53 protein-coding genes, 1 rRNA gene and 1 pseudogene (1 of these 55 running past the window's edge) are annotated in these 55,576 nt (G+C 70.6%); 20 read left to right on the plus strand and 35 right to left on the minus strand.

Annotation, left to right across the window (positions count from 1 at the left end):
* From ACGFNI_RS14800 to ACGFNI_RS14820, 5 genes are all read right to left on the minus strand, one after another.
* Nucleotides 1–999: the 5' portion of a dicarboxylate/amino acid:cation symporter gene (locus ACGFNI_RS14800; RefSeq protein ID WP_393683771.1), read on the minus strand. 360 nt of this gene lie to the left of the window's left edge; only the first 999 of its 1,359 coding nucleotides appear in the window; the start codon lies at nt 997–999; its stop codon lies beyond the left edge, outside the window.
* Nucleotides 1,000–1,437: 438 nt separating this feature from the next.
* Complete coding sequence (locus tag ACGFNI_RS14805) at nt 1,438–1,728, minus strand: DUF4229 domain-containing protein (protein WP_393683773.1); 291 nt, start codon at nt 1,726–1,728, stop codon at nt 1,438–1,440.
* A gap of 106 nt (nt 1,729–1,834) precedes the next feature.
* Entirely contained in the window at nt 1,835–2,359 is a 525-nt protein-coding gene (locus tag ACGFNI_RS14810; RefSeq protein ID WP_393683775.1) for a GNAT family N-acetyltransferase, read from the minus strand.
* Nucleotides 2,360–2,432: 73 nt separating this feature from the next.
* Nucleotides 2,433–3,599, minus strand: coding sequence for an aminofutalosine synthase MqnE (gene mqnE / locus ACGFNI_RS14815; protein ID WP_393683906.1), 1,167 nt, complete (start codon nt 3,597–3,599; stop codon nt 2,433–2,435).
* Nucleotides 3,600–3,755: 156 nt separating this feature from the next.
* A complete protein-coding gene (locus ACGFNI_RS14820) occupies nt 3,756–4,214 on the minus strand; it encodes an Lrp/AsnC family transcriptional regulator (RefSeq protein ID WP_393683777.1) in 459 nt (152 codons plus the stop codon).
* Nucleotides 4,215–4,337: 123 nt separating this feature from the next.
* Between ACGFNI_RS14820 and ACGFNI_RS14825 the strand changes: the two genes are divergently transcribed.
* Nucleotides 4,338–4,472: a hypothetical protein gene (locus tag ACGFNI_RS14825; protein ID WP_393683779.1), complete on the plus strand. Its 135-nt coding sequence runs from the start codon at nt 4,338–4,340 to the stop codon at nt 4,470–4,472.
* Nucleotides 4,473–4,492: 20 nt separating this feature from the next.
* Here the strand turns inward: ACGFNI_RS14825 and ACGFNI_RS14830 are convergent, their stop codons facing one another.
* Nucleotides 4,493–5,191 carry a UbiX family flavin prenyltransferase gene (locus ACGFNI_RS14830; RefSeq protein WP_393683781.1) on the minus strand — a complete coding sequence of 233 codons (699 nt, stop codon included), beginning with the start codon at nt 5,189–5,191 and terminating at the stop codon, nt 4,493–4,495.
* Nucleotides 5,192–5,305: 114 nt separating this feature from the next.
* On the opposite strand from ACGFNI_RS14830, the gene ACGFNI_RS14835 reads away from it, so the two are divergent.
* Together ACGFNI_RS14835 and ACGFNI_RS14840 are read left to right on the plus strand one after the other, a co-directional pair.
* Nucleotides 5,306–5,896 carry a rhomboid family intramembrane serine protease gene (locus ACGFNI_RS14835; RefSeq protein ID WP_393683782.1) on the plus strand — a complete coding sequence of 197 codons (591 nt, stop codon included), beginning with the start codon at nt 5,306–5,308 and terminating at the stop codon, nt 5,894–5,896.
* 77 nt (nt 5,897–5,973) lie between these two features.
* A complete protein-coding gene (locus tag ACGFNI_RS14840; protein ID WP_393683784.1) occupies nt 5,974–6,582 on the plus strand; it encodes a DUF4870 domain-containing protein in 609 nt (202 codons plus the stop codon).
* Nucleotides 6,583–6,686: 104 nt separating this feature from the next.
* Here ACGFNI_RS14840 and mqnP read toward each other — a convergent pair whose 3' ends face one another.
* Entirely contained in the window at nt 6,687–7,616 is a 930-nt protein-coding gene (gene mqnP, locus ACGFNI_RS14845) for a menaquinone biosynthesis prenyltransferase MqnP (protein ID WP_393683785.1), read from the minus strand.
* Nucleotides 7,613–9,070 (minus strand): menaquinone biosynthesis decarboxylase, encoded by a 1,458-nt coding sequence (locus tag ACGFNI_RS14850; protein WP_393683787.1) that lies wholly within the window; start codon nt 9,068–9,070, stop codon nt 7,613–7,615. Before ACGFNI_RS14850 ends, mqnP begins: the two co-directional genes overlap by 4 nt.
* Before the next feature lie 88 nt (nt 9,071–9,158).
* Between ACGFNI_RS14850 and ACGFNI_RS14855 the strand changes: the two genes are divergently transcribed.
* From ACGFNI_RS14855 to ACGFNI_RS14865, 3 genes are all read left to right on the plus strand, one after another.
* Complete coding sequence (locus ACGFNI_RS14855; protein ID WP_393683788.1) at nt 9,159–9,572, plus strand: PLD nuclease N-terminal domain-containing protein; 414 nt, start codon at nt 9,159–9,161, stop codon at nt 9,570–9,572.
* Nucleotides 9,573–9,775: 203 nt separating this feature from the next.
* Nucleotides 9,776–10,204: a nucleoside deaminase gene (locus ACGFNI_RS14860; protein WP_393683908.1), complete on the plus strand. Its 429-nt coding sequence runs from the start codon at nt 9,776–9,778 to the stop codon at nt 10,202–10,204.
* A 305-nt stretch (nt 10,205–10,509) separates the two neighbouring features.
* Nucleotides 10,510–11,937 carry an alkaline phosphatase family protein gene (locus tag ACGFNI_RS14865; protein WP_393683789.1) on the plus strand — a complete coding sequence of 476 codons (1,428 nt, stop codon included), beginning with the start codon at nt 10,510–10,512 and terminating at the stop codon, nt 11,935–11,937.
* Between the two features lie 61 nt (nt 11,938–11,998).
* Here ACGFNI_RS14865 and ccsB read toward each other — a convergent pair whose 3' ends face one another.
* The 7 genes from ccsB to hemL form a co-directional block, all read right to left on the minus strand.
* The gene (gene ccsB, locus ACGFNI_RS14870) at nt 11,999–13,084 is read right to left on the minus strand and encodes a c-type cytochrome biogenesis protein CcsB (protein ID WP_393683790.1); all 1,086 of its coding nucleotides are present in this window, start codon (nt 13,082–13,084) and stop codon (nt 11,999–12,001) included.
* Nucleotides 13,081–14,850 (minus strand): cytochrome c biogenesis protein ResB, encoded by a 1,770-nt coding sequence (locus tag ACGFNI_RS14875; RefSeq protein ID WP_393683791.1) that lies wholly within the window; start codon nt 14,848–14,850, stop codon nt 13,081–13,083. The genes ccsB and ACGFNI_RS14875 overlap by 4 nt, the downstream gene beginning before the upstream one ends.
* A gap of 3 nt (nt 14,851–14,853) precedes the next feature.
* Nucleotides 14,854–15,612 (minus strand): cytochrome c biogenesis CcdA family protein, encoded by a 759-nt coding sequence (locus ACGFNI_RS14880; RefSeq protein ID WP_393683792.1) that lies wholly within the window; start codon nt 15,610–15,612, stop codon nt 14,854–14,856.
* 4 nt (nt 15,613–15,616) lie between these two features.
* Nucleotides 15,617–16,231: a TlpA family protein disulfide reductase gene (locus tag ACGFNI_RS14885; RefSeq protein WP_393683793.1), complete on the minus strand. Its 615-nt coding sequence runs from the start codon at nt 16,229–16,231 to the stop codon at nt 15,617–15,619.
* A gap of 205 nt (nt 16,232–16,436) precedes the next feature.
* Nucleotides 16,437–17,657, minus strand: coding sequence for a hypothetical protein (locus tag ACGFNI_RS14890; protein WP_393683795.1), 1,221 nt, complete (start codon nt 17,655–17,657; stop codon nt 16,437–16,439).
* Between the two features lie 175 nt (nt 17,658–17,832).
* Nucleotides 17,833–18,513 carry a histidine phosphatase family protein gene (locus tag ACGFNI_RS14895; protein ID WP_393683797.1) on the minus strand — a complete coding sequence of 227 codons (681 nt, stop codon included), beginning with the start codon at nt 18,511–18,513 and terminating at the stop codon, nt 17,833–17,835.
* A gap of 93 nt (nt 18,514–18,606) precedes the next feature.
* Complete coding sequence (gene hemL, locus ACGFNI_RS14900; protein ID WP_393683798.1) at nt 18,607–19,914, minus strand: glutamate-1-semialdehyde 2,1-aminomutase; 1,308 nt, start codon at nt 19,912–19,914, stop codon at nt 18,607–18,609.
* Nucleotides 19,915–20,243: 329 nt separating this feature from the next.
* Between hemL and ACGFNI_RS14905 the strand changes: the two genes are divergently transcribed.
* Complete coding sequence (locus ACGFNI_RS14905) at nt 20,244–20,795, plus strand: hypothetical protein (protein ID WP_393683799.1); 552 nt, start codon at nt 20,244–20,246, stop codon at nt 20,793–20,795.
* A 145-nt stretch (nt 20,796–20,940) separates the two neighbouring features.
* Here ACGFNI_RS14905 and ACGFNI_RS14910 read toward each other — a convergent pair whose 3' ends face one another.
* Nucleotides 20,941–21,567 (minus strand): TetR family transcriptional regulator, encoded by a 627-nt coding sequence (locus ACGFNI_RS14910; protein ID WP_393683801.1) that lies wholly within the window; start codon nt 21,565–21,567, stop codon nt 20,941–20,943.
* 126 nt (nt 21,568–21,693) lie between these two features.
* On the opposite strand from ACGFNI_RS14910, the gene ACGFNI_RS14915 reads away from it, so the two are divergent.
* The 4 genes from ACGFNI_RS14915 to ACGFNI_RS14930 all read left to right on the plus strand — a co-directional run bounded on the left by ACGFNI_RS14915 (nt 21,694) and on the right by ACGFNI_RS14930 (nt 25,114).
* Complete coding sequence (locus tag ACGFNI_RS14915; protein WP_393683803.1) at nt 21,694–23,292, plus strand: FAD-dependent monooxygenase; 1,599 nt, start codon at nt 21,694–21,696, stop codon at nt 23,290–23,292.
* 43 nt (nt 23,293–23,335) lie between these two features.
* On the plus strand, nt 23,336–23,671 hold the full coding sequence (locus ACGFNI_RS14920) for a YnfA family protein (protein ID WP_393683805.1): 336 nt from the start codon (nt 23,336–23,338) through the stop codon (nt 23,669–23,671).
* A 160-nt stretch (nt 23,672–23,831) separates the two neighbouring features.
* The gene (locus ACGFNI_RS14925) at nt 23,832–24,596 is read left to right on the plus strand and encodes an SDR family oxidoreductase (RefSeq protein ID WP_393683806.1); all 765 of its coding nucleotides are present in this window, start codon (nt 23,832–23,834) and stop codon (nt 24,594–24,596) included.
* A 116-nt stretch (nt 24,597–24,712) separates the two neighbouring features.
* The gene (locus tag ACGFNI_RS14930; protein WP_393683808.1) at nt 24,713–25,114 is read left to right on the plus strand and encodes a peptidoglycan-binding protein; all 402 of its coding nucleotides are present in this window, start codon (nt 24,713–24,715) and stop codon (nt 25,112–25,114) included.
* A gap of 78 nt (nt 25,115–25,192) precedes the next feature.
* Here the strand turns inward: ACGFNI_RS14930 and ACGFNI_RS14935 are convergent, their stop codons facing one another.
* On the minus strand, nt 25,193–26,386 hold the full coding sequence (locus ACGFNI_RS14935; protein ID WP_393683809.1) for an RtcB family protein: 1,194 nt from the start codon (nt 26,384–26,386) through the stop codon (nt 25,193–25,195).
* A 160-nt stretch (nt 26,387–26,546) separates the two neighbouring features.
* Between ACGFNI_RS14935 and ACGFNI_RS14940 the strand changes: the two genes are divergently transcribed.
* A complete protein-coding gene (locus ACGFNI_RS14940; RefSeq protein WP_393683810.1) occupies nt 26,547–27,485 on the plus strand; it encodes a hypothetical protein in 939 nt (312 codons plus the stop codon).
* Between the two features lie 202 nt (nt 27,486–27,687).
* A complete protein-coding gene (locus ACGFNI_RS14945; protein WP_393683812.1) occupies nt 27,688–28,572 on the plus strand; it encodes a DUF3558 family protein in 885 nt (294 codons plus the stop codon).
* A gap of 121 nt (nt 28,573–28,693) precedes the next feature.
* Here ACGFNI_RS14945 and lysS read toward each other — a convergent pair whose 3' ends face one another.
* Complete coding sequence (gene lysS, locus ACGFNI_RS14950; RefSeq protein ID WP_393683814.1) at nt 28,694–30,433, minus strand: lysine--tRNA ligase; 1,740 nt, start codon at nt 30,431–30,433, stop codon at nt 28,694–28,696.
* Between the two features lie 180 nt (nt 30,434–30,613).
* Here lysS and argS point away from each other — a divergent pair, with 180 nt between their 5' ends.
* The gene (gene argS / locus ACGFNI_RS14955) at nt 30,614–32,389 is read left to right on the plus strand and encodes an arginine--tRNA ligase (protein ID WP_393683816.1); all 1,776 of its coding nucleotides are present in this window, start codon (nt 30,614–30,616) and stop codon (nt 32,387–32,389) included.
* Nucleotides 32,390–32,536: 147 nt separating this feature from the next.
* Here argS and ACGFNI_RS14960 read toward each other — a convergent pair whose 3' ends face one another.
* Entirely contained in the window at nt 32,537–33,484 is a 948-nt protein-coding gene (locus ACGFNI_RS14960) for a LysR family transcriptional regulator (RefSeq protein WP_393683817.1), read from the minus strand.
* 87 nt (nt 33,485–33,571) lie between these two features.
* On the opposite strand from ACGFNI_RS14960, the gene ACGFNI_RS14965 reads away from it, so the two are divergent.
* Both ACGFNI_RS14965 and ACGFNI_RS14970 read left to right on the plus strand, forming a co-directional pair.
* Nucleotides 33,572–34,747, plus strand: a complete 1,176-nt coding sequence (locus ACGFNI_RS14965) for a YeiH family protein (RefSeq protein WP_393683819.1) — start codon at nt 33,572–33,574, stop codon at nt 34,745–34,747.
* A 629-nt stretch (nt 34,748–35,376) separates the two neighbouring features.
* Entirely contained in the window at nt 35,377–36,129 is a 753-nt protein-coding gene (locus ACGFNI_RS14970; RefSeq protein ID WP_393683821.1) for a DUF4232 domain-containing protein, read from the plus strand.
* Between the two features lie 58 nt (nt 36,130–36,187).
* On the opposite strand, the gene ACGFNI_RS14975 is transcribed toward ACGFNI_RS14970, so the two are convergent.
* From ACGFNI_RS14975 to ACGFNI_RS15005, 7 genes and pseudogenes are all read right to left on the minus strand, one after another.
* Nucleotides 36,188–36,700, minus strand: a complete 513-nt coding sequence (locus ACGFNI_RS14975) for a hypothetical protein (RefSeq protein ID WP_393683912.1) — start codon at nt 36,698–36,700, stop codon at nt 36,188–36,190.
* 834 nt (nt 36,701–37,534) lie between these two features.
* Nucleotides 37,535–37,825, minus strand: a pseudogene (locus tag ACGFNI_RS14980) (helix-turn-helix domain-containing protein); the annotation flags it as partial.
* A gap of 278 nt (nt 37,826–38,103) precedes the next feature.
* Nucleotides 38,104–39,099, minus strand: coding sequence for a porphobilinogen synthase (gene hemB, locus ACGFNI_RS14985; RefSeq protein ID WP_393683822.1), 996 nt, complete (start codon nt 39,097–39,099; stop codon nt 38,104–38,106).
* Nucleotides 39,096–40,754 carry a uroporphyrinogen-III synthase gene (locus tag ACGFNI_RS14990; protein ID WP_393683824.1) on the minus strand — a complete coding sequence of 553 codons (1,659 nt, stop codon included), beginning with the start codon at nt 40,752–40,754 and terminating at the stop codon, nt 39,096–39,098. The genes hemB and ACGFNI_RS14990 overlap by 4 nt, the downstream gene beginning before the upstream one ends.
* Entirely contained in the window at nt 40,751–41,728 is a 978-nt protein-coding gene (gene hemC, locus ACGFNI_RS14995; RefSeq protein ID WP_393683826.1) for a hydroxymethylbilane synthase, read from the minus strand. The genes ACGFNI_RS14990 and hemC overlap by 4 nt, the downstream gene beginning before the upstream one ends.
* Nucleotides 41,725–43,095 carry a glutamyl-tRNA reductase gene (locus ACGFNI_RS15000; RefSeq protein ID WP_393683827.1) on the minus strand — a complete coding sequence of 457 codons (1,371 nt, stop codon included), beginning with the start codon at nt 43,093–43,095 and terminating at the stop codon, nt 41,725–41,727. Before ACGFNI_RS15000 ends, hemC begins: the two co-directional genes overlap by 4 nt.
* Nucleotides 43,092–43,856: a redox-sensing transcriptional repressor Rex gene (locus ACGFNI_RS15005; RefSeq protein ID WP_393683829.1), complete on the minus strand. Its 765-nt coding sequence runs from the start codon at nt 43,854–43,856 to the stop codon at nt 43,092–43,094. Before ACGFNI_RS15005 ends, ACGFNI_RS15000 begins: the two co-directional genes overlap by 4 nt.
* Before the next feature lie 334 nt (nt 43,857–44,190).
* On the opposite strand from ACGFNI_RS15005, the gene ACGFNI_RS15010 reads away from it, so the two are divergent.
* The 4 genes from ACGFNI_RS15010 to ACGFNI_RS15025 all read left to right on the plus strand — a co-directional run bounded on the left by ACGFNI_RS15010 (nt 44,191) and on the right by ACGFNI_RS15025 (nt 48,274).
* Nucleotides 44,191–44,478, plus strand: a complete 288-nt coding sequence (locus ACGFNI_RS15010; RefSeq protein ID WP_393683831.1) for a glutaredoxin family protein — start codon at nt 44,191–44,193, stop codon at nt 44,476–44,478.
* A 262-nt stretch (nt 44,479–44,740) separates the two neighbouring features.
* Entirely contained in the window at nt 44,741–45,622 is an 882-nt protein-coding gene (locus ACGFNI_RS15015) for an HAD family hydrolase (protein ID WP_393683910.1), read from the plus strand.
* A gap of 362 nt (nt 45,623–45,984) precedes the next feature.
* Nucleotides 45,985–46,773 (plus strand): ECF subfamily RNA polymerase sigma factor, BldN family, encoded by a 789-nt coding sequence (locus ACGFNI_RS15020; protein WP_393683833.1) that lies wholly within the window; start codon nt 45,985–45,987, stop codon nt 46,771–46,773.
* Between the two features lie 292 nt (nt 46,774–47,065).
* The gene (locus ACGFNI_RS15025) at nt 47,066–48,274 is read left to right on the plus strand and encodes a DUF5667 domain-containing protein (RefSeq protein ID WP_393683835.1); all 1,209 of its coding nucleotides are present in this window, start codon (nt 47,066–47,068) and stop codon (nt 48,272–48,274) included.
* An 85-nt stretch (nt 48,275–48,359) separates the two neighbouring features.
* Here ACGFNI_RS15025 and ACGFNI_RS15030 read toward each other — a convergent pair whose 3' ends face one another.
* From ACGFNI_RS15030 to rrf, 9 genes are all read right to left on the minus strand, one after another.
* Entirely contained in the window at nt 48,360–49,361 is a 1,002-nt protein-coding gene (locus tag ACGFNI_RS15030; RefSeq protein WP_393683836.1) for a lysophospholipid acyltransferase family protein, read from the minus strand.
* A gap of 14 nt (nt 49,362–49,375) precedes the next feature.
* Complete coding sequence (locus ACGFNI_RS15035) at nt 49,376–50,419, minus strand: NAD-dependent epimerase/dehydratase family protein (RefSeq protein ID WP_393683838.1); 1,044 nt, start codon at nt 50,417–50,419, stop codon at nt 49,376–49,378.
* Between the two features lie 218 nt (nt 50,420–50,637).
* Complete coding sequence (locus tag ACGFNI_RS15040) at nt 50,638–50,736, minus strand: 30S ribosomal protein bS22 (protein WP_003948845.1); 99 nt, start codon at nt 50,734–50,736, stop codon at nt 50,638–50,640.
* 118 nt (nt 50,737–50,854) lie between these two features.
* Nucleotides 50,855–51,064: a helix-turn-helix domain-containing protein gene (locus ACGFNI_RS15045; RefSeq protein WP_157848084.1), complete on the minus strand. Its 210-nt coding sequence runs from the start codon at nt 51,062–51,064 to the stop codon at nt 50,855–50,857.
* A gap of 128 nt (nt 51,065–51,192) precedes the next feature.
* Nucleotides 51,193–52,008: a phosphatase gene (locus ACGFNI_RS15050; protein ID WP_393683840.1), complete on the minus strand. Its 816-nt coding sequence runs from the start codon at nt 52,006–52,008 to the stop codon at nt 51,193–51,195.
* A gap of 90 nt (nt 52,009–52,098) precedes the next feature.
* On the minus strand, nt 52,099–53,274 hold the full coding sequence (locus tag ACGFNI_RS15055) for an acetoin utilization protein AcuC (protein WP_393683842.1): 1,176 nt from the start codon (nt 53,272–53,274) through the stop codon (nt 52,099–52,101).
* The gene (locus ACGFNI_RS15060; RefSeq protein ID WP_393683844.1) at nt 53,225–54,469 is read right to left on the minus strand and encodes an MFS transporter; all 1,245 of its coding nucleotides are present in this window, start codon (nt 54,467–54,469) and stop codon (nt 53,225–53,227) included. Before ACGFNI_RS15060 ends, ACGFNI_RS15055 begins: the two co-directional genes overlap by 50 nt.
* A gap of 81 nt (nt 54,470–54,550) precedes the next feature.
* Nucleotides 54,551–55,198, minus strand: a complete 648-nt coding sequence (locus ACGFNI_RS15065; RefSeq protein WP_393683846.1) for an HAD family hydrolase — start codon at nt 55,196–55,198, stop codon at nt 54,551–54,553.
* A gap of 110 nt (nt 55,199–55,308) precedes the next feature.
* Nucleotides 55,309–55,425: ribosomal RNA gene (gene rrf, locus ACGFNI_RS15070) — 5S ribosomal RNA — on the minus strand.
* Between the last annotated feature and the right edge of the window lie 151 nt (nt 55,426–55,576).

Consider the following 55,576-nt stretch of genomic DNA (forward strand, 5'->3'; position numbering starts at 1 on the left):
GGCGATGAAGATCGCGGCGATCGCCGGGTAGATCGAGGCGCAGCCGTCCATCTTGGTCGTCGAGCCGAACGGCACCGCGAAGGAGGCGTACTCCTTCGGCACGCCGAGGCGCTCGGTGACCTTCTGGGTGACCGGCATGGTGCCGACCGAGGAGCGGGAGACGAAGGCCAGCTGGATGGCGGGCCAGGCGCCCTTGAAGAACTGCAGCGGGTTGACCTTGGCGACCGTCGAGAGCAGCAGCGGGTAGACGCCGAAGAGGACGATGGCGCAGCCGACGTAGATGTCGACGGTGAAGGTCGCGTACTTGCCGATGAGGTTCCAGCCGTACGTCGCGATGGCGTGGCCGATGAGGCCGACGGTGCCGATCGGGGCGAGGCGGATGACCCACCACAGGGCCTTCTGGAGCAGTTCCAGCGCGGACCGGCTGATCTTGAGGACCGGTTCGGCCCTGTCGCCGAGCTTGAGCGCGGCGATGCCGACGACGGCGGCCATGAAGACGATCTGCAGGACCTGCAGCTCGGTGAACGGCGTGACGATGTCGGTGGGCACGATGCCGGTGAGGAAGTCGATCCAGGAACCGGCGTGTTCGGGCGCCTTGCCGTCCTTGGGCGTCAGGCCGGTGCCCGCGCCGGGGTTGGTCAGCAGGCCGATGACCAGGCCGATGGCGACGGCGATCAGCGAGGTGGCCATGAACCACAGCAGGGTGCGGGTGGCGAGCCTGGCGGCGTTGTTGACCTGCCGCAGGTTGGTGATCGACACCAGGATGGCGAAGAAGACCAGCGGGGCGATGGCCAGCTTCAGCAGCTGGATGAAGAGGTCGCCGACGTGCTCGAGGGTGGACGTCAGCCAGCCGACGTCATTGCTCTTGGCGATCCAGCCGAGCAGCACGCCCAGGGCGAGGCCGGCCAGGATCTGGATCCAGAACGGAATCTTCGGTATTCGGGAGGACTTGGATGCCTTGGGGGCCTCTTCGGACACAGCGGTCTCAGATGTGGACAACGGACACACTCCGGTGACAGGTCAGACGTCGGGAAAACGGCGGAAGAGCGCCAGGAGGTCCGTAACGCGGATCTCCGGCCGCGGTGAGCATGGTCAGCGGCGGCAACAGGCCGCGGACAGACAGCGGCAAAGATCGACGTGCAGGCGCGCCACGAGCGGGGCGCTCACGGGGAACGAGGGCGCGGCTGCTGTCTTCATGACAAGTACGTTAACACTCGAACTTTGGGGAACTCAAAGAAAATCTTTGGGCAGGGCAATACCGAGCGGGACGAAAACGGCAGGCGCCCCACCGCGGAGGGGAAACTCCACGGTGAGGCGCCTGTGTTGGTGCGCGAGTGTGAGGTGGCCGACAATCCGGCCGTCAGCGGGACGGGCCGCCGCCGCCCGCCTTCCGTCCCGCCCGGCCGTCCGCTTCCGGTGCGGCGGGCGCGGTCCGGGTCAGAGGAGCCCGTCCTCCTGGCTGCGGTTGGCGGCGAGGCGCTCGCGCTGGCGGTCGACCTTGTCGACGATCTGCACGGACATCGCGTCCCGCTGCTTGCGCAGCAGCACGAAGCTGAGCGGCGCGGAGATCACGATGGCGAGCAGCAGCAGCCAGATGGTGTTCGCGCTGCCGACGCCGAGCGGGATGATCCGGAAGTAGGCCAGCACCCACACCAGCGCGAAGCAGGCGATGAAGAGGCCGATGCGAAGTGCGGTGTAGCGGAGTGTGGCGAACTTGGGGCTGCTCACGGGGCGGAACCTTCTTCTCAACGGCAACCAAAGGGTCGCCAACCAGTCAAGCACAGCGCCACTCGCGATCTTCCGTCCCCCCGGGGGCTGTTACCCGCAGGCCCGGTCAGTGCAGCTCACGCCACATCGTGATGTCGTCGCGGAAGTCGTCGTCGGCGACCTTGATCGCGCCCGGCACCCGGCCGACCTCCTTGTAGCCGCACGCGGCGTAGAAGCGCGATATGCCGGTGCCGCCACGGCAGGTGAGGCGGATGCCGGTGATGCCGTCGATGCTCCGGGCGGCGTCGTCGACCGCGTCCATCAGCGCGCGGCCCGCGCCCTGCCCCTGGAGGGAGGGGTGGACCATCACGGTGTAGACCCACAGCCAGTGCCGCATCAGGCGGTGGGAGTTGAGCGCCAGGAACGCCGTCGCCAGCACCCTGCCGTCCGCGTCGCGGCCCACCACCAGGCGCTCGCGGCCCTCGGCCATCGCCGTCAGATGCCGGAGCAGGTCGGGGCGTATCTCCTCCGGTGTCACCGGCGGGACGAAGCCGACCGCGCCGCCGGCGTTGGAGACGTCCGCCCACAGGGTGAGCAGTCCGTCGCGCAGTTCCGGGGTGACGGAGGGGTCCAGGTCGTAGCGCACGCTCATGTCCTGGACCCTAACGCCGACCACTGACAACGCCCCCGGCCGGGCCGGGGGCGCAGGTCAGCGGGTCAGCAGGTCACAGACGCATGGCCTGCGGCGACTCGCGGCGGTCCGGGTCGGGGCCCGGGTACTCGCGGATCGCCTCGTAGCGGGTGTTGCGCTCGACGGGACGGAATCCGGCGTCGCGGATCAGGTCGAGCAGGTCCTCGCGGGTCAGCTTGTTCGGCGTGCCGTAGTTGTCGGCGTCGTGCGTGATCTTGTACTCGACGACCGAGCCGTCCATGTCGTCCGCGCCGTGCTGGAGGGCGAGTTGGGTGGTCTGGAGGCCGTGCATCACCCAGAAGCACTTGACGTGCGGGACGTTGTCGAAGAGGAGGCGGGAGACCGCGAAGGTCTTCAGCGCCTCGGCACCGCTGGCCATGGTCGTGCGCGCCTGGAGCCGGTTGCGGACCTTGCCGTCCTTCATGTCCACGAAGTCGTGCTGGTAGCGCAGCGGGATGAAGACCTGGAAGCCGCCCGTCTCGTCCTGCAGTTCACGCAGGCGCAGGACGTGGTCGACGCGGTGGCGGTGCTCCTCGATGTGCCCGTAGAGCATCGTGCTCGGGGTCTTGAGGCCCTTTTCGTGCGCGAGGCGGTGGATCCGCGACCAGTCCTCCCAGTGGGTGGCGTGGTCGACGATGTGCTGCCGCACCTCCCAGTCGAAGATCTCGGCGCCGCCGCCGGTCAGCGACTCCAGGCCCGCGTCGATCAGTTCGTCGAGGATCTCGGACGCCGACAGGCCGGAGATGGTCTCGAAGTGGTGGATCTCGGTGGCGGTGAACGCCTTGAGGGAGACCGTGTCGGGCAGCGCCTCCTTGAGGGCGCTGAGCGACCGGGGGTAGTAGCGCCACGGCAGCGTCGGGTGCAGGCCGTTGACGATGTGCAGCTCGGTGAGGTTCTCGTTCTCCATCGCCTTGGCGAGGCGGACGGCCTCCTCGATGCGCATGGTGTACGCGTCCTTCTCGCCCGGCTTGCGCTGGAACGAGCAGTAGGCGCACGACGCGGTGCACACGTTGGTCATGTTGAGGTGACGGTTGACGTTGAAGTGGACGACGTCGCCGTTCTTGCGGGTGCGCACCTCGTGTGCGAGGCCGCCGAGCCATGCCAGGTCGTCGGACTCGTAGAGGGCGATGCCGTCCTCGCGGGTCAGCCGCTCCCCGGCGTGGACCTTCGCCTCCAGCTCGCGCTTGAGGCCCACATCCATCGACGCAGCCATCCGGTCGCCTCCCACTCTCTGCCGTATCTGTCCCGTTTCGGTGCCGGAAACGGGCCTGCCCGAGCCTACTCCCCCGTCAACGGCACGGGCGGAGCCCCCTGCGGCGCCCCGCCCCGCGCAGCCACGGCCGGGAGGCGACGGCCGCTATTCGACCTCCTCGGGAAGCTCGCCGACGCGGTTCTCCCACTTGGTGGAGAGCACGATGGTGGTGCGGGTACGGGAGACGCCCTTGGTGCCGGACAGCCGCCGGATGATCGTCTCCAGGCCGTCCATGTCACCGACCCGCACCTTGAGCATGTACGAGTCGTCGCCGGCGATGAACCAGCAGTCCTCGATCTCGGCGAGGTCGCGCAGCCGGCGTGCGACGTCCTCGTGGTCGGCGGCGTCCGAGAGGGAGATGCCGACCAGTGCCGTGACGCCGAGCCCGAGGGACTTGGCGTCGACCGTCGCGCGGTACCCGGTGATCACACCGGCCGCTTCGAGGCGGTTGATCCGGTCCGTGACGCTGGGCCCGGAGAGGCCGACGAGGCGGCCGAGCTCCGCGTAGGAGGCCCTCCCGTTCTCGCGAAGTGCCTGGATGAGCTGCCTATCCACCGCGTCCATGCCCTCTAGCCTTCCAATCTTTACGCAATTTCGGATCCTGCATGTAGAATCTAAGGCATACAGGGCTCGATGCCTTGTGATTCTTCCAAATGATCAACGACGATCTTCACAGGAGTTGTCACCGTGTACTCGATCGAGATGGCCTACGCCCGCATGCGCGAGCTGCAGGACCAGGCCAATCGTTCACGTGCCCACCACCAGCCCGCCGCCCCGCGGGCCCGGCGCCGCCTCGGCCGCGCCGCCGCCAAGAAGCGCTAGGGCGCGGCGGGAGCCTCCCCCTAGGAGGCTCCCCCGAGTTCCCCCTCCCAACGCCGGTACAGACCGTGCGGCACAGCCGCCGCGTCGAGCACCCGGCCGGCGACGAAGTCCACCAGATCCTGGATGTGCCTCGCGCCCGCGTAGAACGCCGGGGAGGCGGGCAGCACCACGGCGCCCGCCTCGTCCAGCGACACCAGATGCTTCAGCGTCGGCCCGTTCAGCGGGGTCTCCCGCACCGCGACCACCAGCGGCCTGCGCTCCTTGAGCGTCACGCTCGCCACCCGCTGGAGCAGATCCTTCGAGAGTCCGAGCGCCACCCCGGCGACACATGCCGTGCTCGCCGGGACGATCAGCATGCCCTTCGCCGGATACGACCCGGACGAAGGACCCGCCGCCAGATCACCGGCCGGCCAGTACCGCACATCGGCGAGTTCCGTCTCGTGCACCGCGAACGTCTCCGGCTTGCCGTCCGCGCCGCGCGCCAGCCACTCCCGCAGGTCCGCCCGCCAGTGGGCGTCCCGGAACGCGATCCCGGTCTCGTCGAGCAGGGTCAGCCGGGACGCCCGGCTCACGACCAGGTCCACCGCCTCCCCCGCCGCGAGCAGCCCGCGCAGCACGGACGCGGCATACGGCGTCCCGGAGGCGCCGGAGATCCCGACGACCCACGGACGGCGCCGACCTGGGTCCTGCTGACTGGTATCGATGGGCGAAGGCTCCACGACATCGAGCCTATCCGCCGGAACCGCCGGCCCGTCACGGCCGTTCTCCCTCATGAACCCCCTGGCCCCGCCGCACCGGGAAGCAGCCGGAACGAAGCAGAGAAAGGCCCGCCGATGAGCCGCGCGAAGCCCGCGATCTTCCTGATGCTGGGCTGGATCGGGCTGCTCTGGCTGCTGGAGGGTGTCGACACCGTCAGCGGGCACGCCCTGGACACCTTCGGCATCCAGCCGCGGGAGTTCGGCGAGCTGGGCGACGTGATACCCGCCGCCTTCCTCCACTTCGGCTTCGGCCACCTCGCCGCCAACACCCTGCCGCTGCTGGTGCTCGGCTTCGTCGCCGCGCTGCGCAGCGGGGTGCGCCGCTTCCTGGGCGTCGTCCTGCTGATCATCCTCACCAGCGGCCTGGGTGTCTGGCTGACCGCGGCCCCGCACAGCAACACCGCGGGGGCGTCCGGCGTCGTCTTCGGCCTCTTCGGCTACCTCCTCGTCCGCGGCTTCATCGACCGCAAGATCCTCGACATCGGCATCGGCGCCGTGGTCGCCGTCCTCTACGGCTCGATCGTCTGGGGCGCGCTGCCGACCGACAGCGGCATCAGCTGGCAGGGCCACCTGTTCGGGCTGCTGGGCGGCGTGCTGGCCGCCTTCGTCTTCCGCAGCAGGCGCCCCGCGCTCACGCCGGGCGCCACTGTCGGACCCGTCCCGTAACCTCTGAGGAACGGGAGCCGCCGGGCCGCCGACACGGCGCCGGGGCGGGGCACTACGCAGCGCACGGGGTGAGCACGATGTCCGATTACCACCAGCCGGGATACGGATACGGACCGCAGAGCGGGCCGCAACAGCCGTACGGCGGCGGCCCGGGATGGCAGAGCGGCCCGCCCCCGAACGGCTACGGCTACCCGTCGGCCCCCGGGTACGGCGCGGACCCCGGCTACGGCACCCCGCCGCCCCCGCCGTCGACGAGCGCCGCGATGTGGGCGCATCTCGGCGCGCTGCTGACGGTGACCGCGGGCTCGATGATGTGCTGCGGCCTCGGCGCGTTCGCCGGCTGGATCGGCCCGATGTCGGTACGCGGCAGCGAGCGCAACAAGCACGACAGGTACGTCCGCCATCACGCCACCGAGGCCCTCAACTTCGGCATCACCCAGGCCCTCATGGCGGTGCTCGGCGCGGTGCTGTACTTCGGCACGATGCTCGTCTACGGGCTGGTGGCGGACGAGGCGCAGCGCGCGTCGGCCGGCCTCGCGATCCCGATGCTGACCGTGATCGCGATCATGGGCGCCTACGGCATATCGGGCGTCGTCTGCGCGATCATCGCCACGGTGAAGGCGACCCGCGGCGAGTGGTGGAGCTACCCCCGGCTGATCGCCTGGCCGATGGTCAAGGCGGCCTGAGAGCCCGCGTCCGCACCCCGGTCGCGGGGTACCCGCGCCGGGCCAGGCCCATGCGAAAGGGCGGGGCCGCGCGGCCCCGCCCTCGCGTCACAGCAGACGCCCCGTCAGACCGTCAGTCCCCGAACCAGCAGGTCGGCCAGCGCGCAGACGAACAGCGCGATGCCGATGAAACCGTTGACGCTGAAGAAGGCCCGGTTGAGCCGGGACAGGTCGTGCGGCCGGACGATCGTGTGCTCGTAGAGGAAGGCCCCGACGACGATCACCAGACCGATCCAGAAGCACACCCCCGCGTCGGTGGCCAGCGCGTACCAGACCAGCAGCGCGGTGGTGACGGCGTGGCAGGCGCGGGCGCCGTGCAGCGCCGCCGGGATGCCGAAGCGGGCCGGCACGGACTTCACGCCGTGCGCGCGGTCGGCCTGTACGTCCTGGCAGGCGAAGATCAGGTCGAAGCCGCCGATCCAGACGCCGACCGCAAGGCCGAGGATGACCGCGTCCCACGACCAGCTGCCGCTGATCGCGATCCAGGCGCCGACCGGCCCTATCGCCTGGGCGAGCCCCAGGATCGCGTGCGGGAAGTTCGTGAACCGCTTGCCGTACGGATAGACCACCATCGGGATCACCGCGACCGGCGCCAGCGCCAGGCACAGCGGGTTGAGCAGCGCGGCGGCGGCGAGGAAGACGACGACGGCGACCAGCGCGCCGGTCCACGCCGACTTCACCGAGACCGCGCCGGTGACCAGTTCGCGGCCGGCCGTGCGCGGGTTACGGGCGTCGATCTCGCGGTCGATGATGCGGTTGGCCGCCATCGCGAACGTCCGCAGCCCGACCATCGCCACCGTCACCAGCAGCAGCCGGCCCCAGTGGATGTTCCGGTCCCACTGGTACATCGCGGTCAGCGAGGCGATGTAGGCGAACGGCAGCGCGAAGACCGAGTGCTCGATCATCACCAGGCGGAGGAACGCCGACACCCCTCCGCGCACGCGTGGGGCGGACGGGTTCGCGCCGCCCTCCACGGGGATCGCTTCGCCGCTCACAGGCCGTACTCCTTCCAGCGCTTGGTCACCCGGTCACGGACGGCCGGGTCCGACTCGACCATGTCCGGCCAGCCGCCGTCTCGCGTATACCCCTCTTCGGGCCACTTCTTCGTCGCGTCGATACCCGCCTTGCCTCCCCAGAACTGCTGGTAGGAGGCGTGGTCGAGATGGTCGACCGGGCCCTCGACGACGGTCAGGTCCCGGGCGTAGTCGGTGTTGCCGAGCGCCCGCCAGGACACCTCGTGGAGGTTGTGGACGTCGCAGTCCGCGTCGACGACCACGATCAGTTTGGTCAGCGACATCATGTGGGCGCCCCAGATGGCGTGCATGACCTTCTGCGCGTGCTTGGGGTACTTCTTGTCGATCGAGACGATCGCGCAGTTGTGGAAGCCGCCGGACTCGGGGAGGTGGTAGTCCACGATGTCCGGGACGATGATCTTGAGCAGCGGCAGGAAGAAGCGTTCCGTCGCCCGGCCCAGCGGCCCGTCCTCGGTCGGCGGGCGGCCCACCACGATGGACTGGAGCAGCGGGCGCTTGCGCATCGTGACGCAGTCGATGGTCAGCGCGGGGAACGGCTCCTGCGGCGTGTAGAAGCCGGTGTGGTCGCCGAACGGGCCCTCGGGCAGCATCTCGCCGGGTTCGAGCCAGCCCTCGATGACGACCTCGGCCTGGGCCGGGACCTGGAGCGGGACGGTCTTGCAGTCCACCATCTCGATCCGCTTGCCCTGGAGGAAGCCGGCGAAGAGGTACTCGTCGATGTCGCCCGGCAGCGGCGCGGTGGACGCGTAGGTCACGGCAGGGGGGCAGCCGAAGGCGATGGCGACCGGCAGCTTCTCGCCGCGCTTGGCCGCGACCTGGTAGTGGTTGCGGCTGTCCTTGTGGATCTGCCAGTGCATGCCGATGGTGCGCTTGTCGTGGCGCTGGAGGCGGTAGAGGCCGAGGTTGCGGATACCCGTTTCGGGGTGCTTGGTGTGCGTGAGGCCGAGGTTGAAGAAGGAGCCGCCGTCCTTCGGCCAGGTGAACAGCGCCGGGAGCATGTCCAGGTCGACCTCGTCGCCCTTGAGCACGACCTCCTGGACGGCCGCGTCCTCGCCCTTCACCTTCTTCGGCGGGACGTGCGTCATGCCGGCCAGCTTGCCGAACGCCTCCCGCATCCCGACGAAGCCCTGCGGCAGCTCGGGCTTGAGCAGCCCGCCGATCCGGTCGCTGATGTCGCTGTAGTCCTTGAGGCCGAGTGCCTTCAGGAGCCTGCGGTCGGTGCCGTAGACGTTCATGGCCAGCGGCATCGCCGAGCCCTTGACGTTCTCGAAGAGAAGGGCAGGGCCGCCCGCCTTCTGCACCCGGTCAACGATCTCGCCGACCTCCAGATAGGGGTCGACCTCGGCCTTGATGCGCTTGAGGTCGCCCTCCCGGTCGAGCGCGCGCAGGAACGAGCGAAGATCGTCATAAGCCATACGTCCCAGTATCGGGTACGCACTACCCTGGACGGGTCACCGGGCCCCGCGGCGGGCCCGCCACCGCGTCCAGGGGGACCTTCACGCCATGCTCAGGTATCTGCCCTTCCTCTTGGTGCTTGCGCTGTGGATCTACGCGTTCATCGACTGCGTCAACACCCCCGAATCACAGGTCCGCGGGCTGCCCAAGGTCGTCTGGGTGCTCATCATCCTGCTCTTCGGCGAGGTGCTGGTCGGGCCGATCGTCTGGCTGGTCGCCGGCAAGGTCAGGCAGCCCGCGAACGGCGGCACCCCCTCGCAGTGGCACCGCAACCACCGCACCACCTGGGTGGCGCCGGACGACAACCCCGAGTTCCTCAAGTCGCTCAAGGACGAGAACACGAAGGACGAGGCGCTGCTCAAGGACTGGGAGGCCGACCTGCGACGCCGCGAGGACGAGCTGCGCCGCAAGGAGGACGGCTCCCCGAACGGCCCCGACGAGACGCCGCCGGGCAAGGGCTGAGCGCACAGGAGACGCCCGGCCGACAGCCCGTCGGACGCCCTTCGGGTGCCCGCCTCTGAGAGTCTTGCGCCATGGACCAGGCACCGGAGCACGGCCGGCAGGACATGGCGCGGGACCGCGACGCGGTGCGGCTGCACGGCGACGACGGCCGCACACCTGACCTCCCGGGCGACCCGCGGCACCTCCAGGAGCACGCCCGCACGATGCTGGCGACCGCCCTCGCCGAGGCACGGGCCGGGCTCGGCGAGGGCGGCATCCCGATCGGCGCCGCCCTCTACGGTCCGGACGGCACCCTGCTCGGCAGCGGCCACAACCGCCGGGTCCAGGACGGCGATCCGTCCGCGCACGCCGAGACCGCGGCCTTCCGCGCGGCAGGACGGCAGCACAGCTACCGCGGCACGACGATGGTCACCACCCTCTCGCCCTGCTGGTACTGCAGCGGCCTGGTACGGCAGTTCGGCATCTCCCGGGTGGTCGTCGGCGAGGCCAGGACCTTCCACGGCGGGCACGACTGGCTCGCCCGGCACGGCGTACGGATCGTGGTGCTGGACGACGCGGAGTGCGCGGAGATGATGCGGGACTTCATCGGCGCGCACCCGGCGCTGTGGAACGAGGACATCGGCGCCGAGTGACGCGGTGGCCGGCCGGCATCACGGACGTGACGCCGGCGGCCCCCGGGATCCACGCCCCGGTGCGGGCCGGTAGCACCGCATCCGCCACCGCGCCGCTGCCCGGCGAGCGGCTCTGTCCTGCGCCGACCGAAACCCCCGCACTGCACCTCTTGGCGTACATGTCGTAGCTTTTCCCAGCCAACTGGCGCCTGTTCATGGCCATTTGACACATAGTTCAGCCATCTCCCCCTGCCTGTGCAACCCGTGCGCCGAGACAGTCGGGTCGTCCCACTGCGGTCTCACGCGACACAGGGAGAGTGCCACCTATGCCCGATATGACCCGACGTAGACTCCTCGGCTCCGCCACGGGCGCGGTCGGCGGCGCCGCGGCGCTGTCGCTGCTGCCCCCGAGCATCCAGAAGGCCGTGGCCGCGGGCCCGCCCCGGCACGGCGGGCTGCACGACATCGAACACGTCGTCCTGCTCATGCAGGAAAACCGGTCCTTCGACCACTACTTCGGCACCCTGCGCGGCGTCCGGGGCTTCGCCGACCCGGACGCGCTGGCACTCCCCGACGGCCGTTCCGTCTTCCACCAGCCGGACGCGGTGAACCCGGACGGCTACCTGCTGCCGTTCCGCCTCAACACCCACACCTCCAGCGCCCAGGCCATCCCGTCCACCAGCCACGCCTGGTCGGTCCAGCACGAGGCGTGGAACGGCGGCAAGATGGACCGCTGGCTGCCCGCGCACCGCAAGGCCGACGGGGTCAACGGGCCGTACGTGATGGGCTACCACACCCGCCGGGACATCCCCTTCCACTTCGCCCTCGCCGAGGCTTTCACGCTCTGCGACAACTACTTCTGCTCGGTCTTCGGGCCGACCTGGCCCAACCGGCTGTACTGGATGACCGGCACCCTCGACCCGGGCGGCAGGCACGGCGGCCCGATCCTCAACAACACCGCGCCGCAGCCGTACCGCTGGACGACGTACGCCGAGCGCCTTGAAGCGGCCGGGGTCAGCTGGAAGGTCTACCAGGAGGAGGACGACTACGGCTGCAACCTCCTGGAGCAGTTCCAGACCTTCCGGAACGCCAAGCCAGGCGAGGCGCTGTACGAGAAGGGGGTACGGCCGCAGCCGGCCGGCACGTTCGAGGACGACGCCCGCAACGACCGGCTGCCGGCCGTGTCCTGGCTGATACCCACCGGCCACCAGTCCGAGCACCCGGACTACCTGCCGGCCGCCGGCGCCGACTACATCGCCCGGAAGATCGAGGCCATCGCCTCCAACCCCAAGGTCTGGCGCAAGACCGCCTTCATCCTCAACTACGACGAGAACGACGGGCTCTTCGACCACGTGCCGCCGCCCACCCCGCCGGCCGGCACCCCGGACGAGTTCGTCGGCGGCCTCCCCATCGGCGGCGGCTTCCGCGTGCCCTGCATGATCATCTCGCCGTGGACGGTGGGCGGCTGGGCGGCTGGCGACGCGTTCGACCACACTTCCGTGCTCCAGTTCCTGGAGCGCTTCACCGGCGTCGACGAGCCCAACATCAGCGACTGGCGGCGGGCCACCTTCGGCGACCTGACCTCGGCGTTCGGCTTCCGGCACGCGGCGCACCGGCCGCCGCGACTGCCGCACAACACCGCGGAGCAGCTGGCCGAGGCCCAGTGGGACGTGGCGCATCTGCCCAAGCCGGAACTGCCGGGCGGCGGCCAGCGCCCGCCGCGCCAGGAACACGGCGGGCGTAAGCGCCGCTGAGCCCCTGGAACACGTCGGAGGCGGCCCTTCGGCGGGCCGCCTCCGGTGGACCGACGCCGGATCAGACTCCCGCGTAGGAGTGCAGACCGGTCACGAAGATGTTCACGCCGTAGTAGTTGAACAGGTAGCAGCAGAACGCGATCAGGCCCAGCCAGGCGGCCTTGCGGCCCTTCCAGCCGGCGGTGGCGCGGGCGTGCAGGTAGCAGGCGTAGGCGACCCAGGTGATGAAGGACCAGACCTCCTTGGGATCCCAGCCCCAGTAGCGGCCCCAGGCGGCCCCGGCCCAGATGGCGCCCGCGATGATGGTGAACGTCCACAGCGGGAAGACCGTGGCGTTGACGCGGTAGGCGAACTTGTCGAGCGAGGCGGCGGCGGGCAGCCGCTCCAGCACCGAGGTCGCGAACGCGCCGGGCTGCTTGCCCGACGGGTCGGCGAGCTTGGCTTCGTAGCGGTCGCGGAAGAGGAAGAGCAGCGTCGCGACGGCACCGAGGTAGAGCACGGCACCGGAGATGATCGCGCAGCTGACGTGGATCCACAGCCAGTACGAGTGCAGCGCGGGCACCAGCTGGTCGCTGGCGGTGTAGAGCACGGACACGGCCAGGCCCAGGGTCAGCAGGACCGTGGTGACCAGCGGCAGTCCGATCCAGCGGACGTTCTTCTTGAACGCCAGCAGGATCAGGTACGCGCTGACCGCGACCGCGGCGAAGGTCGTGGAGAACTCGTACATGTTGCCCCAGGGGGCCCGCTGTACGGACAGCGCGCGGGTGGCCACACCCGCGACATGCAGCGCCCAGGCCAGGACGGTCAGCGAGATGGCGATCCGGCCGTAGAGGTCGCCCTTCTCGGTGCCGCCGGCCGCGCCGGGGCCGTCCGGGACGTCACGGCTGCCGGGCGCCGAGCGGGTGACGACCTTCGGCCGCTCCAGCACCGCCGTGCCGCCCTTGCTCGCCACCCGCACGGTGACCGGGGCGGCTGCCTTCGCGTCGCCGGTCAGCGCAGCGGAGGTACGGCCCACCTTGCTGCGGCTGCCGAACACCCACTCGGCCATGTGCGCGAGGAAGGCCAGGGTGTAGACAGCCATCGCCGAATAGACCAGCAGATTGCTGTTGTGCGCCAGTGTCTCGTTGGCTGCGGCCGCGATGTTCACGCGCGCGCTCCTTCGGAGGGATCAGCAGGTTCGGCGGAGTCGGTGGGCTGCGCCGGGACTTCGGGATCGGGGCCTGCGGAGGGGTGCTCCGGGTCCGCAGCCGCGGGGGCATCGGGTGCCAGCGCCACGGCCAGGTCGGCGATTTCCTCCGGCAGCCGGGCCGACTCGCTGCGGCCCAGGCCGGCGATCTCGACGACGGTGACGCCGTCGGCGCCGCGCACCGCACGGACCCAGACCCGGCGGCGCTGGATGAACAGCGAGCCCGCCAGGCCCAGCAGCACCGCCACCGCTCCGGCCAGCGCGAGACCGTTGCCCGGCTGGTGGGTGATCTTGAAGCTGGCCCAGGTCTTGACGCCCTTGAAGGTGATGGAGCCGTCGCCGTCGGGCAGCTTCATCGTCTCGCCCGGCAGCATCATCTTCGCCAGCTTCTTGCCCTTGGCGGAGTACTGCTTGAGGTTCTTCTGGTCGAGCTGGTAGACGCTCTGCGGCAGCCCGGAGTCCAGGCCCAGGTCGCCGTGGTAGGCGGTGAGCGTCAGCACCGGATAGTCCAGCGCGGGGAACTGCGAGAACATCGAACCGGAGCCCTTGCCGCCGAACGTCGGCACGAAGAAGCCCTGGAAGCCCAGCTGGTTGCGCTTGCCGTCCTTGGTCTGGGCGCCCGGCACCTTCACCACACCGGTCGAGGTGAAGTTCTTCGGGTCCTGCGTCAGGAAGGGCACCGCGCCGTCGTAGACGACCTTGCCCCGGCCGTCCTTGACGCTGACCTCCGGCGCGTAGCCGTGGTTGAGCAGGTAGACCTTGGAGCCCGCGATGTCGAGCGGCTCGTTCACCTCGATCGAGGTCTTGTGCTCCTTGCCGTCCGCGCCGGTGTAGTACGTGACGTTGGCCCGGAAGGTGCGCGGGGTGCCCCGCTCGGGGCCGGTCCGCTCGTACGTCGCGTCGAACTTGTCGAGCGTGAAGCCGAACGGCTCCATCGTGTCCGTGTCGAAGAAAGGCCCGGACTTGAAGTCGTCGTACTGGGTGAGGTTGTTGGCGAAGCCGTCGCCCTCGGTGGTCAGCTTGCCGCCCTCGGACTTCCACAGGCTGCCGACGGCGAACGCGACCAGCAGCACGATCAGCGCGAGGTGGAAGACGAGGTTGCCGACCTCCCGCAGATAGCCCTTCTCGGCCGCCACCGCCGTACCGGAGAGGTCCGCGCGGAACCTGCGCTTCTTCAGCAGCCGGCGGGCCGCGCCGAGCACCGCGTCGGGATCGGCATCGGTACGCCACGTCGTGTACGCGGGCAGCCGGGTCAGCCGGCTGGGCGCGCCCGGCGGGCGGCCCCGCAGCTGCCCGACGAACTGCCAGGTGCGGGGCACGATGCAGCCGATGAGGGAGATGAAGAGCAGCAGGTAGATCGCCGAGAACCACACCGAGCTGTAGACGTGGAACATCCCCAGCTTGTCGTAGATCCCGGAGAGCGCCGGGTGGTCGGCCTTGAAGGAGTCGACCTTGACCGGGTCGATGCTGGTCTGCGGGATCAGCGAGCCGGGGATCGCCCCTATCGAGAGCAGGAAGAGCAGCAGCAGCGCGACCCGCATCGAGGTGAGCTGCCGCCAGAACCACCGCGCCCAGCCGACCGGGCCGAGCGAGGGGAAGCTGATCTCTTCCTTGGGTGCGGTGGAGAGCTGGGATCCGGCCGCGCCGAGATCCCCGCCCGCGTCCCCGGACTGCCGCGCGCCGGTCTCCGGCCCCGGGTCGTGGGGGGTGTCGGTCTTGGTGGACATCAATCAGATCCCAACGGTGAAGCTTTGCGTCCAGCTCTGCAGCTCGGACATCAGGCTGTCCCAGACGCCGGTGACCAGGAGGATGCCGAGCGCGACCATCATGCCGCCGCCGGTCCGCATCACCCACACGTAGTGGCGCTTGACCCAGCCGAACGCGCCGAGCGCCCGGCGGAACGCCAGCGCCACGAACACGAACGGCAGGCCGAGCCCCAGGCAGTAGACGATGGTCAGCAGGGCGCCGCGCGCCGCGCTGGCCTGGTAGAGCGAGAGGGTGTTGACGGCGGTGAGGGTGGGGCCCAGGCACGGCGTCCAGCCGACGCCGAAGAGCACCCCGAGCACCGGCGCGCCGACCAGGCCCATCGTGGGCTTCTTGTGGAAGCGCAGCTCGCGCTGGCCGAAGCGTTTGAGCACCCCGGCGAAGGCCAGACCGAGCAGGATCATCAGGGCGCCCAGGACGCGGGAGATGATCTCCTTGTTCTCCTGGAGCCGTTGCCCGAAGAACCCGAAGAGCGCCCCGCCCGAGACGAAGACGGCGGTGAAGCCGAGGACGAACAGCAGGGCACCGGCCAGCATCCGGCCGCGCTTGGCCTCGGCGAGGTCGGTGCCCGTGACCCCGGTGACGTAGGACATGTAGCCCGGTACGAGCGGCAGCACGCAGGGCGAGAAGAAGGAGACCAGGCCGCCGAGCAGCGCGATGGGCACGGCGGCCAGCAGGGCGCCGGTCATGACGGTCTGGTTCTCCGCGGCGGCGAGCGCGATCACTGGATCACTTCTCGGCGATCAGCGGCTTGATCATCTTGCGCAGGTCGTCCTCGGTGATCGGGCCGATGGACCGCGCCGCGATCCTGCCGTGCCGGTCGATGGCGATCGTGGAGGGGATCGACTGCGGATTGAGGCTGCCCTTGGGGAAGCGCAGCATCAGCTTCCCTGACGGGTCGTACAGGCTCGGATACGGCACCTTGTGCTGTTCCTCGAAGCTGGTGGCCTGTGACTTCTCGGAATCCCTGGTGTTGATCCCGACGAACTGGACGCCCTTGTCCTTGGTGTCGCCTGCGACCTTCGCGAAATTCGGCGCCTCGGCGATGCACGGGCCGCACCACGATCCCCAGACATTGAGGACGACGACCTTGCCGCGGTAATCCGCGACGTCGAGCTGCTTTCCTCTGGTGGTCTCACCGGAGAGGTCGGGCGCTTTCTGCCGGTCGGCCACGGCGACCGTGGCGACACCGTTCTTGCCCTGGACGAACCGGGTCTGCGCCGAACCGCCCGACGTGCCGTCCCCGCAGGCGCTCAGCGTCAGCGAGGCGAGCGCGGCTCCTGCGGCGAGCAGGGTGAGGCGACGGCGGCCGGTGAGGCGGCGTGGGGCGCGGCAGGCACTCATGTGAAAAGTTTCGCATGGGCGGATTCCGGATCTTCCGCACCCCCCTCGCCCCGGCAGGTTCCCCGCAAAGCGCCATGTCACAGCGGTGGGGGGGGGGGGGGGCGCCCCCGCCCCCCCCCCCCCCCCCCCCCCCCCCCCCCCCCCCCCCCCCGGGGGGGGGGCGGCGGGGGGCCGGCGCCCCCCCCCCCCCCCCCCCACCACCGCCTCAGGCCGCCGCGAGGTACGACTTCCAGCCGCCGGCCGGCTGCTGGCCGACGCTCAGCCCCTGGAGCTTGGCGAGCACCTGCGGGTCCTGCGCGTCGAGCCAGTCGGTGAACTGTCGGAAGGACACCAGCCTGACGTCCTCGTGCTGCTCGTTGGCGATGTGCTTGAGCGCTTCCTCGACGGCGTCCATGTAAATGCCGCCGTTCCATTCCTCGAAGTGGTTGCCGATGAAGAACGGCGCGCGATTGGTCTCGTACGCCCGCTGGAATCCGGAGATGTACGAGTCGGTGGCCTGCCGGCGCCAGCCCGGGTAATTCACGGACGGCGCCCGGGTGGAGTTCTTGGACTGGTTGGCGAGGATGTTGTAGTCCATCGACAGCACCTCGAACGAGTGGCCGGGGAAGGGAATCTGCTGGAGCGGATAGTCCCAGACACCCATCTTTTTCCTGGGCCACATCTGGAGCCCGCCGGGCGAGCTCGCGTCGTAGCGCCAGCCGAGGTTTTTCGCCGTGGGCAGCAGGTTCTCCTGGCCGAGCAGGCAGGGCGTACGGCCGCCGACCAGTTCCTTGCGGTAGTCGAAGGGCAGCGGGTCCATGTCCTGGAAGCCGGTGTGCGTACGCCACTTGGTGACGAAGTCCATCGCCTGGTCGATCTCGGACTGCCACTGCTCGGGCGTCCAGCCCTTGACCGAGCCCGACCCGGTGCAGAAGTGCCCGTTGAAGTGGGTGCCGACCTCGTGTCCTTCGAGCCACGCCTGGCGGACGTTCTTCAGCGTCACCTTGATGTGCTCGTCGGTGAGGTAGCCGATGTCGGAGGCGCCGGGGCGGTTGTTCGGCGGGAGGTAGAGGTCCTTCTTCGACTCGGGCAGCAGGTAGAGGCCGGAGAGGAAGAAGGTCATGGCCGCGCCGTGGTCCTTGGCGAGCTGGAGGAAGCGCGGGAAGAGGCCGTTGCCGACCTCTCCCGCGCCGTCCCACGAGAAGATCACGAACTGCGGCGGGGTCTGTCCCGGCTCCAGCCGCTCGGGCGCCTTCGGCTGGTTGGGCTGCGGCCCGGTGTCGGCGGTGGAGCCGTCGCCGATGAGTTTCGGCCTGGCCTGCACCGCGTTCTTGGCCCGCTGCTTGTCCGACTGCGTGTCCGTACCGGTGGCACAGCCGGCGACGCCCAACGCCGCGGCTGCCCCAACTCCCATACCCAGCAGGTTCCGCCGACTGATTGCGCGCATAGCGTCGTCCCCATCCGTGCTCGCTGATCTCAATATCCATATAAACGGACAATGGGATAGATGGCCGGATGGACACGTAGGTTCCGGGCTATTCAGTTAGATCTCGCATTTTTGCTCGCTATTGACGCATAGGTACTTGACAGGACGTCAGCCCCAGCGCCTCAACGCCCGCCGCTCAGGCGCCGAACGCCTTCGCCTTCCCCTTGACCGGCTTGGCACCGGCCAGCAGATGCGCGGGCACCAGGTCACGCGCCGGCTCGGTGTAGCCCACCGAAACGATCTTGTCGCCGTGGAAGGTGAACGACGTCAGCGAGGCCAGCGTGCACTGCCGCTTGCGCGGGTCGTGCCACAGCCGCCGCCGCTCCGCGAAGCTGCGCACGATCCAGATCGGCAGCTGATGGCTGACCGCCACCGCCTCGTGCCCGCGCGCCGCGTCCCGCGCCGCGCCGAGCGCCGCCATCATCCGCACGACCTGCTCGATGTACGGCTCGCCCCAGGACGGACGGAACGGATTCGTCAGGTACTTCCAGTTGCCCGGCTTCTTCAGCGCGCCGTCCCCGACCCCGAACGTCTTCCCCTCGAAGACGTTCGCGGCCTCGATCAGCCGCTCGTCGGTCGCCACGTCAAGACCGTGCGCCGCCGCGATCGGCGCCGCCGTCTCCTGGGCACGCTCCAGAGGAGAGGAGACGAGGTGTGTGATGTCCCGCTCCGCGAGATGCTCCGCGACCCGGTCGGCCATCTTCCGGCCCAGCTCCGAGAGGTGGTAACCGGGACGGCGCCCGTAGAGCACGCCCTCCGGGTTGTGCACCTCGCCGTGCCGCATCAGGTGCACCACGGTGATGTCTTCGCTGCTCATGTCACCCATTCATTGAGTCGTGATCCGTCAGCCGCGCGGCCGGCCGCTGCGCCCCGGAGCGCCCGGCCGGCCGCGTGGCATCCCGTACGTCGGTCAGGCCGTGGCCGCGGCGGCGGCCCGCGCGGCGGCCGGCAGCGCGGCGGCGATCCGCTCGACGGCCGCCGCGTCGTGCGCGGTCGACAGGAACCACGACTCGAAGGCGGACGGCGGGAGGTAGACGCCCTGCGAGAGCATCGAGTGGAAGAAGGCGGTGAAGCGGAACGACTCCTGCGCCCTGGCCCCGTCGTAGTCCGTCACCTCGGCGTCCGTGAAGAACACCGTGAACATGTTGCCCGCGGCCTGGACGCGGTGCGCCACGCCCTCCTTCGCCAGCGCGGCGGTGACAAGACCGCGCACCTCGGCCGAGACCGCGTCGACCTTCGCGTACGCCGCGTCGTCCAGCAGCCGCAGCTGCGCGACACCGGCGGCGGTGGCGATCGGGTTCCCGGACAGGGTGCCCGCCTGGTAGACGGGGCCGACCGGCGCGAGGTGTGCCATCACATCGGCGCGACCGCCGAACGCCGCGGCGGGGAAGCCGCCGCCCATGACCTTGCCGAAGGTCATCAGGTCCGGCGTGACCCGGTCGATGCCGTACCAGCCGGCCTTGCTGACCCGGAAGCCCGTCATGACCTCGTCGGAGATGTACAGCGCGCCGTTCTCCGCGCAGACGTCCTTGAGCCCCTGGTTGAAGCCCGGCAGCGGCGGGACGACGCCCATGTTGCCCGGCGACGCCTCGGTGATCACGCAGGCGATCTCGCCCGGGTGCGCGGCGAACGCGGCCCGCACCGCCTCGATGTCGTTGTACGGCAGCACGATCGTGTCGCCGGCCTGCGCGCCCGTCACACCCGGGGTGTCCGGCAGACCGAGGGTCGCCACCCCCGAACCGGCCGCGGCCAGCAGCGCGTCGACGTGGCCGTGGTAGCAGCCGGCGAACTTGACGACCTTGGCCCGGCCGGTGAAACCGCGCGCCAGCCGGATCGCCGACATCGTCGCCTCGGTGCCGGACGACACCAGCCGCACCTGCTCGACGGGCTCGATCCGGGCGACGATCTCCTCCGCCAGCTCGACCTCGCCCGAGCCCGGCGTACCGAAGGACGTGCCGCGGGCGACCGCCTCCTGGACCGCCGCGATGACCTCGGGGTGGGAATGGCCGAGGATCATCGGTCCCCACGAGCACACGAGGTCGACGTACTCGCGGCCGTCGGCATCAGTGAGGTACGGACCGGTACCGGACACCATGAAACGGGGCGTACCGCCCACGGCGCGGAACGCCCGCACCGGAGAGTTCACGCCACCGGGCGTCACCTCGGACGCACGGTCGAACAGCGACTGCGAAACAGGGGCTTCATAGGGAAAAGACACAGCGATCCTGACCTGCATATACGGAGGGAAGGGCGGCGCGGCACTCGGACGCGGCCCGGCTGGCAACAGTGCGGGGGAATCCCTTCGCGGACACCCTCGGCGCCGCGCGGTTCCGTCTCGGTCCCTTTTCGATTCCTCTCGCTCTCGGCCGGGCGTCAGCCCCCGCGCGTCTGCAAAACTGGGGCGTCGTACGAATGGGTCACGCAACCAATGGTCTCAGAGGCGCACGGGGGCGTGCGGCCGGGCGTTTCACGCGCTGGTGACGGGGGAGGTCTCTGAGACGATGATCGGGTTTGCGCGGCTGAGGCTGCGAGTGGTCGGGTGGAGATATGCATCGCGGTGGCGAACTGGGCGAGGGAACCGATGACCGGGGTCCTGAGCGCGCCCAGCGTGGCCGCCACCGGCGCGAGGACACCAAGGGCGGGGACAACAGAGGCGGCCGTATGGGGGTGACGTACAAATACTTCGGCGCGCCGAACGGCGCCACGGCGGCCCGCGTCCCGATCTCGATGCGCCCCGAGGAACTCGGCGGCGACGAGCTCGGCATGGGCGGCATGTTCACCAAGATCAAGCCGGAGACGATGGCCGCGATGGTCCTCACCGGCATCGAGGGCATACCCCTCCACAAGGTTCCGCCGCTCGAACTGGTCGTCCTCCACCCCGATTACGCCGTGGTGAAGCTCCCCATGACGGTGGTCGACCCGCTGCGCGGGGTCGGCGAGGAATCGGTCGGCGCCGCCGCCTTCATCTGGTCCACGGTCCCCGACCGCGGCGGCCCGCGCGACGCCTACTCCGTCTACCAACTGCTCCACGAATGGCAGGACTTCAGCCACCGTCTGCACGACGCGGGGCACCAGGCGTACTGCCTGGTGTGGCCGTAGCGACGGGCCCGGCCACCGGCAGGCCGAAGGCCCCGCTTCCCGCCGCCCCACCGGCGGACCGCGCCGCCCTCCGGGACACCGTCGGCGCCCTCGCGGCCCGGCCCGACCGGGAAAGCGCGCTCGCTCCCCGGGATGCGGCGGGCGTTCAGGGCAGCTCGGCCGTGAGGTAGCGCTCGACCGTGGGCGCCAGCCAGGCGACGACCTCGTCGTGACTGAGGCCGACGGCCGGCGGGAGGTGCAGGACGTAGCGGCACAGCGCCATGCCCAGCATCTGCGAGGCGATCAGCGCGGCACGGGCCGACGCCTCGTCGGCCGGGCAGACGGCCGCGATCACCGGGCCCATCTGGTCCCGGAAGACGCCGCGCATCCGCTCCGCGCCCGCTTCGTTCGTGACGCCGACCCGCAGCATGCCCGTCAGCGTCTCGTCGCGCTCCCAGCGCTCCAGGAAGTGGCACACGAGCCGGGCGCCCCGTTCGCCGCTCGGCACGTCCGTGAGGTCGGGTACGCGCAGGTCGATCTCGGAGGCGGCGGCGAACAGGCCCTCCTTGTTGCCGTAGTAGCGCATCACCATCGACGGGTCGATGCCCGCGTCCCTGGCGATGGCGCGGATGGTGGCCCGCTCGTAGCCGTCGGCGGCGAACCGGTCGCGCGCCGCGGCCAGGATCGCGGCGCGGGTGGCGTCGGAGCGGCGGGGGCGCGCTCCGGCGGCGACGGTGGCCGCGCGGATGTCGGCCGCATCGGCGACGGAAGGGGGCGGTACGGAATCGGCCATGCCCACAACTGTATGCCCACGTGCGTGTGCCCACACCTGTATGCCAACACCCGTTGACTTTACGCGACGGCCACCGTACGCTTGCCAACAAGCGTTGACCAACACGTGTGGGCACAGGAGGCGGCCATGAGGGCCACGCACCGCAAGTCCGGCACCACCGACCTGAGCAACCCGGGACACGCCTCGGGCGCCGCCCCGTCCAGCGCCCCGTCCAGCGCCCCGTCCACCAGCCCGTCCACCGAGCCGGCCGCGGGTCCGGGCGGCGCGGGCCGGACCGACGTCCTCGTCATCGGCGCCGGCCCGACGGGCCTGCTGCTCGCGGGCGACCTCGCCGAATCCGGCCTCGGCGTCACGCTCCTGGAGCGCCGCGCCGAGAGCACCAGCAATCTCAGCCGCGCCCTGGTGGTGCACGCCCGCACCCTGGAGCAGCTCGACAACCGCGGACTGGCCGACGAACTGGTCGCCGGCGGCCACCCGTTGACCCGGATGCAGATCTTCGGCAACGTCACTCTCCATCCGACCCGGCTCCGCTCCCGGTTCCCGTTCGTCCTGGTCACCCCGCAGTTCGAGGTGGAAAGGCTGCTGGCGCGCCGGGCCAGGGAGGCAGGCGCCGTCATCCGGTACGGCTCGGAGCTGCTGGGGTTCGACCAGGACGCCGAGGGGGTGACGGCGCGCTTCCAGGACGCCGATGGCACCCGCAGCGAGCGGGCCGCCTACCTCGTCGGCACCGACGGCGTCCGCAGCACGGTCAGGGAAACCCTCGGCCTGCCCTTCCCCGGCCGCTCCGTCATCCGCTCCCTGATCCTTGCCGACGTACGGCTGGAGCGGGCCCCCGCGGCCCCCTTCCTCATGAACTCCACCGCCGACGCCACCGCCCTCATCGGCACGTTCGGCGACGGCTGGTACCGCGTCGCGGGCTGGAACCCCCGCCGCCAGGCAGCCGACACCGCCCCCGTCGGCCTGGACGAGATCCGCGAGCTCACCCGCCTCGCCCTCGGCACGGACTACGGTATGCACGACGCCCGCTGGATCTCCCGCTTCCACAGCGACGAGCGGCAGGTGCCCGACTACCGCGTGGGCCGGGTCTTCCTCGCCGGTGACGCGGCGCATGTGCACTCCCCGGCCGGCGGCCAGGGGATGAACACTGGGCTCCAGGACGCCGCCAACCTCAGCTGGAAGCTCGCCGCCGTACTCCAAGGCCGGGCGCCCGACGCCCTGTTGGACAGCTATCACGCCGAGCGTCATCCGGTCGGCAGGATGGTGCTGCGCAGCAGCGGCTCCCTCCTCCGGCTCGCCCTGCTGCACAGCCCTGCCCGACGCGCCCTCCGCACGGCCGGCGCCCAGCTCATCAGCCGCTTCCCGCCACTGTCCCGGCGCGCCCTGGGCACCGTCTCCGGCATCGGCATCGCCTACCCCGCCGGGCGCAGCGCCCATCCCCTGGCCGGCCGCCGCGCCCCCGACATCCGCCTCGCCGACTCCACCCGGCTCTACGAACTCCTGCGCCACGGCCGCTTCGTCCTCATCACCCCCGCCGCCGAGACGGCGACGCAGCGGCCCAACGACCGTGTGGCACACGCCTCCTGGGCCGGAGACCGGCGCACCGCCGTGCTCGTGCGGCCCGACGGCTACATAGCCTGGGCCGACGACACCCGCGATCCCCGCGCACGGGCGGCGGCCCTGCGCAGCGCCCTTGACCGCTGGACGGGCAGCCCGACGGGAGGGTGACGGCAGCCGCCGGGCCCTCCGAGTACGCCCTTAGGCTGGCCGCATGCTCGTCACCCGGTCCATCGCCCTCTTCGTCCTCGCTGCGCTCTTCGAGATCGGCGGGGCGTGGCTGGTCTGGCAGGGGGTGCGCGAGCACAAGGGCTGGCTGTGGATCGGTGCCGGGGTGATCGCGCTGGGCGTCTACGGCTTCGCGGCCACGCTCCAGCCGGACGCCGAATTCGGCCGCATCCTCGCCGCGTACGGCGGGGTGTTCGTCGCCGGCTCGCTGGCCTGGGGCATGGTCGCCGACGGCTACCGCCCCGACCGGTGGGACGTCATCGGCGCCCTGATCTGCCTGGCCGGCATGGCCGTGATCATGTACGCCCCGCGGGGCCGCTGACCGCGCCTGCATATCCTGGCGCGGTATCGCGGACCGGCCGCGCACCGCGGCATCGCCGTACGGCGATGCCGCCCGGCATGCCGCCCGCGGCGGCGTCACCGGAGCGCCGGGCAGGCCGGCCCCGCGCCCGCGCACGACCCCACCGTCCCGAGGAGAGCGCATGACCGCCGAGGCCCGTCCCGCCGACGCCCGTACCGCTGTCGTCACCGGAGCCAGCAGTGGCATCGGTGCCGCCACCGCACGGCAACTGTCCGCCGCCGGTTACCGCGTGGTGCTCACCGCCCGCCGCACGGAACGCATCGAGGAACTGGCCGCCTCCCTGCCGCACGCCGAGGCGTACCCCCTCGACGTGACCGACCGCGCCGCCGTCGACGCGTTCGCCGCGTCCCTCGACCGCTGCGACGTGCTCGTCAACAACGCGGGCGGCGCCATCGGAGCCGACCCGGTGGCCACCGGCGACCCGGCCGACTGGCGCGCGATGTACGAGGTCAACGTGCTCGGCACGCTCAACACCACGCAGGCACTGCTGCCCGCGCTCACCGCGTCGGGCGACGGCACCGTCGTCGTGCTGTCCTCCACCGCCGGCCTCGCCACGTACGAGGGCGGCGGTGGCTACGTCGCCGCCAAGCACGGTGCGCACGTCATCGCCGAGACCCTTCGCCTGGAGCTGTGCGGCCGGCCCGTGCGCGTCATCGAGATCGCCCCCGGCATGGTCAGGACCGAGGAGTTCGCGACCACCCGCTTCCGCGGCGACAGCGCCAAGGCCGCGAAGGTCTACGAGGGCGTGGCCGCACCGCTGGAGGCCGACGACGTCGCGGACACCATCGCCTGGGCCGTCACCCGGCCGTCCCACGTCAACATCGACCTGCTCGTGGTGCGCCCGCGCGCCCAGGCGTCCAACTCCAAGGTGCACCGCGAACTCTGACGGTGCGCCGGGCGGCGGCCGGACCCCGACCGGGCGGTGCGGGAGACACGACAGAAGATCAACATCGGTTGGTTTCCGGTCACATGAAAGTGCGGACACGGGGAACGGGGAGGAACGTGAGTACTTTCCGTATCCCTCTCCCCCGTTTCCGCAGGTCCGGCAGGACCGTCAAGCGTGCCGCCGTCCTGGCCGCCGCCGCGGGCGTGCTGACCACCGGCCTGTTCGCCTCTCCGGCCTTCGCCGCGATGGGTGACAACCTCGTCGACGGCCCCGCCGCCTGCGCGTTCTCCGAAGGCCGGCAGTCCCTCGCCTTCGGCGACCAGGGCGACCGCGTCTCGCAGTTGCAGTGCCTGCTGGCCAACCGCCACTACCTCGGCTGGAACCGCCTCAGCGGCGCGTTCGACGCCGACACCCTGGTGGCCGTGGTCAATTTCCAGCGGAACCACGACCTGCTGCCCGACGGCTCCGTCACCCCCGAAACCTGGAACGCCCTCTACGCCGGCTCCGCACCGGCCTGACCCGCAACCGCCTCGACCCGTAAGGGCCGGACCTCCACGGGTCCGGCCCTTACGGCCGTTCCGGACCGCCCCGGCGGCTCAGCCCTTGACGCAGACGACCTGCTTGAGCTTGGCGACAACCTCCACCAGGTCGCGCTGCTGATCGATGACCTTCTCGATCGGCTTGTAGGCCCCCGGGATCTCATCGACCACACCGGAGTCCTTGCGGCACTCCACACCCGCCGTCTGCTCCGCCAGGTCCTTCGTGGAGAAGCGCTTCTTCGCGGCGTTCCGGCTCATCTTCCGCCCGGCGCCGTGCGAGGCGGAGTTGAAGGACGCGGCGTTGCCGAGGCCCTTGACGATGTACGAGCCGGTGCCCATCGAGCCCGGGATGATGCCGTACTCGCCGCTGCCCGCCCGGATCGCACCCTTCCGGGTCACCAGCAGGTCCATGCCGTCGTACCGCTCCTCCGCCACGTAGTTGTGGTGGCAGGAGATCACCGGCTCGAACACCGGCCTGGCCTTCCTGAACTCCTTGCGGACGACGTCCTGGAAGAGCGCCATCATGACCGCGCGGTTGTGCCTGGCGTACTCCTGGGCCCAGAACAGGTCGTTGCGGTACGCCGCCATCTGCGGGGTGTCCGCGATGAAGACGGCGAGGTCACGGTCGACGAGGCCCTGGTTGTGCGGCAGCTTCTGCGCCTGCCCGATGTGGAAGTCGGCGAGTTCCTTGCCGATGTTGCGGGAACCGGAGTGCAGCATCAGCCAGACCGCGCCGGTGTCGTCGAGGCAGAACTCGATGAAGTGGTTGCCCGACCCGAGCGACCCCATCTGCTTCGTGGCCCGGTCCTGCCGGAACTTGACCGCTTCGGCGACGCCGTCGAACCGGGCCCAGAAGTCGTCCCAGCCGGAGGTCGGGTAGCCGTGCAGCGCGCCCGGCCTGACCGGGTCGTCGTGCATGGCGCGGCCGACCGGAATGGCCTCTTCGATCTTGGAGCGGAGGCGGGAGAGGTCGTCGGGCAGGTCGTCGGCGGTGAGCGAGGTCTTGACGGCGCTCATGCCGCAGCCGATGTCGACACCGACCGCCGCGGGGCAGACCGCGCCGTGCATCGCGATCACCGAGCCGACCGTGGCGCCCTTGCCGTAGTGCACGTCCGGCATCACGGCCAGGCCCTTGATCCACGGCAGCGTCGCGACGTTGCGCAGCTGCTGCATCGCCACGCCCTCGACCGTGGCGGGGTCCGCCCACATCCGGATCGGTACCTGCGCACCGGGCACTTCGGTGTACGACATAACTTCCTCATTCCCCCGAAAAGACATAGAACGCAAAACGCGGACAAGTCACCCGATGCTGGACGGTGAACCGGCGTGTGCGGCACGACGTGCGGTACACATTGTGTCCATCGCCCGCCACCCGGCGGCAACCAGTTTTCGCAGGAAGGAGCCACGGACGATGCAGCGCAAATCGTTCGTACCCGGTGCCGCTCTGGTGGCAGCCGCGGCCCTGGCCGTCGGCATCACCGGCTGTTCCGGTGGCTCCACGGCAGGCGGCGGCTCCGACGACGCGAAGGGGGGCGCGGCGGCCTCCACCCAGGTCGCCGAACCCGGCAAGTACCAGACCCTCCCCGAGGCGTGCCGGCTGCCCGTCCGCAGCACCGTGCGCGGCATGCTGCCCGGCGACGGCCAGCACTTGTCGGCCCAGGAGGCCGAGAAGATCTACGCCGGCCAGGCCGACGTCACGTACAACACGGACCGCCGCGTCGGCTGCCACTGGAAGCGCGAGACCACGGCGGGCACCCGCCACCTCACGCTCGACATCCAGCGGGTGGTCTCCTACGACTCCACCGTCAGCGACGACGACCGGGCAAAGGAGATCTACACCAAGAAGGAGCTGGCCGCCGGCATCCCGGCCGACGGCGACACCCCGTCGGCGACGCCGTCCCCGTCCGCGTCCGAGAGCGCGTCGAAGGACGGCGACGAGGAGAAGGACGGCAAGGAGAAGGACAAGGGCAAGGCGGCGGACAAGGGCGTAGGTAAGGACGTCGACGCGAACGCCGCCCGGCAGGACGGCAAGGCCGCGACGGACGGCACGAGCAGCCCGTCGGCGTCGAAATCCGCGAGCCCGTCGGCCGCGGGCCATACACCCGACCCGTCGACGGCCTCGCGCACCCTCGACGACCTCGGCGACGCCGCCTTCCTGGACGACGCGCTGGCCACGGCGGACTCCGGAGTGCACCGCGACATCACTGTGGTGTTCCGCACGTCGAACGTCATCGTGACGCTCACCTACGACCAGTGGTCGACGGACAAGACGCGGGTGCCCGAAAGCCAGGAACTGCAGGACAAGGCCCATGCGCTGGCGACCGAACTGGCCGACACCCTCAGCGAATAACGTCCGCTTTCGCGTCGAATGCGTCAATTGACCGTCTGGCGTGGATGGCCCGGTTCGCACCGTCCGTCATGACGCGTATCGGGCGCGCGCCGTGTGCCGCCGCGTAGCGTGCCGTCTAGCCTTGCCGCCGCATGCCCCGGGACGGATTCCATGATCCGGACCCGGGTGTGCCGGAACAACGACGACGAACAGCGAAGGAACCATGCACCGTTCATCCAAGCGACTCGCCAGCATCATCGCCTGCGCAGCCGTACCGGTGATGCTCGTCGCCGGCTGCTCCGACTCCGGCTCGAAGGACGCATCCGACGCCTCGAAGTCGGCCGCGCCGAGCACGTCGGGCTCGGGCACGAGCTCGCCGAGCATCTCGCCGGCGAAGTACAAGACGCTGCCCGACCCGTGCAAGGCGTTCTCGCAGGACACCATGAAGGACCTGCTGCCCAAGGTGAAGGACGCGTCCGGCGAGAAGGGCAAGTCGACGGACACCGACGCCAGCGGCTCCTGCTCCTGGTACAGCTCGAAGTCCGAGGGCGTCGACGGCAGCCAGTTCCGCTGGCTGGACGTCAGCTTCAAGCGCTACGACTCCGAGACCTCGGTGGGCGCCACCGGTGAGAAGCGCGCCACCGGCTTCTACACCAAGCAGGTCGACCTGGCGAAGGGCACCAAGGACGCCAAGAACGTCAAGACCGCCGCGGTCGACGGCGTCGGCGACGAGGCGACCTCGGTGACCTACGACATCAAGAACAAGGGCAACGACTACAAGAACCAGACGATCGTCGCCCGTACCGCGAACATCGTCGTCACGGTGAACTACAACGGCGCGGGTCTGGCCGGCGGCGACACCCCCAAGCGCGACGACCTCCTCAAGGACGCCCAGAAGGCCGCAGGGGAAGCCGTCAACGCGGCGGCCACCGCCAACGGCGCCAAGGCCGAGAGCCCGAAGGCCGACGCCGGCAAGAGCACCGCGCCCAAGGACACCAAGAGCGACGACAAGGGCAAGGACGCCAAGGACGACAAGTCCAAGGACACCAAGTCCGGGGACACCAAGTCCGGCGACGACAAGGGCAAGGACGGCAAGAGCGACAGCTGACGGGGGGCACCGCGCCTCCTGGCTGTGGCGAAACGGGTTCGGCCCCGGGGATCCTCGTCCCCGGGGCCGAACCCGTTGTCACGGCGCGCTCACCACCCCGCCGGGCGTGGCGCCGTGCCGCTCAGCCGCCGAGCAGCCTGCGCACCCGCTCGGCGCCGACCGCCAGCAGCAGGGTGGGCAGCCGCGGCCCGGTGTCCTTGCCGACCAGCAGGTTGTAGAGCAGCGCGAAGAACGCCCGCTGGGCGACCTTCAGCTCCGGCGTCGGCTTGGCGTCCGGTGCCAGGCCCGCCTGGATCTTCGGGACGCCGTAGACCAGGGTGGTAAGACCGTCCAGGGACCAGTGCTCGTCCAGGCCGTCGAGCAGCAGCCGCAGCGAGCCGCGCGCCTGCTCGTCGAGGGAGCCGAGGAGTTCCTTGTCCGGCTCGTCGCGGACGATGGTGCGCGCTTCGGCCGGGACCTGGGTGGTGATCCAGTACTCGGCCTTGTCGAGCCGCGGACGGGTCTCGTCGAGCGCGGTGACCGGCTGCTCCGGGTCCAGCTCGCCCAGGATGCGCAGCGTCTGCTCGTCGTGGCCCGCGGTGATGTCCATGACGGAGGCGAGCGTGCGGTACGGCAACGGGCGCGGGGTGGTGGGCAGTTCGCCCGCGGCGGTGCCGATGGCACGGCGGTGGGCGGCGACGTCGGCGGGCTGCGCCGAGCCGTCCGCGATCTTCCGCTCCAGGGCATCCCACTCGTCGTAGAGCCGCTGGATCTCCTGGTCGAAGGCGATCTTGAAGGACTGGTTGGGCCGGCGGCGGGCGTACAGCCAGCGCAGCAGCGGCGCCTCCATGATCTTCAGGGCGTCGCCCGGGGTGGGCACTCCGCCCTTGGACGAGGACATCTTGGCCATGCCGCTGATACCGACGAAGGCGTACATCGGACCGATCGGCTGCGCGCCGTCGAAGACCTCGCGGACGATCTGTCCGCCGACGACGAAGGACGAGCCGGGCGAGGAGTGGTCCACGCCGCTGGGCTCGAAGAGCACGCCCTCGTAGGCCCAGCGCATCGGCCAGTCGACCTTCCAGACGAGCTTGCCGTGGTCGAACCCGCTCAGCAGGACGGTCTCGGAGTGGCCGCAGGCGGTGCAGTCGTAGGCCAGCTCGGTGGTCTCGTCGTCGTACGAGGTGACGGTGGTGAGGTCCTTCTCGCAGACCGTGCAGTACGGCTTGTACGGGAAGTAGCCGGAGCCGCCCGCGCTGCCGTCGTCCTCGCTCGCCGCGCCGGAGCCCTCGGCGGCCTCCAGCTCGGCGGCCTCGACCGGCTTCTGCTGCTTCTTGCCGGCGTTCGGCTTGTCCTTGGTGCGGTAGCGGTCCAACACGGCGTCGATGTCGGCGCGGTGCTTCATCGCGTGCAGCACCTGCTCGCGGTAGGCGCCCGAGGTGTACTGCTCGGTCTGGCTGATGCCGCGGTACTCGACACCCAGCTCGCGCAGCGACTCCTCCATGGCGGCCTTGTAGTGCTCGGCCCAGCTGCCGTACGGGCTGCCGGGCGGGGCCGGCACGGAGGTCAGCGGCTTGCCGATGTGCTCGGCCCAGGACGGGTCGATGCCGGCCGGGACCTTGCGGTACCGGTCGTAGTCGTCCCAGCTCAGGATGTGCTCGCAGGCGTAGCCGCGGCGGCGGATCTCGTCGGCGACGAGGTGCGGGGTCATGACCTCGCGGAGGTTGCCGAGGTGGATCGGGCCGGACGGGCTCAGACCCGAGGCGCAGACGATCACCGGCGCGTCGGCGCCGGATTTGCCGGGGGCGCGGCGCTCCGCCTCGGCAATGACCTCGTCCGCGAACCTGGAGACCCAGTCGGTCTCGGTGCTCTGCTGAGCCACGATCGGCCCTTCCTCTACCTGATGCTTCCCGAATGCTTTCCGGTCGGCTCGCCCTGCGCCGTGCAGTCGTACGGCAGGCGGCAGCCTGACGGTGCCATTGTCCCAGACGGAAATCGGCTGGCGCCGCCGTGGGATACTCGTTGGCAAACCCTTTCCACTCCAACGGAACGGCCTGACTTCATGACCCCGGTCACTTCCCTCGCAGCTTCGGTCAACCAGCGCGTCGCGGACGCCCTCTCGGCAGCCCTGCCGGAGGCCGGCGCCGCGGACCCGTTGCTGCGACGAAGCGACCGGGCCGACTTCCAGGCCAACGGCATGCTGGCGCTGGCGAAGAAGCTCAAGGGCAACCCGCGGGAGCTGGCAGGACAGGTCGTGGCAGGCATCGCCACCGGTGAGGGCGCCGTGATCAAGGAGATCGAGGTCTCCGGGCCCGGCTTCCTCAACATCACCGTCGCGGACGAGGCGATCATCTCGACCCTGGCCGCCCGCGCCGCCGACGACCGCCTGGGCGTGCCGTACGCCGACCGTCCCGGTACGACCGTCATCGACTACGCGCAGCCGAACGTCGCCAAGGAGATGCACGTCGGCCACCTGCGGTCCGCGGTGATCGGCGCGGCGATGGTGGAGATCCTGGAGTTCACCGGCGAAAAGGTGATCAGGCGCCACCACATCGGCGACTGGGGCACCCAGTTCGGCATGCTCATCCAGTACCTCACCGAGCACCCGCACGAGCTGGACCACAAGGGCGGCGAGGTCTCCGGCGAGGAGGCCATGACCAACCTCGGGCGCCTCTACAAGGCGTCGCGTGCCCTGTTCGACGCGGACCCGGAGTTCAAGGAGCGGGCCAGGGCCCGGGTCGTCGACCTCCAGGCGGGCGACGAGGAGACGCTGGCCCTGTGGCGGCGGTTCGTCGACGAGTCGAAGATCTACTTCTACTCGGTCTTCAACAAGCTCGACATGGACATCAAGGACCAGGACGTGGTCGGTGAGTCCGGCTACAACGCCATGCTGGAGGAGACCTGCCGCATCCTGGAGGAGACCGGTGTCGCGGTCCGCTCCGATGGTGCGCTGTGCGTCTTCTTCGACGACGTCAAGGGCCCGGACGGCAATCCGGTGCCGCTGATCGTCAAGAAGTCCAACGGCGGCTACGGCTACGCAGCGACCGACCTGTCCGCGATCCGCGACCGCGTCCAGAACCTCGGCGCCGAGACCCTGCTCTACGTCGTCGACGTCCGGCAGTCGCTGCACTTCAAGATGGTCTTCGAGACCGCGCGCCGGGCCGGCTGGCTGAACGACAAGACCGAAGCGGTCCAGCTGGCCTTCGGCACGGTCCTGGGCAAGGACGGCAAGCCGTTCAAGACCCGTGAGGGCGAGACGGTGCGTCTGGTGGACCTCCTCGACGAGGCGATCGAGCGGGCGACGGCGGTCGTGCGCGAGAAGAACAACGACAAGGTCGCCCTCACCGACGAGGAGATCGCCGCCAACGGCGTCCAGATCGGCATCGGCGCGGTCAAGTACGCGGACCTCTCCACGTCCGCGGGCCGCGACTACAAGTTCGACCTGGACCAGATGGTCTCGCTGAACGGCGACACCTCCGTGTACATCCAGTACGCGTACGCCCGTATCCGCTCGATCCTGCGGCTGCGGGGCGAGGCGGAGCCCGTCGCGCACCCGGAGCTGGCACTTGCCCCGGCCGAGCGGGCGCTGGGCCTGCACCTCGACCAGTTCGGCGAGATGCTGGCCGAGGCCGCCGCCGGGTACGAGCCGCACAAGGTGGCCGCGTACCTCTACCACCTCGCGTCCCTCTACACGACCTTCTACGACCAGTGCCCGGTCCTGAAGGCCGAGGGCGGCGCCGACCAGGTCGCCAACCGCCTCTTCCTCTGCGACCTCACGGCGCGCACCCTGCACCAGGGTCTGGCGCTGCTCGGAATCCGTACGCCCGAGCGGCTCTGACCAGGGATTTTTCGTGAAGTCCTGCCCGGCGCACGGCGCTTGGCGGGACTTTCACGCTTTTCTGCGGGCCCTTCTGTACGCCTTCCTGCGTGCCTTCCTGCGTGCCTTCCTGCGTGCCTTTCTGGCGGGCGCGCCTGCGGGCGTTCCTCAGCGGCCGGGCGCCGGGCGCGCGTCGCCGCCGGCCGCTCCCGCGCCGCTCCAGCTCGACTGCACGGCGCACGCGGTGAGTTCGGCCGCCGGGCCCGCCAGGTGGGTGCCGGACCGCCAGATCGCCCGCAGCCTGCGACGCAGATCGACGTCGTCAACCGCCACCTCGCGCAGCCGGGCGCCCCGGATGTCGTCGCTGATGGCGAACCTGCTGAGCACCCCCACGCCCTGGCCGGTCAGGACGGCGGCCTTGATCGCCCCCGTGGAGCCGAGTTCGAGACGCGGGGTGGCCGTCCGGTGGGCACCGGCCCGCACCAGGGCGTGATCGAGCGTGTCGCGGGTGCCCGAACCCTTCTCCCTGACGATCAGCGGCGCGTCGGCCAGCTCCGTCACGCTCAGCGGACGGCGCCGGCGGGCCCAGGGGTGGCCGGGAGCCACGACGATGACGAGGTCGTCGACCGCGACCACCCGCGCGTGCAGGCCACGGGTGGTGCGCGGCCCTTCGATGAACCCGAGGTCGGCGTCGCCGTGCAGGACGTCCAGGGCCACCTGTTCGGAGTTGCACATCCGCAGCGCGACCCCGGTGTCCGGTGAGCGCAGCCGCAGGTCGGCCAGCCAGCGGGGCAGCAGGTACTCGGCGACCGTCAGGCTCGCGGAGACCCGCAGCTGACTGTCGTGGCTGCGGCGCAGCGCGGCCACCCCCGCCTCCAACTGGTCGGAAGCGTTGAGGACTTCGCGGGCCCAGTCGGCGACCGCCACCCCTTCCGGTGTGAGGCGGGAGCCGCGCGGGGACCGCTCCACCAGGGAGAGCCCCAGGTGGCGTTCGAGCCGCTGGAGCCGGTCGGTCACCGACGGCTGCTGGACGTCAAGGGACCGCGCGGCGGCACCGATGCTGCCGTGCTCGGCCACCGCGAGCAGCATCTCCAGCGACCGCAGATCCGTCCTCATAGGCATGTCCTTCCCATAGAGGGAGTCTATGGGTGCATAGAGCGTTGACGGCTACCGCGCGCGCACGGCCGCTCCGACGATCGAGGTATGAAGCCCACCGACGGGACCGCCCGCCCAGTAGAGCCGCCGATCGCCTCCCCCCGCACGGAAGACGCCGGTCCCGGTGCCGATGCCGCCGCGGCCGATCTCCCCGGGGGCGAAGGCCCCGGAGGCGAAGGGGACGCGGGTGCCGGCGCGGGCGGCCCCGGGACCGCCGCCCGTGACGACGGGACGGCCCGCCCGGGGTTCCTCGCCGAGCACGGCCCGGGGCTCGCCGTCGTCGTGGTCGGCGTCGCCGTGTCCTACCTGCTGAACCAGTTCGTGCCCGCGATCAGCGCCCTGACCATCGCGGTGCTGCTGGGCGCGGTGGCCCGCAACCTCGGCCTGCTCAGCGACCGCGTGCTGCCGGGCGCCAAGCTCGCCACCAAGAAACTGCTGCGCATCGGCGTGGTCTTCCTCGGCCTCCAACTCGCCCTCTCCCAGGTCCTGCAGCTCGACCCCGGCGTGCTGCTGGTCGTCGTTCTCACGGTGGCGTGCACCTTCGCCGGCACCATGTGGCTCGGCCGGAAGCTGGGCACCCGGCCGGGCACCACGCTGCTGGTCTCCACCGGCTTCTCCATCTGCGGCGCGTCGGCCGCCGCCGCGATGGACGCGGTCAGCGACAGCGAGGAGGAGGACCTGGCCACCGGCGTCGCGCTGGTGACGATCTTCGGCAGCCTCGCGATCCTCCTGCTGCCGCTGCTGCAGCACCCGCTGGGCATGTCGGACACCTCGTTCGGCATCTGGGCGGGCGCCAGCGTCCACGAGGTCGCCCAGGTGGTCGCCACCGCGTCGGTCGCAGGACCGGCCGCGCTCGCCGTCGCGACCGTCGTAAAGCTGACCCGCGTGGTGCTGCTCGCCCCGCTGATCGCGGGCTACGGCATCGTGCGCCGGCGCCGGGGTGCGGTGGACGGCAGCGGCAAGCGTCCGCCGCTGGTCCCGCTGTTCGTGCTCGGCTTCATCGCCATGGTCGGCGTGCGCAGCTCGGGAGTGCTGCCCGCTTCCGTCCTCGACGCGGCCCAGACGCTGACCACGCTGCTGCTGGCGGGCGCGCTCTTCGGGCTCGGCACGTCCGTCCACCTCGTATCGCTGATACGCACCGGCGGCCGGGCGGTCGTGCTGGGCGCTGCCTCGACGGTCCTGGCCGCCGCGGTGTCGTTCGCGGGGATCGCGCTGTTCACCTGATCGTTGACCTGATCCAGGGAGAGCCACGGGCGACGGCCGCGAGGGGTGCGCGGGCGTGGGCCGTGGGGGGAACGGGCCGAGGGCCTGCACCGGAGGAATCCGGTGCAGGCCCTCGCTCGTGCGTTCCCCCGCCTTCCCGTACGCCCTCCCGCGCCTCCCCGCACACGCGTACCCCTTCCCCGCTCCCCCTCCCCGGTCCGTTCCCGCTCTCCCATCGGCGTTCCGAAACGGCCGATGGGACGGTGCCGCGTCCCGGCCCGGCGTTCCAGGCAAGAGGCATTCCAGCAGGTCAGACAGGGTGTGAGCGTTCGAGCGTCCCAATTGCCCGGCCGGCTGTGGCGGGCGGGACGAGCCGCGCAGCAAGCTCGTTCCTGCAACCACCGACCGGCCTCGACCGGTCCCGACCGACCGCTACGAACCGGGAGACACCGTGCGACGGATCCCCTTCCGACTCCGCCGCGACGTTCTCCCGGACGCACTGGCCCTGACCGCACTCGTCCTCTCGATCACGACGATCTTCCTGCTCCTCGTCGGCCATGGCTGACGCACGAACCCTCCACGCCGCCGCTCGCACAGCCGGTGCCCGCCGCACCGACCGACCGCACCTGAAAGAAATGAGACCAGCCGTCATGCGCATCACCCGCAGCGCCACCCGCGTCCTCGCCTCCGCCGCCGTGCTCACCGCCGCCCTCTCCCTGACCGCATGCCAGAACGACACCAAGGACACCGGCAGCCAGGCCCCGGTCGCCTCCACCCAGACGTCGGCCGACGGCCGGAACGGCGCAGCGAACGCCGGCGAGAAGGACAGCGGGAAGGGCTCCGACACCCACTCCCAGGGCAGCCACCCCTCGAACGCCTCCGCCTCGGGCGCATCGGGTACCTCAGGCGGCGAGGCCACCGTCAAGAGCGGCCCGCGGCAGCACGGCTCCAACGACGGGGCGGACGGCCTCCCGGCCATCACCCCCTGCACCGGAGCCAACGTCAAGGTGACCGTCGCCAAGGTCTCCCGCCCCATCAACCACCTGCTGCTCACCGCCACCAACACGGGATCCAAGCCGTGCGACGCCCTCTACGCCCCGTACCTCCGCTGGGACGAGGGCCAGTCCGCGACCACCATCCTGAAGGAGAGCCAGCCGCAGGCCGTGACGACGCTGAAGCCCGGGGAGTCGGCCTACGCGGGCATCATGACCGAGTCGGCGGACGGCAGCGGCAACAGCGGCTACACCGCCCACAAGCTCGGCGTCCTCTTCGCCGACAAGTCGGGCGAGGGCTCGACCGGCCCCGCCGCGAACCTCACCCTGCCCAAGGGCGGCATACACACCGACAGCTCGGCGTGGGTCACCTACTGGCAGACCTCGGCCGCGGACGCCCTGACCTGGTGACCCGCCCCAGGAACGGCGGCGCCCCCGATCCCCCCTCAGGGCGCCGCCACTCCGGGTCTCACTGCTTGGGCGCGGCGATCCACTCGTTGCCGCCCAACGGGTAGTCGTACTGAGGCCGCCCGGCCTGGCTGCTGGTCCGGAACGGTCGGCCGTTGTCATCGATCCGCAGGGTGCCGTGCTCCTCCCCGCTGGACCACTCCAGTTCCAGATACCAGCGCACGTCGCGGCTCTCGGCCCGCGCGGTGACGGTCAGGACCTCGGGGTCCTTCTCGCTCACCTTGTACGGGAAATCGACCTGACCGCCCTCAGATTCCACGTCCGGCCGGGGCGCGTCCAGAGCGACTCCGAACGTCTTCGGGGTAATGCCCCCGCCGCACCCGACCCCCATGCTGTACGACGTCCACGCGGGCGGCGCCGCCTTGCCCACCACCCGCACCCGCAGCGCGTGCAGCACGACCGTGCGCCCGCCCGTGCCCTGCACCGACAACTGCACCAACTGGCTGCCCGCCGAGACCGCGCCCATGGCATCGACCCAGCCGCGGGCGTCCTGTTCAGCAGGCGGAGGCCGCATCTCGGAGGGCTCGCGGTCGACGAGATAGTGCTGGCTGCACGGCCCCTCCCAGGCGTACGGCCGGACGTCGACGCTCAGCGGCAGCCCAGCAGGATCCGCCGCCCCGGCACCGGAGTCCGCGCCCTCGCCCGTTTTCTTCCCGCCCGTCGCCGTACCCGTCGGGGACGGCGAAGCGCTCCCCGTACGGGTCGCCTCGGGAGACGGCTCAACGGACCGTCCGGGGCGGCCACTTCCGGCCGGACCCCGGTCCGGAGCCTTGCCCGTCGCAGCCGCGGACCCCCGTCCGTCCGCACCCCCACGTCCCTCGTCCCCCGTCACCAACCCCACGGCCAGCGCCGCGGACCCCACCACCGCGGCCACCACGACCGCAGCCACCAAAGCCGTACGCCGCCCCCGACTGCCCCGCGCCCTTCCCCCATGACCGTCGGCATCGTCACCACCACCGGCACCGCGACCACCACTGGCCGCCTCCACATCAGACACCTCAGCAACCTCGGCCACCTCAGCAGCCGAGCCGCTCCCCGAACGCCCGCCGGAGTCACCGAGGTCCGCGGGGCCACCGGGCCCACCGGGCCCGCCAGAGCCGCCAGGCCCACCGACGTCACCGAAGCCACCCCCAGGACCGGCCGCCGAACCAACCACCGGCCCACCAGCCCCAGAACCCCCGGAACCTCCAGCCGCGCCCGCCTCCGCACTCTCGCCCGCACCCGCACTCTCGCCCGAGCCCGCGCTCTCCCCCGCACGCCCCCGCTCCCGAGCCCGTGCCCGCTCCCGCTCGCGGTCCCGTCTGCGTGCCTCGTCCGCCAGGATCCACTGGCGGTGCAGCTCGACCAGCTCGTCCGGCTTCGCCTTGCACAGCCGGGCCAGTCGTTCCACGGGCGCGTAATCCGCAGGCACCGCTTCGCCGTTGCAGTAGCGGTGCAGCGTCGACGTACTCATGTGCAGCCGCTTCGCGAGCGTGCCGTAGCTGTGCCCGGATCGGTCCTTCAACTCACGCAGCAGCGCCGCGAATCCGTCCGCATCCCCAGCCGCACCCGCACCCGCACCCGCACCGGCCGCACCTGCACTCCCACCGGCCGCGCCCGCACCCACCGCGCCGTCCCCCGACACGTCCTTCCCCGCCATGCCCTTCCCACCTGTCCTCTCCAGCACGTTTCACCGGCTCAAGAGCCGCCCCTGCCCCCAGGATCTCAGTCCGGCACTCCTCGCTCCCCACCCTGTGGATATCCCCGCCACACCCACAGCCCCGGCCCGCGCCCCCGACCCACCGCGCTCCCGACCCCGCACGCACGAACGCCCGGCGACCGCCGTAGCAGCCACCGGGCGTCCGCCCAGCTCATTCAGCCTTGCTCAGTCCCGCTCGGGCTCACTCCACCCAACCCGTTCAGGCAGCGCTCCTGCCCTCACAGCCCCCGTGCGACCTCGGTCGCCCAGTAGGTGAGGATCATGTTGGCGCCGGCCCGCTTGATGCTGGTCAGGGTCTCCAGGATCGCCCGGTCCCGCTCGATCCAGCCCTTCTCCGCCGCCGCCTCGATCATCGCGTACTCGCCGGAGATCTGGTACGCGGCGACCGGCACGTCCACCGTCTCCGCGATCTTCGCCAGCACGTCGAGATACGGCAGCCCCGGCTTGACCATGACCATGTCGGCGCCCTCGTCGAGGTCGAGCGCCAGCTCACGCAGGGACTCACGGAGGTTGGCCGGGTCCTGCTGGTACGTCTTGCGGTCGCCCTGGAGCGACGAGCCGACGGCCTCGCGGAACGGGCCGTAGAACGCCGACGAGTACTTCGCGGTGTAGGCGAGGATCGACACGTCCTCATAGCCTGTCTGGTCCAGCGCGTCACGGATGACGCCGACCTGGCCGTCCATCATGCCGCTGGGGCCCACCACATGGACCCCCGCGTCGGCCTGGACCTGCGCCATCTCGGCGTAGCGCTCCAGCGTCGCGTCGTTGTCGACCCGGCCGTCGGCGTCCAGGACACCGCAGTGGCCGTGGTCGGTGAACTCGTCGAGGCACAGGTCCGACATGACGATGAGATCGTCGCCGACCTCGGCCCGCACGTCACGGATGGCGACCTGAAGGATGCCGTCCGGGTCGGTACCCACCGTGCCCCGGGCGTCCTTCTTGGCGTCCTCGGGAACGCCGTAGAGCATGATCCCCGAGACCCCGGCCTCCAGCGCCTCGACGGCCGCCTTCCGCAGGGAGTCACGCGTGTGCTGCACGACCCCGGGCATCGCCGAGATCGGCACCGGCTCGGAGATGCCCTCCCGGACGAAGGCCGGGAGGATCAAGTCGGCCGGGTGCAGCCGGTGTTCGGCGACCATCCGCCGCATGGCGGGGCTGGTGCGCAGCCGCCTCGGCCGTGCTCCGGGAAACGTTCCGTACGTACTGCTGCTCAACTGCGAGCCCTCCTACGCGATCCGGGCCGCCGCTCGCTGGGGCGGGTGACCGGGTCGCCGGCCTCCACCGCGGCATCGCGCCGCGCCGCCCCGAAGTCCGCGAGCGCTTCGGCCAGTTTGTGAACCGAGGGCTCGGGCGACATGACGTCCACACGCAGCCCGTGCTCCTCGGCGGTCTTGGCGGTGGCCGGGCCGATACAGGCGATCACCGTCACGTTGTGCGGCTTGCCCGCGATGCCCACGAGGTTGCGGACGGTCGACGACGAGGTGAAGAGCACCGCGTCGAAGCCGCCGCCCTTGATCGCCTCACGGGTCTCGGCCGGCGGCGGCGAGGCGCGCACCGTCCGGTAGGCGGTGACGTCGTCGACCTCCCAGCCCAGCTCGATCAGACCGGCCACCAGGGTCTCGGTGGCGATGTCGGCGCGCGGCAGGAAGACCCGGTCGATCGGGTCGAAGACCGCGTCGTAGGGCGGCCAGTCCTCCAGGAGGCCGGCCGCCGACTGCTCGCCGGACGGCACCAGGTCGGGCTTCACACCGAAGGCGATCAGCGCCTTGGCGGTCTGCTCGCCGACCGCGGCGACCTTGATGCCGGCGAACGCCCGCGCATCGAGGCCGTATTCCTCGAACTTCTCCCGGACCGCCTTGACGGCGTTGACCGAGGTGAAGGCGATCCATTCGTAGCGGCCTGTGACCAGGCCCTTGACCGCCCGCTCCATCTGCTGCGGGGTGCGCGGCGGCTCGACGGCGATCGTCGGGACCTCGTGCGGCACCGCGCCGTACGAGACGAGCTGGTCGGAGAGCGACGCGGCCTGCTCCTTCGTGCGCGGCACGAGCACCCGCCAGCCGAACAGCGGCTTGGACTCGAACCACGACAGCTGGTCGCGCTGCGCTGTGGCACTGCGCTCACCGACCACGGCTATGACCGGCTGGCCCCCGTCGGGCGAGGGCAGCACCTTGGCGGCCTTGAGCACCTGGGCGACGGACCCGAGGGTCGCGGTCCAGGTCCGCTGCCGAGTGGTGGTGCCCGCGATGGTGACCGTGAGCGGAGTGTCGGGCTTGCGGCCTGCGGCCACCAGCTCACCGGCGGCTGCGGCCACCGAGTCGAGGGTGGTGGAGACGACCGCGGTGGCGTCGCTGGCGCCCAGCTCCGTCCAGCAGCGGTCCCCTGCGGTACGCGCGTCGACAAAGCGGACGTCGGTGCCCTCGGCGTCGCGCAGCGGCACACCGGCGTACGCGGGCACACCCACGGCGGCGGCGATGCCCGGCACGACCTCGAAGACGATGCCCTCGGACGCGCAGGCCAGCATCTCCTCGGCGACGTTGCCGTCCAGACCGGGGTCACCGGCCACGGCACGTACGACCCGCTTGCCGGTGCGTGCGGCCGTCATGACAAGATTGGCAGTGTCACGCAGAGACGAAACTTCGGCGGGCATGACGGGACTTGACGCCTCGTCAGCTGCCGCCTGCAGTGGTGTGTCCACCTGAGCCCTGGCATGTACGCGTACGACGTCCAGCACCTGCGGGTCGGCGATCAGCACGTCCGCCTGGGCCAGCGCCTCCACAGCACGCAGCGTCAGCAGACCGGGATCTCCCGGCCCGGCACCGAGGAAGGTGACCTGGCCGGAGGCGGAGTGGTTCGGGACGGTGGGGTTCAAAGTGCTCGCTCCCCCATAAGACCGGCCGCACCCTTTGCGAGCATCTCGGCGGCGAGTTCACGGCCCATGTGCTGCGGCGTCGTGAAGTCGTCGGGAGAGGCGGGTACGTGCCCGGTGGTGGACAGCTGCACCAGCGCGCTGCCGTCGGTCGTGCCGACGACGCCGCGCAGGCGCATTTCGGTGACAGCCTGTTCGTCAACCTGCAGGTCGGCCAGCGCACCCACAGGTGCGGAGCAGCCGGCCTCCAGGGCGGCGAGCAGGGAACGCTCGGCGGTCACGGCGGCCCGGGTGAACGGGTCGTCGAGTCCGGCGAGCTGGGCGGCGAGGTCCGTGTTGGACGCGGCGCACTCGACCGCCAGTGCCCCCTGGCCGGGGGCGGGCAAAACCATGTCGGGCGACAGCAGTTGCGTCGCCTCGCCGATCCGGCCGAGCCGGGAGAGCCCGGCGGCGGCCAGTACGACGCCGTCCAGCTCGCCCGTCTCGACGAAGCCGAGCCGGGTGTCGATGTTCCCGCGTATCGGGACCGCCTCGATCCGGCGGCCGAGCGACGCGGCCCAGGCGTTGAGCTGCGCCATCCGCCGCGGGGAGCCGGTGCCCACCCGCGCGCCGTCGGGCAGCTGCTCGAAGGTCAGACCGTCCCTGGCGATCAGCGCGTCCCGGGGGTCCTCGCGCAGCGGCACGGCGGCCAGCGTGAGGGTGTCGGGCTGCGCGGTCGGCAGGTCCTTCAGCGAGTGGACCGCGAAGTCGATCTCCCCGCTGAGCAGGGCATCGCGCAGCGCGGAGACGAAGACGCCGGTACCGCCGATCTGCGCGAGGTGCTCGCGGGAGGTGTCGCCGTACGTGGTGATCTCCACCAGCTCGACGGGACGGCCCGTCAGCTCGCGCACCGCATCGGCGACCTGTCCCGACTGGGCCATGGCGAGCTTGCTCCGCCGCGTGCCCAGTCTCAGGGCTCTCATAGTGCTGTCAGTCATGCCCGCTCCCGTGCTGCATCGTGCCTGTCGGCCCGCGTATCGGCCCTGCTGACGGCGGCGACCGTCTGGGGGTCGAGGTCGAAGAGTTCCCGCAGCGCGTCCGCGTACCCGGCGCCGCCGGGCTCGCTCGCGAGCTGCTTGACCCGCACGGTGGGCGCGTGCAGGAGTTTGTCGACGACCCGGCGCACGGTCTGGGTGATCTCCGCGCGTTGCTTGTCGTCAAGGTCGGGGAGGCGGCCGTCGAGCCGGGCGATCTCGCCCGCGACGACGTCCGCCGCCATGGTGCGCAGGGCGACCACGGTGGGGGTGATGTGCGCCGCCCGCTGGGCCGCGCCGAAGGCGGCGACCTCCTCGGAGACGATGCCGCGCACCTTGTCCACGTCGGCCGCCATGGGCGCGTCGGCCGACGCGTCCGCGAGCGACTCGATGTCGACGAGATGCGCGCCCTCGATCCGGTGGACCGCGGCGTCGATGTCACGCGGCATGGCGAGGTCGAGCAGCGCCAGATCGGCGGTACGTCCGGCGCGGGCGGCGGCGACCGCACCGGCGCCGAGCACCAGACCGGTCGCGCCGGTACAGGAGACCACGATGTCGGCGAGCGGCAGCTCCGCGCCGACGGCGTCCATCGCCACCGCACGGGCCCGCAGCCCGTTCGCGGCACCGGGGCCGCCCGGCTCGGTGAGGATGCCCGTCAGCCGCTCGGCTCGCTCCAGGGTCCGGTTGGCGACCGCCAGTTCGCCGACACCGGCCCGCACGAGAGTGGTGGCGGCCAGCGAGGACATCGATCCGGCGCCGATGACCAGGGCCCGCTTGCCGTGCGCCCACGCCTCGACGTCCGGCCCGCCCGCGAGCTGTTCGAGGCCGAAGGTCACCAGCGACTGCCCGGCCTTGTCGATGCCGGTCTCGCTGTGCGCGCGCTTGCCGACCCGGAGTGCCTGCTGGAAGAGGTCGTTGAGCAGCCGTCCCGCGGTGTGCTGTTCCTGCGCGACGGCCAGCGCGTCCTTGATCTGCCCGAGGATCTGGCCCTCGCCGACGACCATCGAGTCCAGGCCGCAGGCCACCGAGAAGAGGTGGTGGACGGCGCGGTCCTCGTAGTGGACGTAGAGGTAAGGGGTCAGCTCCTCCAGACCGGCGCCGCCGTGGCGGGCCAGCAGGGTGGACAGCTCGGCGACCCCGGCGTGGAACTTGTCCACGTCCGCGTACAGCTCGATGCGGTTACAGGTGGAGAGAACCGCAGCCTCGCTCGCGGGCTCCGCTGACACCGTGTCCTGCAGCAGCTTGCCGCGCGCATCGGGCGCCAGCGCGGCCCGCTCCAGCACGCTCACCGGCGCGCTGCGATGACTCAGTCCGACAACCAAGAGGCTCATGCCGGCATCACGGCGGGCACGTCCCCGTCAGGTCCCTTGCGATCGGCTGCGGCGGCACGGACGGCGGGGGCCGGCGGACCGCTGTCCTGCACGCTGTCCTCCCCGGCCTTGCGCTGCTCGTGGAAGGCGAGAATCTGCAGTTCTATGGACAGGTCGACCTTCCGCACGTCCACCCCGTCCGGGACGGTCAGCACGGTCGGCGCGAAGTTGAGGATCGAGGTGACACCGGCGGCGACCAGGCGGTCGCAGACCTGCTGGGCGGCGCCCGCGGGGGTCGCGATCACGCCGATCGAGACGCCGTTGTCCTCGATGATGTGCTCCAGCTCGTCGGTGTGCTGCACCCCGATGCCGGCGACGGGCTTTCCCGCCATGGCGGGGTCGGCGTCGATGAGCGCGGCGACCCGGAACCCGCGGGACGCGAAGCCGCCGTAATTGGCGAGCGCGGCGCCGAGATTACCGATGCCGACGATGACAACCGGCCAATCCTGGGTGAGGCCGAGTTCCCGCGAGATCTGGTAGACGAGATACTCCACGTCGTACCCGACGCCACGCGTCCCGTACGAGCCGAGGTAGGAGAAGTCCTTGCGCAGCTTGGCGGAGTTGACCCCCGCCGCGGCGGCGAGTTCCTCGGAGGAGACCGTGGGGACCGAGCGCTCGGAGAGCGCGGTCAGCGCGCGCAGATACAGCGGTAGCCGGGCGACGGTGGCCTCGGGAATGCCTCGGCTTCGGGTCGCCGGTCGGTGAGTTCGGCCAGTTGCCACGGTGCTCCTGCGGGTAGAGCGGGGCTGCGGGCGGCCATGCGTCACCCGACCGCCCTGTCGACAGCAGGCTATGTCTTTGTGAACGCGTGCACAAAGATGATGTCCGCTTTGTCTGGCCAAAGTGACCGGTGTCACGCGGCTTTTACAGCCCTTCCCGGAACCAACTCCCAGGTCACGCCGTTCACCGGCTTCTCGCAGGTCACGGAGGTTCGCCGACGGGAGCACGCGCTCTCACTCCTCACCGCTATGCCCCCGGAAACCTACAAATCGCCCACCGATGGTAGTCGACCGCGGGACACCTCAGCACCGCGTCGCCCCGGGGCACAATGGCCGCATGGCCCCCTCGTTCGGCATGTTCAGCCGCAGCAACCACAAGAGCCCCGCAGAGCGCACGGTCACCCTGATCGGGAAGCCCGGCTGCCACCTGTGCGACAACGCCCAGGCCGTGATCGAGACGGTCTGCGCCGAGACCGGCGCCTCCTGGGAGAAGAAGGACATCACCCAGGACGCCGACCTCCACCACAAGTACTGGGAGCAGATTCCGGTCATCCTCGTCGACGGCGCCCAGCACGATTTCTGGCGCGTGGACCCCAAGCGCCTGCGCACCGCACTGGGCGCCTGACACCCCCGCCCGCGACCGCCGTCCCGCCGCCGGCCGCTCACCTGTTACCCGACACAAGGCCGTAACCGGAACCACCGAACAAACTGGCTACGCTAGCGGTATGGCCCTCCCGTCGCCCGACCACCGCCCCGGTACGAACCCCTTCGGGACGCCCCCCCAATCCCCGTCTCCCGACGAACACCCCGACGCAGGGCCCCGCTCCCGCATCTCCTCCCCCCGGGGCTGGTTCTCCCGGCACCGGCGGCCCGCCACCGCGCGCAGCGTGCTGGCCGGCGAGGCAGCCGCCGAGGCCGCCCGCAAGACCTCGGAAGAGGCCGAGGCCGCCGAGGCCGCCGACGAGACACCCGAAGAACCCGAGTTCCCGGTCGTCGGGGACGTGGCCGCAGCGGCCTTCTTCGACCTCGACAACACCGTCATGCAGGGCGCCGCGCTCTTCCACTTCGGCCGCGGCCTCTACAAGCGGCACTTCTTCCACAAGCGCGATCTGGCCCGCTTCGCCTGGCAGCAGATCTACTTCCGGCTGGCCGGTTCGGAGAACCCCGAGCACATGGCCGACGTCCGCAACAGCGCGCTGTCCATCGTGCAGGGCCACCGCGTCTCCGAGCTGATGTCCATGGGCGAGGAGATCTACGACGAGTACATGGCCGAACGCGTCTGGCCCGGCACCCGGGCGCTCGCCCAGGCCCACCTCGACGCGGGCCAGAAGGTCTGGCTGGTGACCGCGGCCCCGGTCGAAACCGCGACGATCATCGCCCGCAGGCTCGGCCTGACCGGCGCGCTCGGCACCGTCGCGGAGTCCGTCGGCGGCGTCTACACCGGCAAGTTGGTGGGCGAACCGCTGCACGGCCCGGCCAAGGCCGAAGCGGTCCGCGCGCTCGCCGCCGCCGAGGGCCTGGACCTCTCGCGCTGCGCCGCCTACAGCGACTCCGCCAACGACATCCCGATGCTGTCGCTCGTCGGCCACCCCTACGCGATCAACCCCGACAGCCGGCTGCGCAAGCACGCGGGCGAGCAGGGATGGCGGCTGCGCGACTACCGAACGGGCCGCAAGGCCGCAAGGATCGGCATCCCGGCAGCCGCCGGCCTGGGCGCCCTCGCGGGCGGCGCAGCCGCTGCCGCCGCCCTCCAGCGCCGCCGCCGCTGACCCGCTCACGCTCCGCCGCGCCACCACGCTGACCAGGATTGATCGCCGTGCGGCGGTCCGGCCCATCCCTTTCGCCTACCCCCGGCGCGCCGCCGTCAGTCCCGTTACTGGCGCTCAGCCACAACACGCCTTCCAACCAGGCAGATTGCGTCACCTTCCGATCAAAAGTTGCTCAGTAATCGATACTTGATCTGCCACGAACCCGGCACGGTCCGTAAGTAATCGATGATTTGAACAACTGGGTGTAGCGCTGCCTATACGAAGCGTTATTCTCCTCAGACGCAATCCGGAACCCACACGTCCCTACGACGAGTGAACGGTCCCGCACTGCACGTGATGGAAGCTCTGCCTCTGGGAGTCCCGTGTACCCACACGTCGGGGTTGACGCCTCGGGCCTGGCTACGCTGCGTACGACACTCGTCGACCACCTGCGCAGTTTTGTCCCCACCGCGTACGCCGTCCCCGCATTCGCCTCAGCCGTCCCCGCCGGCCCCTGCTACGCCCTGGCCGACGGGAGCGCTGCGGTCGGCAAGGCCGCACCCGTCGGCAGATCGCGCCGCTCCGGCACCGGCACGACCACCGCCCGACGTCCCGCCGACAGCGACAGCCGTCGCATGATGGACCTCGTCGAACGCGCCCAGTCCGGAGAAGCCGAAGCCTTCGGCCGCCTCTACGACCAGTACGCCGACACGGTCTACCGCTACATCTACTACCGCGTCGGCGGCCGGGCCACCGCCGAAGACCTGACCAGCGAGACCTTCCTCCGGGCGCTGCGCCGCATCGGCACCTTCACCTGGCAGGGCCGCGACTTCGGCGCCTGGCTGGTGACCATCGCCCGCAATCTCGTCGCCGACCACTTCAAGTCCTCGCGATTCCGGCTGGAAGTCACCACCGGCGAGATGCTCGACGCCAACGAGGTCGAGCGCAGCCCCGAGGACTCCGTCCTCGAATCCCTCTCCAACGCCGCCCTTCTGGAGGCGGTCCGCAAGCTCAATCCCCAGCAGCAGGAATGCGTGACGCTGCGCTTCCTGCAGGGCCTGTCCGTCGCCGAGACCGCCCGCGTCATGGGCAAGAACGAAGGCGCGATCAAGACCCTCCAGTACCGCGCGGTGCGCACCCTGGCGCGGCTGCTGCCCGAAGACGCCCGCTGACCCCCACCAACCCGCCTCCCCCACCCCCCTGTTCACTTTCCGGACCTCTTTGCGCCGCATTTCCGCCACGTTTGGTGACCGCTTGTGTGCGGTCGGTCAGATCATCGTGAGTGCGTAACCCGTGTGCCGCGCCGCTCGTTGTCCGGGATGCAGGCTCCATGCGGTCACGCCATGTCCGCTGCCTCTCACTCAATCGAGTGGCCGCGGGCATCGGCGTGCAACCGTCCGGTCCGTCTGGATAGTCAAAGCCAGTCCGGGGAGTCGAGCGGGATGACGAGAGGAGGTGCCGCCCGTGATCGTGAACATCTCGGTGCACCGGCGGGCCAACGCCTTCGCCCAGGCCCTGGAGGAGCAGGTCCCCAAGGGCGCGGCGGCCGAGGACCAGGTCGACACACCGGACCAAGCGCCGGGTGAAGCACGGCTGTTGGCGGTGGCGGACGGCCTCGGGGAGCTCCCGAAGCCGGAATTGGCCGCCGAGGTCAAGACTGTCCAGCGCGCCCAGCTCATCGCCGCGATGGAGGCCGCCTTCGCCGAAGGCGCTCCGTCCGACGGTGCCAGGGTGCCCGAGCAACGCACACCCAAAGGCGGTCACCGCGCGGCGAAGCAGCTCGGCAAGCTGCGCCCCCGCTCCCGGCTCACCAAAGGGCTCGCTGCGGGGGGACTGACCGTGGGCGTCGCGGCCGGCGCGTTCAGCGGCGTCGCCGCCGCCAGCTCCGACGCCCTGCCAGGCGACTCCCTCTACGGCCTCAAGCGCGGGATGGAGGACTTCAAGCTCGGCATGACCGACGACGACGCCGACCGCGGACGCCTCTTCCTCGACCAGGCGTCCACCCGCCTCCAGGAGGCCCGCCGTCTCATGGAGCGCGGCCGGGTGTCCGACCTCGACCACGAGTCCCTCGTGGAGGTCCGAAGAGCCCTCTCGGGTGTCACGCACGACGCCGGCGCGGGCCACCGCCTGCTGCACGCCGCGTACGAGCGCGACGGCTCGCTCGGCCCCATCCAGGCCCTCGACTCCTTCACCACCTCGCACCACGAGACCTGGTCGCAGCTGCGCGACCGGCTCCCGGCCCAGCTCACGGACGTCCGGGACGAGGTCAGCTCGGTCATGGACGCCATGGCCGAGGAGGTCAAGCCGCTCCGTTCGCTGCTGCCCGCCCCGGAGAAGACGGGCCGCCACCGCGCCGCCCCGCCCGCACCCGAGAGCGGAACCGGCCACCCCGAGCACCCGAAGCCGTCGGACGACCACTCCCCGTCGGGCAAGCACGACGACGGCTCGCACGACACCCCCCGGCCCTCGGCCTCACCGTCCGAGCACGAAGGACTGCTCGGCGGCGCAGCGGGCCGCCTGCTCGACCCGCCGGACAGGGACGGCTCCTCCGGCCCGTCGCACGACAGCGGCGACGGAAAGGGCGCGCCGGGCATGCCTGGTGTCACCCTCCCGCCGCTGATCCCCGGGCTGCTTCCCGGCCTCGGCATCGACGGCGAGCACAGCGGGGACTGACTCCGCCCGGCCGGCGGCGGGCCGCCTCACACGCCCGCCGCCCGCACCGGCCCGCACCCGCCCGCCGGTCCTCCGGGGCGCGGGCTCAGAAGAACACCGAGCGACGTTGCACCAGCAGCTTGTAGAGCGTGTGCTGAATCGTTTCGCGTACCTGGTCGGTCAGGTTGAACATCAGCATCGGATCGTCGGCCGCCTCTGGCGGATAGCCGTCCGTCGCGATCGGCTCGCCGAACTGGATCGTCCACTTCGTCGGCAGCGGCACCGCACCCAGCGGCCCCAGCCACGGGAACGTCGGCGTGACGGGGAAGTACGGCAGCCCCAGCACCCGCGCCAGCGTCTTGGCGTTCCCGACCATCGGGTAGATCTCCTCGGCGCCCACGATCGAGCACGGCACGATCGGCGCCCCGGCCCGCAGCGCGGTCGAGACGAACCCGCCCCGCCCGAAGCGCTGCAGCTTGTACCGGTCGGCGAAGGGCTTGCCGATGCCCTTGAACCCCTCCGGCATCACCCCGACGATCTCCCCGCGCTCCAGCAGCCGCTGCGCGTCCTCGGCACAGGCGAGAGTGTGCCCGGCCTTGCGGGCCAGCGCGTTGACGATCGGCAGCACGAAGACCAGATCGGCCGCCAGCAGCCGCAGATGGCGCTCGGCCGGATGGTGATCGTGTACCGCGACCTGAAGCATCAGGCCGTCCAGCGGCAGCGTCCCTGAGTGGTTGGCGACGACCAGCGCCCCGCCGTCCGCGGGGATGTTCTCGATGCCCTTCACCTCGACCCGGAAGTACTTGTCGGCGAACGGGCGCAGCAGCGACATCAGGACCTGATCGGTCAGTTCCTCGTCGTAGCCGAAGTCGTCGACCTCGTACTCGCCGGTGAGCCGGCGGCGCAGGAAGCTCAGGCCGCCCGCGATCCGCTCGTCCAGGGACTGGCCGCCGCGCGGCGCGGGACGGCCGGACTCCGGCTGCGGCGCGCCGGTCCGCGCCTCCGGTACGGGTGTCAGCGCGGTAGTGCCCGAGGTACGCGCCGACCGCCTGGCCTTACGGCGCGCCCGCGGCTCCTCGCCGAAGGGAATGACCTTGGCGTCCGCCATCGTGCGTGAACTCCTCACTGGGCCGGACGTGCGGGCAGCACGCCGGCGAGCCGGTCGACGGTGCGGGCGATGGACTCGGGCGGGAGCAGCCCGGGTCCGCGGCTGCGGGCGAATTCCGCGAAGGTCTCCGCCGTCGTGTACTGCGGATGAAACCCCAGTGTCTCGCGCATCTGCGTCGTCTGGACGACCCGGCCGTGCGTGAGCAGCCGGATCTGTTCGGGGGAGAAGTCCGTGATGCCGACGGACCGCAGCGCCGTACCCGCCCAGGTGACCGTCGGCAGGAACAGCGGCAGCGTGGGCCGCCCCAGCCGCCTGGAGGTCTGCGACAGCAGCAGCACGCCGTCGCCCGCGATGTTGAACGTGCCGCTGTTCAGCGTCCCGCGGCGCGGTTCGGACGCGGCGATCCGCAGGACCTCCAGGGCATCGTCCTCGTGCACGAACTGGAGCCGCGGGTCGTAGCCGAGGACGGTCGGCAGCACCGGCAGGGCGAAGTAGTCGGCGAGCGGCGAATCCGCGCACGGGCCGAGGATGTTGGCGAAGCGCAGCACGCACACCGCGACGTCGGGGCGGCGCCGGGCGAAGCCCCGTACGTACCCCTCGACCTCGACGGCGTCCTTGGCGAAACCGCCGCTGGGCAGCGACTTGGGCGGGGTGTTCTCGCTGAAGACGGCCGGGTCGCGGGGCGCCGAGCCGTAGACGCTGGTCGTGGACTTGATGACCAAGCGCTGCACGCGCGGAGCCTTCTGGCAGGCGCCGAGGAGCTGCATGGTCCCGATGACGTTGGCTTCCTTGACGGCGCTCCGGCCGCCGCGACTGCCGAGCGGCGTGCCGTTGATGTCCATGTGGACGACGGTGTCCACACCCGTCTCGGCCAGCACCCTGGCGATCGCCGGGTGCCTGATGTCGGCCTTGAGGAATTCCGCGCCGCCCAGATGGTGCTCGGGGGCCGCCGCGTCGACGCCGATCACCCTGTCGACGCCGGGGTCGCGCCGGATCCGTCGGACGAACCGGCCTGCCAGTTGCCGCGCGACTCCCGTGACGAGCACGACCTTGCCCAAGATCAGCCCTTCCTTCCGCACCCGGACACCGCCCGAACTGTGCGGGCCACGCTATCGGGTCGTTGTTGCACGGCGATGACCTCGGGCTGCCCGGAGCGACATTTCCCGCCGCTGTCGCCCCACCGGCCCCCTCCTCCCCGTCCGAGACCCGCCGCAACGCACCGCAGCCCCCCACCGCACAAGGCGGTGAGGGGCTGCGAAATCGCGATCAGCGTCGCTTACTTCTTGTTACGACGCTGAACACGGGTGCGCTTGAGCAGCTTGCGGTGCTTCTTCTTGGCCATCCGCTTGCGCCGCTTCTTGATAACAGAGCCCACGACTACCCTCGCTCACTTCGAATCACTCGGTGCGGGGCGTCCGAGCCCACACTACCTACATCGGGCCAGCCTACCCGGCGCCGGGCGTACGGCGTAATCCGAGGGTCCGAGAGGTCCGTCAGGCCGATTCGACGCCTACATAGGACTCGCGGAGATAGTCGTGGACCGCCTGCTCGGGCACGCGGAACGACCTCCCCACACGGATCGCGGGCAGATGACCACTGTGCACCAGGCGGTACACGGTCATCTTCGACACTCGCATCACGGTGGCGACCTCCGCCACTGTCAGAAACACGACCTCATTGAGAGGCTTCTGGTCCGCAGCCATGCCACACCTGCACCTTCCGCATATGACGGGTACCGGCTTCCCCTCCGGTAACTCTTCGTCGCTATGCGCTCACTCCCCAATTTAGGGGCGGGTGATGCGAGTGGGGAAGAGGAGCAGCGTAGGGCCGCCTAATGGGGCAGACATGCCTTATTGAGTACATAGCGGGTGAGGGGCCGGTAGTGGGCAGCCCGTACGGCGTCATCGAGCGGCACCACCGCGGAGACCCGTCCCTCGGCCTGTCCGACGAACAGCGCCGGATCGTCCGTATCCGCCAGACCGATCGCCTCAAAGCCCAGCTGACCTGCGCCGCAGACCCAGCCGTGGTCCCCGATGACCAGTTCCGGGAGCGGCCCCGCCACGTCCGCCGCCACGGCCAGCGCGGTCCGTACCGGGAGGGGTGAATGGGTGTGCACGCCCCCCTCTCCGGGTGCGCCCCGCACGCCGGGCTCGCGCATCAGCGCGACTCCCCGTACGTAGTCCAGGGCGTACGTACGTACCCCGAACCGGGTCGCTATGTCGACACGAAAGCCATACGCGGGGGTGAGGACGGTGCAACCCGCTGACGAGAGAGCGTCCGCGAGAGCGGCGTAGAAGTCCAGCAGCCGGTGCGGATGGCCGGTACCGATCAGGACCGGAGCACGGCGGTCGGCCGCAGCGCCGATCCGGTCGGCGAAAGCGTCCAGACCCGCGATCGTACGGTCCGGGTCGATCACATCAGGGCCTGATCTCAGCGCGGGATCGGCCGAGACCCCGCACTTCCGCCCCATCAGCCGCAGCACTTCACCGGGCGGCCAGTCCCGTTCCGGGTCGAGCCCCAGCAGCACCCGGGGATCGCGCTCCGAGAAGAGCCGGTAGCGGCCCAGGCTCTTCTCCCGCGGAGTCGCGATGGTCCCCGCCAGCCGCGCCGCGATCAGGTGCGCACGCAGCGCGCCGGTCCTCAACACGGCCCCCATGCTGGCTGGTTGAGCGGTCAACGGAGAGCGAACCGACGGGTAGTCACACATCCGGACGCACCGCCCGGCCCGCCCCCGGGGTCACGGCAGCAGCCCGTGCGCCGGGAACACCGCCCGCCGCGTGGCCAGGATCGCCTGGTCCAGCCGGTCCGCCGGGTCGTAGCCGGACTCGGTGAAGTCCCGCCAGTGCGGCACCCGCCCGTCCGTCATCCGCTGCGGCGCCAACTGCCGCGTCCTGCGGAACACTTCGTGCCGCCAGTCCTCCGGAATCCGCGACGAAGGATCCAGCGGCCGGCCAGCGGCGACCGCGGTCAGATGCGTCCAGCTGCGCGGAACCACGTCCACCACCGCATAGCCGCCACCGCCGAGCGCCACCCACCGCCCGTCCGTGTGCTCGTGCGCCAGCGCGTGGCAGGACTCCGCCACCGCGCGCTGCGCGTCGACGCTCACCGCCAGGTGCGCCAGCGGGTCCTCGAAGTGGGTGTCCGCGCCGTGCTGCGTCACCAGCACCTCAGGACGGAACGCGCCGAGCAGCTCGGGCACCACCGCGTGAAAGGCCCGCAGCCAGCCCTCGTCACCGGTGCCGGCCGGCAGCGCCACATTCACCGCGCTGCCCTCCGCGCCGTCCCCGCCGGTCTCCTCCGGCCAGCCGGTCTGCGGGAACAGCGTCCGCGGATGCTCGTGCAGCGACACCGTCAGGACCCGCGGGTCCTCCCAGAACGCCGCCTGCACGCCGTCCCCGTGGTGCACGTCCACGTCCACGTACGCGACCCGTTCCACCCCCAGCTCCAGGAGCCGGGCGATGGCCAGCGCCGCGTCGTTGTAGATGCAGAAGCCGGACGCGCCGCCCGGCATGGCGTGGTGCAGCCCGCCGGCGAAGTTCACCGCGTGCAGCGCGGCGCCGCGCACCACCGCCTCAGCCGCGCCGACCGACTGCCCCGCGATCAGCGCCGACGCCTCGTGCATGCCCGCGAACGCCGGGTCGTCCGCCGTACCCAGCCCGTACGAGGCGTCCGCCGCCGCCGGATCGGCCGAGGCGGCGCGCACCGCGGCGATGTAGTCCTCGCGGTGCACAAGCCGCAGGGTGGAATCACCGGCCGGCTTGGCGGCGACCACCTCAAGGGGCGCGCGGTCGAGCCCGTACGCCTCCACCAACCGCATGGTCAGTGCGAGCCGCACCGGATCCATCGGGTGGCCGGGCCCGAAGTCATAGCCCGTTACTGCTTCGTCCCACATCAGCTGTGCGCGCCCGCTCATGGCTGTCACCGTATCGGGCGACCTGCGGCCCGAACGAGCGGGCGTACACCAGCGTCACCAGCACCAACAGCATCGGTACGAGCATCGCGCCCCGGTAGCTCCAGGCGTCACCGAGCGCACCCACCAACGGCGAACCGACCAAAAAACCCACATAGTTGAAAATGTTCAGCCGGGCAATCGCGGTGTCCGACGCCGCCGGCCCGGCCAGCCGCCCCGCGGCGGCGAACGTCTGCGGCACGAGCACGCACAGCCCGATCCCCAGCAGCGTGAATCCCGCCATCCCCGTCCAGGCGCCGGGCGCCACCGCCACCACCGCGAAGCCGCACGCCGCGACCACCGTGCCGCATCGCACCACGGCGACCGCCCCGAACCGCCGCACCCCCAGATCGCCGACCGCCCGCCCCAGCAGCGTGGTGACCATGTAGACGTTGTACGGAACCGTCGCCACCTGCTCCGAACTCCCCAGCACGTCCTGGAGATACTTCGCGCTCCAGTTGGAGACCGTCGAGTCCCCGATATACGCGAACGCCATCACCAGGCACAGCGGCAACAGCAGCCTCATGGACACGGAAGCCGCCGTCTGCCCGCCCGAACCGCCCGCCGTCCCCGCCGTCCCGTTCGCGCCGTCCACGAACCACCGGCCGATGACCAGCGCCAGCGGCACCAGCACCGCCACCACCGGCCCGTAGAGCACCGCGAGGGACAGCTGCCAGTGCGCCCCCGCCCAGGCCAGCGAGGCGCCCACGATGCCACCCAGGCTGTACGCGGCGTGGAAGCCGAGCATGATGCTCCGCCCATACGCGCGCTGGAGGCTCACCCCGAGCATGTTCATCGAGGCGTCCAGCGCGCCGACCGAAAGCCCGAACGCCGCCAGCGCCACGGCCGCCTGCCCCATCGAGCCCGCCGAGCCCGCGGCCAGCAACGCCAGGCACACCAACGGCTGGACGCAGCGCAGCACCCGCCTCGGCGGCACCCGCTTCACCAGATGCTCGGTCAGCACGCTGCCGACACCGGCGAGGACCGGCACTGCCGCCAGGAAGACCGGCAGCAGGCCGTCGGATATCCCGTAGCGGTCCTGGATCGCGGGGATCCTGGTGACGAGAAGGGCGAAAACCGTGCCCTGGATGAAGAAGCTGAGGGCGAGCGAGACCCGGCCGTGCCGCACTTGCGTTCCTGGAACCAGTGGCGCCGTCATGGCCGCTCAGCCTAGAACTCCCCACTACCGCTGGGTAGATGGATCACTCAACCAATTCCGCCCTGCCGGACGCCGTACGCCCTACCGCAGCAGCAGCCCCGGAAGCTCCGTCATCGCGGCGAACCGCGCGGTGGCGTCGCCCATCCGACCGGCCGGGGTCATCGCTGTGAAGCCGTACACGTCCATCCCCGCCGCCCGCGCCGCCTGGACGCCCAGCGGACTGTCCTCGACGACCGCGCACCGCTCGGGTGCGACACCCATCTCACGTGCCGCGTGCAGAAAAAGATCGGGCGCCGGCTTGCCTCGCCCCACGTCCTCAGCGGAAAAAATCCGCCCGTCACCGAACCGGTCGAACAACCCGGTCCTGTGCAGCGCCACGCGAATCCGCTCGTGGCTGCCGGACGATCCGACGCAGTGCGCCATCCCCTCGGCGACCAACGCGTCCAGGACCGTGGTGACCCCACGCACCGGCTCCAGCTGCCTGCGGAACGCCTCGAAGACCCTCGCATGGAAGTCCTCATCGAACCCGGCGGGCAGCCGCTCACCGGACCGCTCAAACACCGTGTCATGAATGCGGTGCACGGCGGCACCCATGTAATCCCGTACGGAATCCTCGTACGTCGTGGGGTGACCCAATTCGGTGAGGTAACCGGCGAGTATCCGATTGGCGATCGGTTCGCTGTCCACAAGGACACCATCGTTATCGAAAATGACCAGGTCGTAGCGCATGGCCCGAGCCTACCGACGAGGTCTTACGTCCGTGGGCGTAAAGAGTCCCGGGAACGCAAAAAAGCTCCGGCCCCTGAACCAAAAGGTCCAGGAACCGGAGCTGAAAAATTGTTCGGCGGCGTCCTACTCTCCCACAGAGTCCCCTCTGCAGTACCATCGGCGCTGAAAGGCTTAGCTTCCGGGTTCGAAATGTAACCGGGCGTTTCCCTAACGCAATGACCACCGAAACACTATGAAGAAAACAAACTCCAGCCGACAAGGCGAGTTCGTTACTTCAGAACCTACACAGTGGACGCGAGCAACTGAGGACAAGCCCTCGGCCTATTAGTACCAGTCAACTCCACCCGTTACCAGGCTTCCATATCTGGCCTATCAACC

This window comes from Streptomyces sp. NPDC048644 (genome assembly GCF_043199105.1).
In the GTDB taxonomy this organism is placed as follows: domain Bacteria; phylum Actinomycetota; class Actinomycetes; order Streptomycetales; family Streptomycetaceae; genus Streptomyces.

Bases quoted from the DNA above. Each gene is read 5' to 3' on its own strand.
- ACGFNI_RS14810 (WP_393683775.1), bottom strand. From the start codon at position 2,359: ATGAGCGTGCGCTACGACCTGGACCCCTCCGTCACCCCGGAACTGCGC.
- mqnE (WP_393683906.1), bottom strand. From the start codon at position 3,599: ATGGATGTGGGCCTCAAGCGCGAGCTGGAGGCGAAGGTCCACGCCGGG.
- ACGFNI_RS14820 (WP_393683777.1), bottom strand. From the start codon at position 4,214: ATGGACGCGGTGGATAGGCAGCTCATCCAGGCACTTCGCGAGAACGGG.
- ACGFNI_RS14835 (WP_393683782.1), top strand. From the start codon at position 5,306: ATGAGCCGCGCGAAGCCCGCGATCTTCCTGATGCTGGGCTGGATCGGG.
- ACGFNI_RS14840 (WP_393683784.1), top strand. From the start codon at position 5,974: ATGTCCGATTACCACCAGCCGGGATACGGATACGGACCGCAGAGCGGG.
- ACGFNI_RS14850 (WP_393683787.1), bottom strand. From the start codon at position 9,070: ATGGCTTATGACGATCTTCGCTCGTTCCTGCGCGCGCTCGACCGGGAG.
- ACGFNI_RS14855 (WP_393683788.1), top strand. From the start codon at position 9,159: ATGCTCAGGTATCTGCCCTTCCTCTTGGTGCTTGCGCTGTGGATCTAC.
- ACGFNI_RS14860 (WP_393683908.1), top strand. From the start codon at position 9,776: ATGCTGGCGACCGCCCTCGCCGAGGCACGGGCCGGGCTCGGCGAGGGC.
- ACGFNI_RS14865 (WP_393683789.1), top strand. From the start codon at position 10,510: ATGCCCGATATGACCCGACGTAGACTCCTCGGCTCCGCCACGGGCGCG.
- ACGFNI_RS14875 (WP_393683791.1), bottom strand. From the start codon at position 14,850: ATGTCCACCAAGACCGACACCCCCCACGACCCGGGGCCGGAGACCGGC.
- ACGFNI_RS14885 (WP_393683793.1), bottom strand. From the start codon at position 16,231: ATGAGTGCCTGCCGCGCCCCACGCCGCCTCACCGGCCGCCGTCGCCTC.
- ACGFNI_RS14890 (WP_393683795.1), bottom strand. From the start codon at position 17,657: ATGCGCGCAATCAGTCGGCGGAACCTGCTGGGTATGGGAGTTGGGGCA.
- ACGFNI_RS14895 (WP_393683797.1), bottom strand. From the start codon at position 18,513: ATGAGCAGCGAAGACATCACCGTGGTGCACCTGATGCGGCACGGCGAG.
- ACGFNI_RS14905 (WP_393683799.1), top strand. From the start codon at position 20,244: ATGCATCGCGGTGGCGAACTGGGCGAGGGAACCGATGACCGGGGTCCT.
- ACGFNI_RS14910 (WP_393683801.1), bottom strand. From the start codon at position 21,567: ATGGCCGATTCCGTACCGCCCCCTTCCGTCGCCGATGCGGCCGACATC.
- ACGFNI_RS14915 (WP_393683803.1), top strand. From the start codon at position 21,694: ATGAGGGCCACGCACCGCAAGTCCGGCACCACCGACCTGAGCAACCCG.
- ACGFNI_RS14920 (WP_393683805.1), top strand. From the start codon at position 23,336: ATGCTCGTCACCCGGTCCATCGCCCTCTTCGTCCTCGCTGCGCTCTTC.
- ACGFNI_RS14925 (WP_393683806.1), top strand. From the start codon at position 23,832: ATGACCGCCGAGGCCCGTCCCGCCGACGCCCGTACCGCTGTCGTCACC.
- ACGFNI_RS14935 (WP_393683809.1), bottom strand. From the start codon at position 26,386: ATGTCGTACACCGAAGTGCCCGGTGCGCAGGTACCGATCCGGATGTGG.
- ACGFNI_RS14940 (WP_393683810.1), top strand. From the start codon at position 26,547: ATGCAGCGCAAATCGTTCGTACCCGGTGCCGCTCTGGTGGCAGCCGCG.
- ACGFNI_RS14945 (WP_393683812.1), top strand. From the start codon at position 27,688: ATGCACCGTTCATCCAAGCGACTCGCCAGCATCATCGCCTGCGCAGCC.
- argS (WP_393683816.1), top strand. From the start codon at position 30,614: ATGACCCCGGTCACTTCCCTCGCAGCTTCGGTCAACCAGCGCGTCGCG.
- ACGFNI_RS14960 (WP_393683817.1), bottom strand. From the start codon at position 33,484: ATGAGGACGGATCTGCGGTCGCTGGAGATGCTGCTCGCGGTGGCCGAG.
- ACGFNI_RS14965 (WP_393683819.1), top strand. From the start codon at position 33,572: ATGAAGCCCACCGACGGGACCGCCCGCCCAGTAGAGCCGCCGATCGCC.
- ACGFNI_RS14970 (WP_393683821.1), top strand. From the start codon at position 35,377: ATGCGCATCACCCGCAGCGCCACCCGCGTCCTCGCCTCCGCCGCCGTG.
- ACGFNI_RS14975 (WP_393683912.1), bottom strand. From the start codon at position 36,700: ATGCGGCCTCCGCCTGCTGAACAGGACGCCCGCGGCTGGGTCGATGCC.
- hemC (WP_393683826.1), bottom strand. From the start codon at position 41,728: ATGACTGACAGCACTATGAGAGCCCTGAGACTGGGCACGCGGCGGAGC.
- ACGFNI_RS15000 (WP_393683827.1), bottom strand. From the start codon at position 43,095: ATGAGCCTCTTGGTTGTCGGACTGAGTCATCGCAGCGCGCCGGTGAGC.
- ACGFNI_RS15010 (WP_393683831.1), top strand. From the start codon at position 44,191: ATGGCCCCCTCGTTCGGCATGTTCAGCCGCAGCAACCACAAGAGCCCC.
- ACGFNI_RS15030 (WP_393683836.1), bottom strand. From the start codon at position 49,361: ATGGCGGACGCCAAGGTCATTCCCTTCGGCGAGGAGCCGCGGGCGCGC.
- ACGFNI_RS15045 (WP_157848084.1), bottom strand. From the start codon at position 51,064: ATGGCTGCGGACCAGAAGCCTCTCAATGAGGTCGTGTTTCTGACAGTG.
- ACGFNI_RS15055 (WP_393683842.1), bottom strand. From the start codon at position 53,274: ATGAGCGGGCGCGCACAGCTGATGTGGGACGAAGCAGTAACGGGCTAT.
- ACGFNI_RS15060 (WP_393683844.1), bottom strand. From the start codon at position 54,469: ATGACGGCGCCACTGGTTCCAGGAACGCAAGTGCGGCACGGCCGGGTC.
- ACGFNI_RS15065 (WP_393683846.1), bottom strand. From the start codon at position 55,198: ATGCGCTACGACCTGGTCATTTTCGATAACGATGGTGTCCTTGTGGAC.